Below are 57,671 nucleotides of genomic sequence, written 5' to 3' on the forward strand. Positions count from 1 at the left end.
CGCAGTTGCTCGCCGACGCAGAGAAGGGCGAGGTGCGGGAGGAGGAGTTCGTGGAGACGGTGCGTACGTCGCTGCCGTACGCGTACGACCTGATCGCCTCCCTCGTCGGTGAACTGCACGCGGGCAGCACGGAGTTCGCCGACAACCAGACACCCCCGCCGTCGGAGAAGGAGCGCGGGCAGCTGCTGCGGGCGCTGTCCAGCGACGCGATCAGGGGCAGCCTGGAGCGGCACTTCGGGGTGGCGCTCGCCTTCCAGAACTGCCACCGGGTGGCGGTGTTCCCGGCGGAGGCGCGCGGCGGGGCGACGTACAGGAAGTTCACGTCGCTGCGGTCGCAGATCCTCAACCAGTCGCCGGAGTTCCGCGACTGCTGACGCCCGCACCGCGTCCCTGAACTGGGCCGACCGCCCCCTCCGCCCCCCTCTCGCGGAGGGGGCGGTCGGCTCGACACGCAGGAGCGCAGGGGGCGTACGGGGGCGCATTACCGGCGTACGGCCGCACGGTCGGCGGGGGCGGGGGCGGAGGCGCCCTCGGCTCGGTGGCGTTCGCGCGTACGACTTCGTCCCGTTCCCGCCCGATCCGGCGCCGTGCGGGTCGCAGCCCGGCTCCTGTGCCGCGGCTGTCCGCGCGCTGTGGTGCGACGCCGGGTGAATCGGGCCGTCACAAGTTGGCCTGTTCGCGATCACACAAGGTGAATAATGGGTTCAGAGGGCGTCTCAGCGACAGAGAGGGTCGCCGTGGGGACCGACAGGGACAGTGCAGTCACCCGTCAGCGCTTCGACGTGGCCGACGCCGCGCCGCTGCTCATCGACGCGGACGGGATCGTGACGAGCTGGACCCGGGACGCCGAGCGGCTCTTCGGGTACCCGGCCGCCGAGATCCTGGGCCGCAGCGTCCGTACGCTCCTGAACCCCGAGGACGGCGCCCGCATCGCCCACTTGGCCGACACGCACCGCGCCCGCGGCGGCTGGTCCGGCATCCTCACCGCCCGCCACCGGGACGGCCACGACATCCGAGTGATGGTCCGCGTGGTCCCGGCCTGCGAGGCCCCGACGGGGGAGACCGCCGGGGTGCTGGGGACGAGCCCCGGGGGTGGGGACGCCGGCGGGGGGAGCGGGGGCCGGCCCGCCGGTGGCGAGCGGGGGGCCGCCAGTGCCGGGGGACTGGGCGTCAGCGTCAGTGCCGGGGGACTGGCTGTCGGTGGCGAGGGAGTTGGCGTCGGTGGCGGGGGTCAAGACGCCGGCGGCGGGGGCGCAGCCGGGAACGCCGAGGGCCTGACTGCTGGCCGGGAGGGCCGAGCCGCCGGTGAATGGGGCGGAGCCGCGAGCGCTGCGGGCGGGGTTACGGGTCCTGGGGGCGCCGCCGCGAGCGCCGGAGGCGGAGCCACGAGCGCTGAGCACTTGGGCGCCGGCGTCGACGTAGGCGGGGCCGCCGGTGGTGAGGGGCTGGCCGCGGAGCGTGGTGCTGCGGAGGCGGGAAGGCCGGATGTCGCCGCCGACAGGGGCGAACGGCGAGGCATTCCCGCCGAGACGAGCAGGCCACGCGTCACCGCGAGGGCCGACGCCGGATCGGGCCAGGCAGACCGGGTGACACCGACCGGGCAGGACAGGACCACCGGCGAGTCCAGGACCACCGGCCAGGACAAGTCAGCCGACCAGAACCAGCCGCCGGGGCACGGCCACCGGACACCCGCACCCGCACCCGGCCAGGACCAGCCAACCGGGCACGGCCACCGGACATCCTCACCCGGCCAGAACCAGCCAACCGGACACAGCCACCAGACGCCTACACCCGGCCGCTCCCAGCCCCTCGCCGGCAGCGACCGCAGTCGGCCGGCCCACGACCGAGCCGAGCCACACCGCCCGACGACGGATCACACCACCCCGGCCGTGCCGAACCCTCCGGCGACCGACGACACGACTCCGGCCGATCCGGCCGGGGCCGGGGGCCACACCATCCCGGCCGAACCGGCCAACCCGGCCGCGGGCCACTCCATCCCTGCCGAACCGGCCAATCCGGCCGCGGGCCACACGGCCCAGACCTACCCGGCAGCCGACCGGACTGCCACCACCTACCCGGCCCAGTCGGCAGCCGCCCACTCCACCCCGGCCGAACCGACCAACCCGGCAGCCGACCACACAACCCCCGCTGATCCGGTTGGCCCGGCGGACGAGAGGGTGCGCCGGGAGCAGGCGGTCCGGCCCGTTGCCGAGCCGGTTGAGCCCGCTGATCCCGGGCCGGCGTCGTGGCGGTCGGCTGCGGTTCCCGTGCGGCCCGCTCCCTCGGGCACGCCGCGCCCGACCGGTGCTGCTGGAGGCCGCTTCGGTCCTCCGCCCTCGCCACCGCAAGCCGAAGCCGGACGGTCACGGGAGACCACGCCCCGACCGGGGCCGCGGCCCGCCCAGGCCACACCCCGCCCGACGGAACCGCCCCACCCCCCGACGAACCCCACGCCACGGCCCACACCGCCGACCGCGTCGCCCACTCACGGCACCGGACACCCACCCACGGGCCCCTCCCCCGAGTACCCGCGCCCGACCGCCCAGCCTTCGCACGCCACCCCACGCCCCACCGCGAGCCCCGCCCCCGAAGCGCCCCACCCAGTCGCCCAGCCCCCTCACGGCACCTCGTACACACCCACCGACCCGTCGCACCAGGCCCCGCGCTCCACACCCCAGCCCGCGCCCGGCACCCCACGCGCAACCACCCCGGAGTCCCCGCGCCCGGCTTCCCACCCCTCGCCCACCACCCCGGCCCCCCAGACCCCGCACCCCACACCCCAACCCCCACACGCCACCCCACGCCCCAACCCCGAAACCCCCCGCCCCGCAACGCAGACCTCCCCCGCCGACGCCCTCCTGGAAGGCACCAGCGCCGCCTCCGCCCACCCCGACCCCCTTCGGCACGCTCACTGGATCGCTCTTGTGTCCGATGCGACCGAGGCGCCCGGGTGGGACATGAGTCGGACCGTGTTGGAGCGGATGACCGCGCGGTCGCCGATCGGGATCGCGATCGTGGACACGGACCTGCGGTTCGTGTGGTCCAACGCCGCGCTGGAGCGGTTCGGCGGTGGCCGGGCGTACGAGCGGGTGGGGCTGCGGCTCGCCGAGGTGCAGCCGGGGCTGGACGCGGACCGCATCGAGGCCCAGATGCGCAAGGTCCTGGAGACCGGCGTCCCCGTGCTCGACTACGAGCACATCGGCCGGGTCAGGTCCGCACCGCACCGCGAGACCGCGCACGCGATGTCGTTCACCCGCCTGGAGGACGATCACGGTCGCCCCATCGGCGTCTACTACACCGTGATGGACGTGTCGGACCGCCACCGCGCCCGCACCCGCCTCGCCCTGCTGGACCGGGCCGGTGAGCACATCGGCCGCACCCTCGACGTCCGCCGGACCACCCAGGAGCTGGCCGACGTCGTCGTCCCGGCGCTCGCCGACTTCGTCACCGTGGACCTCCTGGACTCCGTGCTGCGCGGCGCCGAGCCCGGCCCCCTCGGCGACGGCTCCGTCCCGCTGCGCCGCACCGGACAGCAGTCCGTGCGCCCCGGAGTGCCGGAGGCCGTCGTGGAGATCGGCGCCGTCGCCTCGTACGCGGCCGGCTCACCCCCCGTGCGCGCGCTGGTCAGCGGACGGTCGTGGTCGGAGCCGAGGCGGGACCCGACGTCGGCGGGGTGGGCGAAGGCCGTCCCCGGCGGCCGGGAGCTGCCCGCCGACGCGCTGGGCCTGCACAGCGTGATGATCGTGCCGATCCGGGCCCGCGGCATCACCCTCGGCATCACCACGTTCTTCCGCCGCGACCGCCAGGACCCCTTCGACGCCGTCGACCTGGGCCTCGCCGAGGAGATCGTCAGCCGGGCCGCCGTCTGTATCGACAACGCCCGCCGCTACACACGGGAGCGGGACGCCGCGCTCGTCCTCCAGCGCAGCCTGCTGCCGCGCCGGCTGCCCGACCAGGACGCCGCCGAGGTCGCCGTCCGCTACCGGCCCGCCGACGAACTCACCGGCGTCGGCGGCGACTGGTACGACGTCATCCCGCTCTCCGGCGCCCGCCTCGCCCTCGTCGTCGGCGAGGTCGCGGGCCACGGCATCGACGGCGCCGCCGCCATGGGCCGCCTCCGTACGGCCGTCCGCACCCTCGCCGACCTCGATCTGCCGCCGGACGAGGTGCTCGCCCACCTCGACGACATGGTCGCCAAGTCGGCCCGGCAGGAGGGCGAGGAGGGCGGGGGCAGCGTCGAGACGGTCGGGGCGCGCTGTCTGTACGTCGTCCACGACCCGGTGTCCGGCACCTGCGCCATGGCCACCGCCGGCCACCCGGCCCCGGCCCTGGTCGCCCCCGACGGCACGGTCACCCGCCCCGCACTGCCCGAGGGCCCGCCCCTCGGCGTCGACGGGCAGCCCTTCGAGGCCGTGGAGCTGGAGCTCCCCGAGGGCACCGTCCTCGCCCTGCACACCGACGGCCTCCTCGCCGAGGCCACCCCGGACGCGCTGTGCCGTGCCCTCGCCCGGCCCGAGCCGTCCCTCGACCGGCGCGCGCAGCGCGTCCTCGACGCGCTCGCCCCGGCCCGCCCCACCGACGACGTGGCCCTCCTCCTCGCCCGCACCCGGCGGCTGCCCGCCCACCGGGTTGCCTCCTGGGAGATCCCCGCCGACCCGGCGCTCGTCGCGGAGGCCCGCAAGACCACGGCCCGGCAGCTGGGCGTGTGGGGCCTGGACGAGCTGGCGTTCACCACCGAACTCGTCGTCAGTGAACTCGTCACCAACGCCATCCGGCATGCCGCCGGGCCCATCCGGCTCCGTCTCATCCTCGAACGCACCCTGATCTGCGAGGTGTTCGACGGCGGGGCGACCGCGCCGCATCTGCGGCACCCGCGCACCACCGACGAGGGCGGCCGCGGTCTGTTCCTCATCGCCCAGTTCACACAGCGCTGGGGCACCCGTTTCCTCCCCGACGGCAAGGTCATCTGGGCGGAGCAGTCCCTGGCCGGCCCGCTGGGGTGAGGGGTACCTCCGTGCCGTACTCCGGGTGGGGGCGTCGCCGCCGGGGCGGACGGGTGAACCGGGACGGGAGGGCGCTGCCCTGTCGTCCGTTCCCGCGCGGGTCACGTGCGCCCGGCCGGGGTCCGTGCCCCGTTCAGCCCGATTAGCGGCTCTCCGCGCTTCGTATGAATGCAGAGCCGACGTCGGGCACCGGGCTCCGTCGCCTCGGCGCGGACCAGGAACGGGCGGGCAGCGGCGAATGCGAGACGTGGTGCGGCGAAGAACACGGGGACGGTGTGCGGGCCTGGTGCTCGCCGTGGCAGCGGCCCTGATGGTCGTCCCGGTCACCGGGACGGCGGCGGGTGCTACGGCGAGGGGCGCCACAGTGGTGGGCGCCACGGCGGACGCGGCGACGACAGGTTCCGCGACGACACGTGCCCCGGCGCGTGGTGACGGCACGGTGACCGTGCGGGTCGTCGAGGAGGTCGACGCCGACGGGCTGTACGACCGTCCGACGGAGAAGGGCATGCCGGGTGTGCTGGTCACGCTGACCGACGACCACGGCACCGTGCTGACCAGGACGACGGACGCCGACGGGACCGCCTCGTTCCGTCCGGCGGGGTCCCCGCTGCGGGGCGGCCGGTACCGCGTCCAGGCCCACAACCCCGACCTCGCCAACCTGCACCCGGCCCTCGCGGGCCACGGGGACGGCCCGGACGTCATCCGCAGCCCCATCGGGTTCGTCGACGTCTCCGACGCCCGCGACACCACCTACACCACCGGCTTCTGGGCGCCCGGTGTCCACCGCAGGGAGCACGCCGAGCCGGGGCCGGAGGGCCGCCGCGGGGCGCCCGTGCAGATCGGCGACCGCGTCTGGTTCGACACCGACGGCAACGGCGTCCAGAACCCGTCCGAACCACCGGTGCCGGGTGTGCGGGTCACGTTCGACCCGACGTCGTCCGGACCGAGCCTCACCACGACCACGGACGCCGACGGGGAGTACTACGTCGGCACGGCGCAGGGCCTGCGGCCCGACACCACCTACCGGGTCTCCTTCGATCACGGGGGCGTCGATCCGAGCGGGCTGCCGGGGCGGCCGGGCGCCGCCGACCTGACGTGGACGGCGCGGGAGGCCGGGTCCCACCGGCTCATCGACTCGGACGTCGACGTGTCCGGCCGGAGCACGGTGTACGTCGGTGAACCCGGCTATGTGAACCACACGGTCGACGCCGGTCTCACCAAGGCGCTGCGGCTGACGCTCGCGAAGGCCGACGCGGAGACGCGGCGGCCGCTGGCCGGCGCGGTGCTCGGCCTGTGGGAGGACAGCAACGGGACGCCCGGACTCCAGCGGCTCGGACCGGGCGGGGACCGGCTCGTCGGCGACTGCGTGACGTCGAGCACCGGCCGCTGCTCGTTCGGGTCGCTGCCCGCCGGCACGTACTACCTGATGGAGACCGGTGTCCCCGAGGGCTACGTCCTGCCGGCCGAGCCGGTCACCGGTCCGTACGCCCTCACCCCGAAGAACGCCTCCCGGGGCACGGGCCTGCTCGTCCGCCTCGACGCCGAACGCGGGTGAAGCCGTGCGGGGGCGGGAAGAAGCGCGCGGAGCGCCGAGGCGGTGCGGCCTCGGGCGCGCGACACGGCACCCCCGGATGGGATCGGCCCTGACCAGGGGCCTGAGGGTGCCGTGCGCGTCCCGGAGGGTGGGGCTCCCGGGGGAAGGATGGGAGCCACTTCCCCCGGGAGAGTGAGGGAGACCGGACGTCAGCCGTGGATCAGCTGGGCGGTCCAGGTCTTGGTGTGACCGGTGACGGCCTGGTCCTTGACGACGGCCTTGCCGACGGCCTGGACGCGCGGCGTGGCCTTCCACGTGACGTCGGCGCGGGCGATGCCCTTGACGGCGACCTTGACCGCGCCACCCTTGATCGCGTACGCGGCGTTGACGTTGGTGACCTGGGCCTGGGCGCGGGCGTTGCGCTGGACCTTGCCCTTGACGACCTCGTAGCGGAGGGTCAGCTTCTCGGTGGTGACCGGGATGTTGAAGATCTTCTCGGTCGCGCTGTAGGTCACCAGGTGACCGCCCTTTAGGCCGCCCTTCGAGGACACGTTGTGGACGAACTTGACGTCCGCGTTGTACGAGGTGACCTTGGTCACCGGGATGTTGAGGGGGCCGTTGAGCTGCTTGAAGAGGGACCCGTAGACCTTGCCGTCCTGGAGGTACCCCACGAACTTGGCCTTCTTGGCGGCCGGCAGCGCGGAGAAGCTCTTGAGGGTGCTCTTGGCCTCGGGCGTCTTCTGGGCCTTGAGGTAGGCGACGTAGCTGCCGACCGTCAGCTTCGCCGGCAGCTTCCCGGCGGCCTGGTCGGCGACCGTCTGTACGCCCTGCTGCGGGCCGAACTCGGCGGCGGACGCGGCCGGCGCCAGCACGGCGACGGCGGCGGCTCCCGCGACGGCTGCGGCGGTGAGGCGGCGCGTGGTGAAGCGGCTGTGCACAGTGATCTCCCCGTTGATGGTGTGCCGTTGGGTGGTGCGTGACAACGAGCTTAGGGATCAGCGGAGTTGGCCAAAATTGTCCCTTCGGGCAGTGACCTTGGGGGATCCCCTCACTGTGACGTGGCCGTGTCATTACAGGGTTCTTCTTGGCAGTAGCGGACGCTAAGTTGGAGGGAGATCGCCGCCGCACCCGGGGCACGGGGCTCTGTCGGGAAAAGCGGCATCGGGAAGGACAGACCCATGACCAAGAGGTCTGACGTAGGAGACACCGCGTGCGCCTACCGGCGCACGGGAGCCGACCCGGTTCGGGACATCAGCAGGCTCAAGACGCTGACGGACCGGGAGAAGGAAGTCCTGCTTCTGCTGGGGACGGGCCTGGGCAACCGTCAGCTCGCCCGTGAACTCGGGATCGCCGAGCGGACGGTGAAAGCGCATGTCGCCCGAATAGTGGAGAAACTGCAGCAGGAGACCCGGCTTCAGGTCGCGGTGCTCTCCGTCCTCGCCCATGAGCTGCTGTGCGCCGACCCCCGGTGCGCATGCGGCTCGGCCGCGCCGCTGTCGTCCCGACTCGTCGGGGCATCCGCGGTCTGAGCGTCGGCCGCGACCGGCCCAGCGCCCTCGACCACACCTCCCCCAGGGCGTTGCACGGCGTGGATTTGACGTTCACTTGTGGAAATTTTGACTCTCCACAGCGGGAGAGATCAATCAACTCAACAGCAACGGAAACGACTTACGGGGTGAATATGAATATGCGTCGCATGTCCGAAGCCATACCTGTCGCGGCCAGACCCGGACCGGGGTCCGGCACGCGGAACTGACCTGTGGGTGGGGGCTCGCCGAAGGGCGGGCCCCCGCTCAGGTCCGGATCATCCGGCCGGACGGCGCCGTCGGCACGAGGCGGTCGTAGCCCCAGGCGCTCAGGCCCATCGCCATCACGAACTGAAGGTCCAGCAGGGCGACGGTCATCATCACGAAGGCCCAGTCGACCGACTCCGCGAGACCGGACCCGCCCCACACCCCGCCCAGCACCGCGCACACCAGCACCAGGAACGCGTAGACCGAGACATCGATGGTCGCGGTGCGCCAGCGCGAGAGCGCCGGGAGCGCCTTCCGTACGACGGTCAGCACGGCGACGGCCAGGGGAGGGAAGAGCAGCCCGCCCCCGGCGATCAACCCGATCCCGAGGTCGGAGGGGGAGAAACCCGCGCCCACCTGCACCACGAGCGCGCCCCACAGCCAGGAGGGCAGGGTGACCAGGGCGGCGTATCCGGCCGCTCGGCTCCACGGTGTCAGCATGCAGGCGCTCCTCGGATCCCCGTCGCCCCCGGCGGTCGACCGGCGGCGGTCCCCGCCGTGGTCGGCCGGCGGGGGACGACAGGAGTCTCTCAGCCGGTGCCCCGCCCGCACGGGCCGGGTGTCCACGCGTCGGCCCCCGGGCCGGTCGGGGGTCCGGCACCACGGGTGCGGCGAACGGCCTGCTCACCCCCTCGGGCGAGCAGGCCGTTCGCCGTGTCCCCCGCCGCTGTCGGCGGGATCCGCGGGAGAGGTCAGGACAGACCCCACTCCTGCTTCTTTCGCGCGGCGTCCGAGCTGCCGGACGGCGTGATCGTGATCTTCGTGCCGGACGCGTCGCGGCCGGCGGTGATCACCTTGTTGGCGAGCTTGCTGTAGATCTTGCTGCCGCCGAGGGCCCACTGCTGGCCCTTGGACTTGTTGCAGCTCGACTGCTTGACCTGGGTGTTCGTCGCGGCCGACGCCACGGACAGGCACTTCTTCGAGTGCTTGTTCTTGATCACGAACAGCCGGGTCTGGTTCGGCTTGTTGTTGTTGATCCACACGAGGTCCCACCGCTGGGTGGTCGCCGTCCTCGAACAGCCGCGCAGCTTCAGCACGGCCGCGTTGCCCTTGGCGTTGTCCATCGACAGGCACATGCCGCTCTTGCCCCACACCTTCTCCAGGCGCACGTTGCCGTAGCCCTTCGGAATGGTGTCCTGCGCCGCCGTGGAGGCCGCCGATGCCGGAATCGCCCCGCCCGCCAGCAGCGCACCCGCGACACCCGCGAGCACCAGGCCCTTCGCGCCGTTCTTCACCAGGACCACGTCCCCTTCGCAATCGCGTACTCGGATCACCTTGAGCCTAGATTCCCGCTGGTGAGAGGGGTATTGGCTCTTGGGGCACTGCCCCAAGGTGCAACGTGTCACCGCGGCTTCCCCGGCCCGCCGGAAGGGCCCGCGAGCGTCCGCCGTACGATCGCGTCATGCTCCGCCGTACCCGTATCGCCCTCCTGGCCACCGGCGCCGTGGCGCTCGTCACCGCCGCCACGGTCACGGTGCGGGTGCTCGGCGAGCCCACCTACAGCTTCGCCGCCGCCCCCCGCGCCGGGGATCCCGCCTGCGCCCGGGTCAGCGCGCAGTACCCGGACCGGCTGGCCGGGCTGGACCGGGCGGACACCGGGACGAAGGGCGCCGCCGTGTGGGGCGACGGGGCGATCGTCGTGCGCTGCGGGTTCCCCAGGCCCAGGCCCACCGAAGACCCCTGCACCCAGGTGGACGGCGTGGACTGGGTGTGGCGCGCGGACGAGCGGCGCGAGGGCCGGCAGCTGCTGATCACCTACGGCCGGGAGCCCGCCGTCGAGGTCCAGGTGGCCGCCGACCGGGCCGCCACCGACGCGGTCCTGGTCGGCCTGTCCGGCATCGTGAAGCCGATCGAACAGAGCGGCGAGTGCCTGTCCCTGGCGGACACCCCGTAGCGAACGGACACGGCGTGGCGAACGGACACCCGGTGGCGGCCGCTGCCCGGCCCCTTCCGCCGAGCCCCCGCCGAGGGGGTCCTAGGGTGGAGGGCGGGTCCGGCCGGTCGGTGGAGCCGGGGCAGGGAGTAGGGACGCAGGTGGCGACGAAGAGGATCTCGCGGGCGGTCGTGTGCGCGATCGCGGCCGGTGTCGTGCTCTCCGGCTGCACGACGACGAAGACGCTCCGGACCGACGAGGCCGGGGCCGGGCAGTCCGACCGGTCGGAGGGGTCGGTACTCAGGCGCGTCCCGGCGGCCCAGCGCGAGGACGCGCCGGACTTCTCCGGCACCACCGTCGACGGCCGCCCGATCCGGCTCTCCGACTACCGGGGCGACGTCGTCGTGGTGAACGCCTGGGCCCCCTGGTGCGGGCCCTGCCGCGCCGAGTCACCGGCGCTGGACAAGGCGCAGCGGGAGTTGAAGGAGCAGGGCGTGCGGGTGCTGGGGGTGAGCTACGACGCGGGCCGGAAGAACTCCCTCGCCTTCCAGAAGGAGCTGGGGCTGTCCTACCCGAGCCTGCACGACCCGGGCGGGAGGCAGTTCCTGAAGCTGCCGCGCGGCCTGGTGAACCCGCAGCTCCTCCCCTTCACCCTCTACATCGACCGCGAGGGCCGGATCGCCGGGGCGACCCAGACCCCCGTGACCACGGACGACGTACGGAACGCCGTCACGCCGATCCTGAAGGAGAAGTAGCCCGGCCCTAGTGACGGGCCTCGTCCCGGTACTCGTCCGAGGAGTCGTCGGAGCCACCGGAGTCCCCTGACTCGTCGGCCTCGCTCGAGTCGCGGGAACCGGTGTCGCCGTCCCCGGTGGCCTCCTCGGCGGAGCCGTCGGTGTCGTCGGTGGCGTCGTCCCGGGCCGTCCCGGTGGACTCGTCCGGGGACTCGCCCCGCTCGCCGGAACCCTCCCGGCCGGTCCCCTCCTCGTCCCGCCCCGGCGCCCGCGTCCCCTTCTCGCCCTTCTTCGGCTCACCCTTCTTGGTCTCGCCCTTCTTCGTCTCCTTCTCGGCGAGGACCTGCTGGAGCCGCTCGGCGCCGGCGCGGGCGGCCTCGCGGGTGGTGTCGTCGTCGATGCCGTAGAGGCCGCCGTGGGTGAGGAGGACGGCGGTGTCGCCGACACGGACCGCGGCGAGGTCGAGGGTGAGGGCGCCCTCCTCGCCGCCGATGTCGCCGCGGACGACCAGCCGCAGCCCCTGCCGGGCGTCGCCGATGCCGCGGGGCAGGTCGACGGGGGTGACCTCGGCGCCGTACTCGCGGTCCCCGAACCCGGTGACGGTGAACTCGCGGCACTCCCCGGCGAGCTTGCGGAAGTGGTCGAGCCGCTCGTCGATCTGGGCCTTGTCGTAGGCGCCCACCTGGTAGCGCAGCTGGGAGCCGTACTCGTCGTCGTCGAAGCCGGTGACGGCCCGGCCGCCGCGGGGCGTGCCGAGCAGGTCCTCGGCGTAGAAGGCGTCGAGGAGTTCCTGGCACTCGGCGGGGTCGGTGCGGCCCTTGAGGAGGCCGTCGCGCCAGGTCGCCGCGCCCTGGGTGCCGGACCATGCGCCGCCGAGGTCGCCCTGGCGGAGCAGCGCGCTGCGGGCGCGGGCGTCGGTGAGGGCGGGGGCGGCGGCGGGCTTGGCGCTCGGCGAGGCGGGGAGCGTGGCCTCGTCGACGGCGGCCTCGGGGAAGCCGCGAGGGGGCGGGGTCCGGTCGGCCACACAGGCCGTCGCCGTGCCGAGGAGCAGTCCGGCGCCGAGGAGGGGGGCGAGGACACGGCACGTACGGGGCGTACGGCGAGACGTACGAGGACGCGTACGACGGCGCATGGCGGAGCCTTTCGGGAACACGGCGTTTGGCTCTACCGCAGCACCGCCCGGTCCGGCCCACCAGCGGAGGGGGGACGTACGGGTGAGGGGCGCCGGACAGCGGTGCCCCCCGGCGCGGCGCCTTGTCCTTCGGGTTGTCCTTCGGGGCACTGCCCTCAAGGGCACTGCCCCAGGAGCCACTTACGCACCGTCACCTCGCCTACCTAGGGTCATGACAGGCGCCTGACACGAGACACCGAAGGCTGTCCCTCCCACGGGCGCCGGCGTCATCGCAGTGGACGAAGGAGAAGAAACACATGCAGCTTTCCCGGTTGGCGAAGGCAACGGCTCTGTCCGTGGCTCCGCTCACTCTCGTCGCGGGCGCCTACCAGGCGAACGCGCTCGGCGGGCAGGACACGGCGGGTGCGCGGCCGGCCGCCGCCGCGGCGTTCTCCGCGTCCGCGCTGTCCGCGAAGGCCGACACCGGCCTGAAGGACGTCTCCGGCTTCGCCGCGGACTCCGCGCAGGGCAGGAAGCTGAAGGCGCAGGGCTTCGGTGTGCTGAAGTCCGCGGCGGGCGAGACGGCGGTCGTCGACTCCTCGATGGCCCGTCAGGGTGTCACCGCGGCGGCCGGCAAGGGCTTCGTGGAGCTGTCCTGGAAGGGCTACGCGGACGGCGCCCGCTATGTCGTCGCCCGTGACGGCAAGGACATCGCGACCCTGGGCGCGGGCGTGACCTCCTTCCGCGACACGGCGGTCCGGGCGGGTGCCGAGTACACGTACCAGATCATCCCGATCCTGCCGAAGGGCGGCGCGAAGGGCTCCCAGCTGTACGGCGTGAAGGTGGCCGTGCCCAAGTCCTCGTCGCTGACGGGGATGCGGGCGGCCGCGGTCGAGCGGGCCTCCGCCGCGGCGGCCGCCTCGACGACCACGCTGAGCTGGGTGGGCTTCATCCCGCAGAAGTACGTGGACGCGCCGCTGGGCGGCTGTGACTACGGCCGGAACTTCAAGTTCGGCGGCGACGACCACAGCGACTTCAACTGGAAGTCCAGCAAGTACCGCTTCGCGCTGCACGCCACCATCACGTGGAGCAACAAGAAGGTGGTGGCCAACAAGCACATCAACCCCACCACGGTCTATGTGAAGAAGACGAGCAAGTTCGTCGCGAAGAAGACCGCCAGCGCCAAGAACGTCTACGCGAAGAAGCTGGGCGGGAGCGGCAACTCCGTGGACATCCGGATGAACGTCCACGCCACCAACCCGTTCTGCAAGGGTCTCGGCGGGGTGAAGGGCGCGGCGTCCGGCGCGTTCACCATCAACATGACCAAGAGCGGCAACTGGACCATCCGCTCCGGCAAGCACCGCCTGTTCCCGAACCACTTCATCTACATCTACGACGGTGGCAAGGTCACCAAGGTGTACACCCGCAAGCACGCGGGCACGGCGTGCCTGATCGGCTCGGTGGCCTGCCCCGAGGCGGACCTGACCGGCCGCTACGGCAAGTTCTGACCTTCGTCCCGCCGGGGGGTGTGCCGGGCGCCTCGTGCGCCCGGCACACCCCTCTTCGCGTCCCCCGGTCGCAGGGGGTGCCGGGTCACGGTGTCGTGGTCGGGGTCACTTGCGCGGTCTTCGGGGTCGCCTTCGGGGTCGTCGGTGCCGCCGGTGTGGCCGGTGTCGACCGGGCGACGATCTCGACCACGGCGCCTTCCGGCAGCTGTTCGTAGAGCCAGGCGGCGTCGGTGGGGCGCAGGGTGATCCAGCCCGCGGTGGTGTCGCGGTCGCGGGGGGCGACCTCCTCGTCGGTGAGGGCGGAGGCGATGTAGGCCCCTGTTCCGGGCTTCGGCTTCTCGCCGGGCGCGAGGTCCGTCCTGTCCAGCGGGGCCAGTTCGAGGACCCAGCGCAGACGCACGGACCGGGTGGCGTCGGACGCCTCCCTCCCCCCGGAAACCAGCCTGACGGTCTCCTTCCCGGTGACGGTCATCAGACCCGTCGGTGTCGGCGTCCCGGTGGTGCCGAGCGAGACGGGGAGTTCACGCCCCTCGGCGGCGAGGACCTGGCGGGACAGGTCGACCGTGACGTAGGGGACGTCCCGGTCGGCGGACCGGTCGGGGCCGGGGGGCGCGAGCGGGGAGGAGCGCTGTTCGGCGCCGTGGCCGGTGCCCTCGCCGGTGACGTGCACCGTGAGGACGGCGGCCAGGGTCGCGGCCACGCAGCCCCCGGCGAGGAACGCGGTCGTCCGGCGGCGGTGCCTGCGGCGTCCGGCGGCGGCGCGGATCCCGGCGCCCGGCAGGCGCGGCGGCGCCTCGGCCTCTTCGGCCAACTCCCGCAGTCGGCGGGTGAGTTCATCGGACACGGCCGTGCTCCTTCTCGCCCTCGCCGGGGGCCAGTTCGCGTGCCAGTGCCGCCCGGCCGCGGGACAGCCTGGCCTTGACGGTGCCCACGGGCGCACCGGTCTCGGAGGCTACCTGCTCGACACTCAAATCGCACAGATGGTGCAGGACGACCGCCATGCGCTGCGCCTCCGGCAGTCTGCGCAACGCGTCCACCAGCACCGCCCGTTCCGGCTCGGGGCCGGGCGCGTGCTCGGGGGGCGGATCGCGGCGCATCAGCTCCAGCCAGCGGCGCGCCCGCCGCCACCGGCTCACCGCGAGCCGCATCGCCACCGTCCGTATCCACGCCTCGGGCGCCCCGTCCGCGAGGAACTCCCGCCGCCGGTCCCAGGCCCGGACGAACGCCTCCTGCACGACGTCCTGCGCCTCACCGTGGTCCCCGGTGAAGGCGAAGAGCTGGCCGGTCAGCCGGGGGAACGCGGTGGCGTAGAACGCGTCGAACTCTTCCTCGGTCATGTCCCCGCCGTCGTCGACAAATCCGTCGGGCCGCTGTGCAACCCGGTCGCCCCCCTCGTGCGTACAGGTCTCGGACGTACGCCACGTACGCCGGACATCGAAACACACCCAGGACTCATCACAGGGGGGCCCATGACCTCGGGAGCCGCACGGATCCGCCGACGTCTCGCCCGTACGCTCGCCGCCGGCGCGCTGGGCGCCTTGCTGCTCGCGGGATGTTCGAGCAGCGGGGAGGGGGTGCGGGACGAAGGGCCGAGCCGGCTGCCCGCGGCCCTGGGCGTCACGGCGCACCACTGAACCACCGCCGGAACCCCGTTCGGAAATTTTTTCGTCCCGCGTGTCATCCGGCCCGTGCGGCACCGGGGTTTACGGGGTGTCAGAACAACTCAGCCACACAGCACTTCTCTGGGGGTTGTCCGTTCATGTCCATGGCACGGATGCACAAGTACGTCGCCGTCGCAGCGCTGACCACGCTGCTGGCGGGGGCGCCGACGCTGTCGTACGCCGTCTCGCGGGGGGAGACGGCGCACGGTACGTCGGTCGCGGCCGAGGTGGCCGCCGCCGCGCGGAAGGCGCCCACGCCGAAGATCGTCCAGCCCGGTGAGCACGTCGTCGCCGCGCCCGGCTTCGAGCTGTGGCTCACCGCCGAGGGCAAGCACTGGGTGGAGCCCGACCTGCCCGACTTCCCGCAGTTCCGCAGCGTCGTCGACGGCAACATCGACCTGAGCCGGCCCGGCGTCTCGCTCCAGGCGGGCGGCCACGAGGGCGTCTACTACCTCTCCGGGCTCTACTACGGCGGCAAGGGCACCGCCTCGCGGGTCCAGGTGAGGACGAGCGAGGGCACGGTGCACGGCAAGCTGATCGAGCTGGCCGGGAAGCCGGGCTGGGGCGTCTGGTACGCCACCACCCCACTGCCCGCCGACGACGACGGCGAGGACTTCCTGCGCGGCGTCACCGTCTACGACACCAAGGGCCGGGTCTACTCCCAGCTCCGGATCCCGGGGGTCTGACCCGGCGCCCCCGCCGGGGGCTACCGACACCCATGTGACCGGGCGGGCGCGGGACCTGACCACTCCCCGCCCGCACGGTGCGCTCCCCCACGTTCCCGACCCCGAGGACCGTCGTCCGTGCCGCACGAGACACCCGGATCGCCCGAGGACGGCGACTTCGCCGCGTACGCCACCGCCGCCTGGCCGCGTCTGGTGCGCACCGCGCACATGCTGACCGGCGACTTCCACGAGGCCGAGGATCTCGTGCAGACCACTCTGGCCAAGGTGTACGCCCGCTGGCGGCGCATACCCCGCGACGACATCGACTTCTACGTCCGGCGCTCCCTGGTCAACAACAACATCAGCCGGGTGCGCAAAAGACGCGTGGCCCATCTGCTGACCCCGTTCCTGCCCGAGCGGGTGCACGAGCGGCAGGCCGGGCACGCCGAGTCGGTGGCCCAACGGGCCGCGCTGGACCAGGCGCTGGCGGCGCTGTCGGCACGGCAGCGGTCCGTGCTGGTGCTGCGGTTCTGGGAGGATCTCAGCGAGACGGAGATCGCCCAGCTGCTCGGCTGCTCCCTCGGCACGGTCAAGACCCATGTCCGCCGCGGCCTGGCGGCACTGCGCGCCCACCCGGAGTTCACCACCGCGCCGGCCGAGGACGCCGAGGAGACCGAGAGCAGCGGACGCGCGCCCCGGACCACCGGAACGGCGGGAGACGACCGGCCGACCGCCGCCTCCACCACGGGCGCCGCCTCCACCACGACTGCCGCCTCCACCACGACCGCCGCCTCCACCACGACCGCCGCCTCCACCACGACCGCCGCCTCCACCACGACCGCCGCCTCCACCGCGGGCGCCGCGACCGCCACGGGCGCCGCCTCCGCTGCCTCCGCCACGACCACCGTCTCCGCCACGGGCGCCGCCTCCACCGCGACCGCCACGGGCGCTGCCTCCACCGTGACCGACGCGACCGACGTCTCCGCCACGGGCGCCGCCTCCGCCGTGGGCGCCGCCTCCACCGCGACCGCCGCCTCCGCCACGGGCGGCCGGTCCGCCGCCGTAGCCGCTGACGGCGGCCGAAGCGCCGCCACCCCCGCCGGAGGCGGCCGGTCCGCGGCCGTTCCCGTAGAGGGCGGCCGGTCCGTCGCCTCCCCGTTCCCCCCGTCACCCCGCTCGCCCGTCCCCGGAGCCCGCTCATGAATCACCCGACCGCCGGGACCGACGACCCGACCGGAGCCGGTGCCCCGACCGGAGCCGGTGCCGAAGCCGAGACCGGAGCCGGAGCCGGGGCCGAGGCCGAGGCCGGAGCCGGTGCCGGAGCCGAAGCCGAAGCCGGAGCCGGTGCCGGAGCCAGGGCCGAGGCCGAAGCCGGAGCCGGAGCCGAAGCCGAAGCCGGAGCCGGGGTCGGTGCTGAAGCCGGGGCCGGGGCCGGGGCCGAAGCTGAAGCCGGGGCCGGAGCCGAAGCCGAAGCCGGGGCCGGAGCCGGGGCCGAGGCCGGGGCCGGGGCCGAAGCCGGAGCCGGGGCCGGGGCCGAAGCCGAAGCCGAAGCTGAAGCCGAAGCCGGGGCCGGGGCCGGGGTCGGGGTCGGTGCCGAAGCCGGGGCCGGGGCCGGGGCCGGGGTCGGTGCCGACGGCGACGACGCCACCGCGGAGACCGGGCGGCGGCTGCGTGAGGTGTTCGCCGAGGCCGCGTACGAGATCGCCCCGCCGCCGGTGCCCTTGGAGGCCATCCGCCGCGACGGCCGCCGCCGGCTGCTGCGCCGCCGGGCCGCCGCGCTGAGCACCGGCTGCGGCCTGCTGCTGCTCCCGCTCCTCGTGCTGGCGTTCCGCCCCGACGGCCCCGCGGAGTCCGTCCGGCCGATGGCGCCGCCGGCGTCGGCCCCCGCCGCGACCCGGTCCTCACCGGCCCCGTCCTCGGCCACCCCGTCCGAGCCGCCCGCCGGGAAGGTACGGGTGCTGGCACCGGGCGAGCGGGTGACCGCCGAGGACGGCTCGGAGTTCTGGCTCACACGGGAGGGCAAGCACTGGGTCACCCCGGAACCGGAGCCGGGTGTGACGCCGTTGGAGGAGTTCCGCAGCGTCGTCGACGGCAACCTCGACACCTCCGAGCCCGGTATCTCGCTCCAGGGCTCCGGCACGGCCGCCGGCGGCTACCTCGTCTCGGGCCTGTTCTACGGCGTCCGCACCGCCGCCGCCCGCGTCGAGATCAGGGCCTACGACGGCACCGCGATCAACGGCACGGTCCTGCGGCTGCGGGGCAACACCAGCTGGGGCGTCTGGTACGGCCGGGTGAAGGTGCCGGAGGAGACCGCCCGCTCCCTGGACTTCGAGGACCCGGTGCACAAGGTCACCGTCTACGACGGCGACGACGAGGTGATCGCGGAGATGGATTTCGGGAGCTGAGCGGACCGGCGCGGGCGCCCCCGCCCGGTCACAGAGGGGGCTGCGCGGGGGCGGGGCCGAGGGTGGTGGTGCCGGGGGCCGTGCGGTGCCCGAGGCCGGTGCGGTAGGCGTCGAGGGCGGCCTCGACCCGGCCGGTACGGCGCAGGAGGTCGCCGAGCAGCCGGCACAGGTCGGCGAGGTCGCCGGCCGCTCCGGCCCGCTCCAGCAGGCTCAGGGCGCGGACGTAGTGCTCCTCGGCGGCCTCGGTGTCGCGGGTGTCCTCGGCGATGATGCCGAGGAGGCGGTGGGCGGCGGCGGAGTGCAGGGCGCCGCGTTCGGAGTGGAGGTCGGCGAGGACTTCCTGGAGCAGTTCGGCGGCCTCGTCGGACTTGCCGCGGCGGTGCAGGACGTCGGCGAGTTCGACGGCGACCTGGCTGGTGTAGAGGGTGGCGCGCTTGTCGGTGAGCATGCGGCGGGCCTCGCGCAGCTCGGCCTCGGCGCGGTCGTAGGCGCCGTTCTGGGCGTGGAGGTAGCCGCGCATCCAGTGGCAGTTGGCCAGCTCGGTGCGGATCTGGAGCTGCCGGTACAGCTCGGATGCCTTGGCGAGCGAGGCGTCGGCCTCGGCGATGCGCCCCTCGGCGATCATCGTGCGGGCGACGGACCGGTGCATCCGGGCGACCAGGGCCGGATCGCCGGACCGCGGGGCGAGGGCGAGGGCCAGCTCGGCGGCCTGGGCGGCGCGGGCGTGGGCGCCCATGTCCATGTAGGGGGCGATGACGCCGGTGTAGAGGAGGAGCAGGGCGTCGGGGTCGTGCAGGCCGTTGCGGTTGAGCTCGTCGAGGGTGGACTCGAAGAGGTAGCAGGAGTAGCGGAGTTCACCGGCGAGGTAGTGGGCGACGGCCCGGCCGCGCAGGGCGGGGACGCGGGCGGGCAGCGGGGCGTCGCCGAGGCGCTGCTCGGCCTGTTCGAAGCGGAGCCGGGCGGTCTCCAGGTCGCCGGTCTCGAGGGCGCATTCGCCGAGGCCCAGCAGGGAGTCGGCCTGTTCCGCGAGGAGACCGTGTTCGTCGGCCTCGGCGAGCACGGACGCGAAGTCCTCGGCGGCGGCCTCGGTGGCGCCGGTGGCTAGGGTGCGCTGCGCGCCGGTGAGCCGCAGCCGCAGGGCGGTGGCGAAGCCGGCGGGCCGTCCGGTGGCCAGTTCCTCGTATCCGATGCCGAGCCGCTCGGCGATATGCCGCAGGGCGGGTTCGGAGGCGCGGACACGCCCGGACTCCAGGGTGGAGATGTACGCGGGGGTGTACGCGGGCTCCGCCAACTGCCGTTGTGTGAGGCCGCGTTCCGTCCGCAGTTGCTGCACTCTGCGCCCTATGACATCGGGGTCGTCACGCTCGGCCATACCTGCCATGACGTAAGCATGCCAGTAAGCCCGCTTACGCCGGCCGGTTTACCTCAACTGGCAACGATCCTCTTGCTGTTGGTAGGCCAAAGCCTTACCTTGAGCGACGCACTGTATGCGTTCGACCACGCATTCAGCCCCTCGACTCCTCCGCCGTTCAGCTCCTGGACTCCCCGTCGCTCAGCGCCTGGACTCCTCCGCCGTTCAGCCACTCAGCCCATCGCCGGCAGCCACCCCCGCTGCCGCCGCAGCCGCTGCGAGGTCGCCGTGTTCCGAGAACTCCTCACCCGCCACACCCGCCCCCTGGTCGCCGCGCTGCTGGCGGTGGCGGCCCTGATGGCCCTGGCCGGCGCCGTCCCACGCTGAGCCGGACGGGGTACGGGGCCGAAGGGCGCGCCCTACGTCCCCTCAGAACCGCCCCCTCAGAACTCCGCCGTGTCCAGCTCGAACCCGAGGGGCGCGGGGAGGGACACGGCGAGGCCGAGCTTGCACCGTGAACTCTTGGCGTACTCGTTCGCCGAGGGCTCGGAGTGGACGACCGCCTCGCCGGCCTCCCGGTCGATCAGCAGGTAGAGGGGGATTCCGGCGCGGGCGTAGCCGTGGATCTTCTTCTCCCGGTCGCGCTCGGCGGTGCTGTCGGAGGTGACCTCGGCGACGAGAAGGACCGGAGAGGGGTCGTGCCACTCCTCGCTGTCACTGAAACTGCCCTTCGGGGCGATGACCAGGTCCGGGACGACGTGGCCGGTCCGGGAGGCGCCGGGCACGTCGAGGCCGATGCCGGTGTAGCGGCCCAGCCCCTTGTCATGGTCTCGGATCTGCCCACTGAGTTCGGACACGATCTCCTCGTGCTCCCCGTTTGCCGGAGGCGTCACGCAGATCTCTCCTTCGATCAGCTCCACGCGCCAGCCCTTGGGAGCCGTCGCACTGAAGAGCTCGAAGACCTGCTCGACGCTCGCGCCCGTGTAGTCGGGCACACCGCTGTCCGCGTCGCTGTCGCCGTCGGGGTCGTCGTACGGACCGTAGATGGCCTCGCCCTGGTACCCCGGCATGATGATCGGCTCCGCCGTCGCCATGACAGACCTCCTTCGCTCAGCGCGACGCTCTCAGCGTAGACCGGAAGCGCACACGGGGAATCCGGAGCCATTCACTCGAACGAGTGTGCCGTCACCGCTTCGCGCCCAGCGACCCACCTCGGACACACGTACGACAGGAATCCACCCCGGCCTTCCGCGAGTAAATCTATAGCGGCCGCAGTAGACATTGCCCTGTGGGCGAGCTACCGTTTTTCCTGTATCCCAGAAGTCGAAAGGGGCACGGCAGACATGAACTGCCGTGCACGCAGGTCCAGCAGTACCGCGTCATCCAGGAAGAACGACCGCATCATCGAAGGTAAGGAGCAGACGCCATCAGGATCCGCCCGGGCGAGGAAGACGTCCGCCCGGGACGCAGCAGGCCCCGGATTGGAAGGTGGTCCCCGGTCACGCATTCGCGATCCCCGCAGCCCCGTCCTCCCGGACGGCCCCTGCGGATACAGAAGGCCGGCGCAGCGCGCCGGTAGGTAGATGGTGTTAGAAGCTCGGGGCTCGGGTGCCGCACGGCACCCGAGCCCCCCGACGTGTCCGTGAAAGAAGAGGTCTGTGCCCGCTGCCCGTTCCCGCCTCACCGACAACCTCGACGACGACGACTACCCGGCGTACACCATGGGCCGGGCCGCCGAGATGCTCGGCACCACCCCCGCCTTCCTCCGCGCCCTCGGCGAACACCGCCTGATCACCCCGCTGCGCTCCGAAGGCGGTCACCGCCGCTACTCCCGCTACCAGCTGCGCATCGCCGCCCGGGCCCGTGAACTCGTCGACCAGGGCACCCCCGTCGAGGCCGCCTGCCGCATCGTCATCCTCGAGGACCAGCTGGAGGAGGCCCTGCGCATCAACGAGGAGCTGCGCGCGCAGGGCGGCGGCACGTCCCGGCCGAGGTCCACGGCCTGACCGGGAGCGGGCCGGCCGAGGTCCACGGCCTGGCCGGGGGCGGGCCTGTCAGCCGGTCCGTCAGTCGGCCAGTCAGTCGGCCAGCGCGGCCGCGGTCGCCCGTACGAACGCCTCCGGGTTGTCCAGCATGACGTTGTGGCCGCAGTCCGGGACGGGGACGACGCTCACGCCGGACGCGGTGAGGGCGTCGGCGCCGGGCAGCGGGCCGTCCGCCTCGGGGTGGAGATAGGTACGGGGGATCTTCAGGTCGAGGAGCAGCTCACGCATGGTGGGCCGGGTGCCGCGGGCGAGCCGGACGGCACTGCGGTACAGCGCCTCCCGCCCGGCCAGCCGCATCGTCGCCCACCACTCGGCTCCGGCCAGCTCGGCGAACTCCGCCCAGCCGCCGGCCAGGAACTCCTCCTCGGAGTACGACGCGATGCCGTTGCTCCCGACGACGCCTCGGGCGGGCGTGAGGGGATCGAGGTTGGAGTCGATCATCACCAGCTTCGACACGAGTTCCGGGTGCCGGGACGCCAGCACGATCCCCACGGAGCCGCCCATGCTGTGCGCGACGAGTTCGGCGCCGGCGACCCCCGCGGCGGTCAGCGCTCGGGCGAGCGCGTCGGCGTGCGCCTCGAGGGAGTAGTCGAAGTCCGTCGGCCGGTCACTGATCCCGTGCCCCAGCATGTCGACGAGCAGCGACCGCCGCCCGGCGAGCGCCGGATGCGCGGCCACGGCCGTGAAGTACGGCCCCGAAGCGGCCCCCAGCCCATGTACATACACCCGACAGGGCTCGTCCCCCGCCCACTCCACCCACCGGACCCGATCCCCGCTCTCCGTCACCACGGCACTACGCACGCGTTCCCCCTTGTCCCGGACAGGGAGAACCTACCGTCCCGCTGTCGCCCGCCTACGATGCCGGTCATGACAGGCGTCGACGCTCACCGGCCCCGCTTCTGGGACACCGACGGCGACCACGGGGTGCAGCCGCCTCTGACCGACCGTGCGGTCCAGGAAGCCGAGGAGCTGCTGGGCGTCACGCTCCCCGGCTCGCTGCTGCGGCTGCTCCGCGACCGGAACGGCGGCCAGGTCGGCGACACCCACAACGCCTTCCCCACACACCGGCCGACCTCATGGAGTGCCGACCACGTCCCGTTCGACAGCGTGCTGGGCATCGGCCGCCGTGCACGAACGCTGTCCATGCTCGACAGCCCGTACCTCGTACAGGAGTGGGGACTGCCGACGGACGTGGTGCTGATCTCGGGTGACGGGCACTACTGGATCGGGCTCGACTACCGGGCCTGTGGCCGGCCAGGGGAACCGTCCGTGACCTGGTTCGACGCGGACGACAACTCCGAGCTGCCCCTCGCCCCGGACTTCCCCTCCTTCCTCGCCCGTCTCACCGCCGCCGAGGACTTCTCGGACGAGGCGAACCCCGCATGACGCCGCGCCGGCCGGCTGAGACGAGCAGGCGGCCGAGAAACGGGCGGCGCCCTCACGACCGCCGCTCACGACCGCCCGTTCGGTGCGTTCAGGGCGCCGGGGAACGTCGGAGGGGTGTGAGGGCGTTTGCTGCCGCCGACTGCCTCGAGGACGGCGGCTGCGGCGGCCGCTTCGTCGAGTCCCCAGAGGTCCCTGCGGAGCCTCTTCGCCAGGTTGTCCGGGATGCTGTCGTGGGGGACGTGCTCGATGGCCAGGGGTATCAGGCGCTTTCCCTGGGCGAGGGCGGCCTCGATCTCGGTGCCCGTCCAACGGCCGGGCTCGAAGTAGGAGTTGGAGAACAGGGCCACCAGGACATCGGCCTGGGCCAGACCCCGCGTCATGGCCTCGACGAAGTCGTCTCCCGCGTGCCAGTCCCAGACATCGATCAGGACCTGGTGTCCTGCCTGCTGCAACTGCCAGGCCACCCACTCCGCCCACACGCGATCCGGTGCCGCGTAACTGACGTAGATCCACATGCCGTTCGGCTGTGAGAGCCGCGTGGGCGCAGTCGCCCCCTCGGCACTGCCGCCCGGCCGGACGGAGCGCGGCGCGGGGCGCAGCGTGGCCAGGTGTGACCAGTCGGAGCGCCACCGCGTGAGAACACCGGCCCTGTGGGGCACCACGGTGCACCCCTCGCCGTACTCGTCCCAGGACATAAGGACCCGAACCAGCAGCATCAGCCGGTCAAGACCCAGGTAGTGGCCCTTGAACGCGGCGTGCAGTGTGGCCTTGGGCAGCCTCTCCCGCCCGCCCGTCAGCGCCAGGGCCCGTTTGTCGATCTCGCTGTACGACTTGAGACCCCGCTCGGCACGCAACTGCCTCAGCGCGCGTCCCTGCGCGCCAAGCGCCTCGGCGTACGAAGCCGCCGGTTGGTTCCCTTCGTCGTGCTCGGCCAACGTGTTCCGCCCCCTCCCCGTTTCCCCCTGGTGCCACCTGCCAGGACGCCTCCGGCGAACGACACCGAACCCGAGCGAACCCCGTCGAACCGGTGGCCCGTTCGGTGGAGTTCGCGACCGTGTGCCGGGGGTCGGATGTGATCGGAGGTCGTTCGCCTCATGCGGTAGGTCTTCCCGGCGAGACCCACTGTCGAGACATGACGAATCCTCACGAGACTCCGCGTGCGACCTCACCCCGTACCGACAGTCGCGCGACCCGCCCGCGACTGACCCGCCGTGAACGTCTCCGTCTCGCCGGAGCCGCTCTGGGAGGGCTCACCGCCGGGATCGCCCGCGCCGGCCTCTCATGGCTGCTCGATCAGTTCACCGGTTGACCGGCGAGTCGTGGTTCAGAAATGCGGAGAAGGCCGCCGCCTCAGGTGAGTGCAACCCGAGGCCCGGCTTTCTGTCGGACTGATAATTCGCGACCGGGCTGGATGAGTTGAAGTCCGTACCGTATTCCGCGATCGGCTTTATTCGACCCGCCGAACACGCGGACGTCGTTTTAGTCGACATGTCGAACAAGAGGCCAACCCCCGGGTAAAGCTTTCGTCGAGCCCGGCGCGGTCAGCTCCTGTGCAGGTGGCGGGCTGATCGCGGGGCCGTCGTCGCGCGGTGATCACTCAGCGAATGGTTACCGACGGGTCCGGTCACCAATTCCCCGACCATCGAGCCTTTCTGACGATTACACGTGTCGTAATGACCATCGCTTTGTCGGTCCCCCATACCGAATTCGCTGTCAGCGCTGCTAGATTGACGCCGCGTCTCCGAGGTGCGGTCAAACAGGCATACAACCCGTGGAGACAGCCCCCCTACACCTTCACAAGAAGGCCACATTCGGGTGCCCGAAAACCGTAGCGGCCGTGTTCCGCTGCTTTCAGGCGAGCTTCACTCCGCTCCTCGGGCATTCACCCCCCATCACTAGAAAGCGCACCCAAGTGAAGAGTTCCCTTCAGCGTTTCGGCCCCCCTCTGGCCGTCGCCGCCATGACGATCGCGCTGGGCACACCCGGACTGGCCGCCGCCGACGAGGCGAGCGACAGCCAGGACGCCACGTACTACATCTCGCTCGGCGACTCCCTGGCCTCCGGGTACCAGCCGGACGTGGACAAGGACACCGACTCCTCCTACACCGACCAGCTGTACGCCCAGCTCAAGCAGCGCACCCCCGGCCTGAAGCACATACGCCTCGGCTGCACCGCTGAGACCACCGAGTCCCTGATCAGCGGCGGGAAGTGCGACTACCCGAACGCCAAGTCCCAGCTGGACGCCGCACTGAAGGCCATGGCCCAGCACCGCGGCAAGGTCGCCTATGTGACCCTCAGCGTCGGCGCCAACGACATCCTCCTCAACTGCGTCAGCCCGGTCGGCGCCCTCGACGGGGCGTGCCTGAACAGCCGCAGCCAGAGCATGGCGAAGAACCTCGCCCAGATCGCGGGCGCGCTCCGCCAGGCCGGCGGGAAGAACACCCAGTTCGTGGGCGCGACGTACCACAACCCGTTCCTGGGGGCCTGGGTGCAGGGCCCGGCGGGGCAGCAGGCCGCCAAGGAGTCGGCGCCGCTGATCAAGGCCGCCAACACGGGGATCACCCAGGTGTACAAGTCCACCGGCTTCAAGGTGGCCGACGTGGCCACGGCCTTCTCCTCGGACGACTTCACCACCCAGGTGAACGTTCCCGGCGTGGGCGAGGCCCCGGCGAACGTGGCCAAGATCTGCACGCTGACCTGGGCGTGCACGAAGAAGGACCCGCACCCCAACCCCGAGGGCCACAAGGTGATCGCGGGAACGTTCGCGGCGGTGCTCGCCAAGAGCGACACGCCCCGTCCCAGCACGTCCCCGACCCCGAGCGAGCCGGCCACGCCCGAGACCGGCACGGACGGCGACTCGGACAAGGGCAAGGGGGCGAACGACCCGAAGACGAACGGAGGTCTCGCCGAGACCGGCGGGTCCAGCAGCACGCCGCTGATCGCGGGTGCGGGCGCGACGGTCCTGGCGATCGGTGCGGCCGCGGTCTACTTCGCGCGTCGGCGCCGCGCGGGCGAGGAGAGCTGACGAGCAGCGGGCCGCCCGCGACGACGCGGGCGGCCCGCTCCCCGTTCGACCTCGGCTATCGGTCGCCCGACACGTGGCCCAGGAAGGCGGAGAAGGCCGCGGCCGAGAGGGTGAGGATGCCGCCGCCAGGGTTCTTGGAGTCGCGGATGGCTATGTGGGGGGTGAGGGGGGCTACTTCGACGCATTCGCCGCCGTTGCTGCTGCTGTGGGAGGACTTGATCCACTGGGCGGTGCCGAGGGGGGCGCATTCGACACACTGGCCGCCGGTGTCGCCGCTGTACGAGGACTTACGCCACTGCGCCGTCGACAGCTTCTGGCTGGTGCCCATACCGCTCCTCCATCACGCGTGCGATCAGTGCCGCAGAGTCCTTCAGGGAGAGTGCAGCAGCCCTCAAATGATCGTAACGGAGCTGCCCTTCTTTGAAAGCGCGCGAGTCGGCCGTCATGTGCCCTTGGGTGAAGTCCTCCGTGTAGACGAGGTCCGGGTCCTCCTCGAAGCGCAGCAGGTTGAACGACCCCAGTTGTCCGGGGTGTTGGCCGGCACTGAACGGCAGCACCTGGAGCTGTGTCCAGCGGTCTTCGGTGAAGCGCGTCAAGTGCGCGAGCTGGTCACGCATGACCTGACGAGTGCCGACCTCTTGGTGCAACACCGCCTCGCTCAGCACCACCCACAGCAAGGGGGGCTCTTCCCGGGCCAGGATCCGCTGTCGCTCAAGCCGGGCCGCGACCTTGGCATCGAGGTCCCCTTGGTTCCGCACGCCCAGAACGGCTCGGGCATATCCCTCCGTCTGGAGCAGGCCATCCACCAACTGCGCCTGATAGGAAGCGATGTACGTCGCCTTTGCCTCCAACTCGGCGTACTGCTGGAACCACGTCGGCAACTGGCTGCGCAGCACCAGCCCCACCAACCGCGAGAAGAACCCGTCCGTCATAAGCGCCGCATCCACCCGCTCCGCGAACTCACGTTGGGGGACCCGATGCGCCGTCTCGATCTGGCCGATGAGTGAACCCGTGCAGAAAAGGGCCTTTCCCAGCTCCCCCTGCGTCAGGCCCGCTTCCTCTCTTCGGCGGCGCAGCTCCGAGCCGAAGTAGTCCAACGGCGAGGCACTGGGGTCCAGTCGGCGTACGTTCGACATGCACCGAGCGTAACCACGCGAGCACGGAAGCGTGGCCGAAACGGGAAGGACCCCCGTGACGCTTCTGTCAGAGGCGTGACCTAGTCTTCGCTCACTTGCCCGCGAGTCGAACAGACTGACGCGGCGCTCTTTCGCTTTTCGTTCCGGGGGGTTCGAAAACGTGCGTATGCGCACTCTTCCGGCTGCCACCGCGCTGGCAGTCCTCTTCAGCTCGGCCGCGCTCGCGGTCGGCACGGCCGCCCCGGCGGCGGCCGACAGCACCATGGTCCTTCCGGTCGCGTCGAGCGCGAACATCGTGGTGGACGGCGTCCACCAGCGGGTCTTCATCAGCGACCCGCAGGGCGGCAAGATCGTCGTCACCGACTTCCACGGCATCGTCGTCAAGCAGCTGACGAACCTGCCCGGCGTCCAGGGCCTGGAGCTGTCCGCGGACTCCGGCACGCTGTACGCGGCGGTGCGGGACGCGGACGCCGTCGTGGCCGTCGACACGGCGACGCACACCGAGTCCGCCCGCTACGCCGTCGGCGACGCCCCGGTGAGCCTCGCTCTGGCCGGCGGCAAGGTCTGGTTCGGCTACGGCGCGGCCGGCAGCGGCGACCTCGGGTCGCTGGACCTGTCCGGCGAGGAGCCCGTGGTCGCGCTCGACCAGGACACCACGCACCTCTGGTACTACGCGCCGATCCTGGACGCGGCGCCCGGCGCCGGCGCCCTGGTCGCGGGCGAGCCCGGCGGCAACAAGCTCGCCGTGTACGACGTCTCGTCGAGCGGCGCGAGCCGCACGGCGGCCGTGGACACCGGCGGCTCCAACATGGGCGACCTCGCGGTCACCCCGGACGGGCAGCGCGTCATCGTGGCCAGCGGCGCCCCGTACCACCACCAGGTCTTCAAGACCTCCGACCTGACGGCGGACGGCACCTACGCCAGCGACACCTACCCGAACTCGGTCGCCGTGGCGCCCGACGGGACCGTCGCGGCCGGTATCGACGGCATCTACGAGCCGGACATCTACGTCTACAAGCCCGGCTCCACCACCTCGGTCCGGGAGTACGACTTCCCGAACACCGGTGGCAGCAGCGGCGGCGACGAGCTGCCCGACTCGGGCCTGGCCTGGGCGCCGGACGCGTCCCGCCTGTTCGCGGTGACCTACAACGACGAGGGCGTGTACTCGCTGCGCGTGCTGGAGGCCCCCACCACGGCCACCACCAAGGTCACCGTGAACGCGCCCGCCACGGCCACCCGCGCCAAGAAGCTCACCGTCACGGGCAAGGTCACCTCGAAGGCGGCCCTCCCGGCCGGGGTGAAGCTGACGGTGACCCGCACCGACCTGGAGAACACGTCGGGCAAGGCTCTCGCGGACGTGACGGTCGCCGCCGACGGCACGTACTCCTTCTCCGACACGCCGACCGTCGGCGGCAAGGTGAAGTACACGGTGCGCTACGCGGGCGACGCCGACCACGCGCCGGGCTCCGCCTCCGACACCGTCGAGGTCTCCCGCGCCACGCCCACGCTGACGCTGAACAAGAACCGCAACACCTACGCGTACGGCGCGGACGTCACGTTCACCGCGCACCTCGGGACCACGTACAAGAACCGCAAGCTGGAGATCTGGGCCGACCCGTTCGGCTCCGACAAGCCCAACAAGCTGGTCAAGTCGGGGACGGTGAACTCCTCGGGGAACCTGTCGGCCACTCTGGACCTGACCCGTGACACCAAGGTGTCCGTGAAGTTCGCGGGCGACGCCCGCTACAAGCCGCGGACGGTCACCAACACCGTCTACACCAAGGTCCGGATCTCGTCCTCGATCAGCGGCCACTACAAGACGCAGTCGGCGTGGGGCCAGAAGTACCACTACGTCCGCAAGTCCAAGGACCCCGTCCTGAAGACGACGATGACGTACTACCCGGGCCGCAAGCAGCGCCTCCAGCTCCAGGCGTACTACCAGGGCGCCTGGCGGGACGCGGGCTCGGAGTACTTCGAGCTGGGCACGTCCGGCGGGTCCGACATCACCCTGACGGGCACCCCGACCACGAACATCCGCTTCCGTTTCCGCTCCGAGTACCACGACACGACTTCCGGCGACAACGTCAACACCACGACGTACGGCGCCTGGAAGTACTTCATCTTCACCAGCTGACGCCGACCGGCCTGCCGGCCGCGCGCGGCGAGGGGGCATGGACCGTCACCCGGTCCATGCCCCCTCCGTGTTCCCGACGCCTGTCCTACGAGGCGTCCACGACCGTCCCCGTCGACTCCAGGCCGGGCAGCGGTTCGCCGTCCCACCCGGTCAGCGCCAGGCGCAGCGACTCGGCCGGCTCGGTCACCCGGTCCTTCACCGTCGGGACGGTGAAGTCGGCGGTGGTGCGTCCCGCCCGGACGTTGAAGGTGATCAACGGATCCGCCTGCGAGAGCGGGCGCTCCGGGCCGGGCCGCTCACCGGTGTTCTCCAGCCAACGCGGGTCCACGTCCTTGGTGGACAGCTCGACGCCCTCGGTGACCGGCAGCAGCCGGACCTCCTGGCGGACATCGACCTCGGCCGGCGCCGAGAACGTCACCCGCCAGATCAGCTTCTCGCCCTCGGTCACCCGGCCGGCGACCGGCTTCAGCGCCACCACGGGCGCCGGGTCGTCGTCCTCCACGGTGACGCCACCCGCGTACGAGCCGACGACCGCGCCGCGCACGGCCTTGGCGAGGAGGAAGTGCCGCTCCTCGTCACCGAAGCGGGTGTCACCCTTGACCACCACCGGCACGTCGATGGGGCTCACCCCGGGCCGTACGGTGACCGTTCTGTCCACGGTGCGTCCGGTGTCCCGGTCGAGGACCGAGAAGCGGACCTTGCCGCTGCCGTGCCCGGAGACCGTGACCGGGACGCGGTAGGTGCGGGTGCCGGAGTCGCCCTCCTTCACCTTGAGCCGGCCGATGTCGACGCGCGGAAGCGCGGCGGCGGTGACCGCCGGGGTGCCCGGCGCCCAGCCCCAGGCGTCCATCAGCCAGGCCTGCCCGGAGCGCGAACGCGGGGTCAGGGTGAGGGACTTGACGTGCCTGAGGTCGAGTCCGCCGCGTTCGGCCGCGGTCAGCGATACCCGTGTCTCGCGCGCCCAGTAGGAGGCGGTGCGCCCGGTGCCGGGCAGCCCGTCGACCTTCACCCGGCCGAGCTTCGCCCGGCGTCCGGCGGAGTCGGTGACGGACACGTCCAGCTTGGTGCCGGAGGTGTTCGGCGGCACGATCACCCGCAGCGCCAGGTGCGTGGCACCGGACAGGGACACCGGCTTGGCCGGGGTGACCTTCGTGGCCCTGCCCGCCGCGGACCACTTCAACGCGACGGCGCCGCGGCCGGCCTCCTTCGACGTCTGCCACCAGGCGAAGTGCGGGGACGCCCCCCTGACCTTCCTGCTCAGGCATGCCTTGGTGGCGGACGGGTCGACCGCGGCGCACACTCGGCCGCCGGTCACCTTCACGCCGTTGTCGGGCAGGAACCCGCCGGTGCGGCGGGCGCCGACGGCGTGGGTGAGCACCCTGGCCGGGTCGGCGGACGGGGCGCGCCGGTTCGAGCCGTCGAGCAGCGGACGGACCCGGTCGTCGCCGGCCACGAACAGCCGGGCCGCGGCTGCCGTGTAGGTGGCGCCGGCCTTCTGCTGCTGGGTGGCGGTGAGCCGGGTGCGGCTGCGCTTGGAGCACACCTTGTCCCGGTCGTGGGCGTCCGGGTCCTCCCAGAAGTCGTCGTCGGCGGGCGCCTCGGCCTGGCCGGGCGTCCACTCGCTGTTGAAGAAGTTGTGGTTGGCGCCGACGACGTAGACGGCGCTGTGCAGGGCGTCGCCCTTGCTGACGCCGCGTGTGCCGTCCGCGTACACCTCGCCCTGGAGGTCGGCGACGTCGCCGTCGCAGCCGGGCAGGATGGTCACGGACGGGACGTCGGCGACGGGGTTGTGGCCGAAGATCGTGGGCCCGATGAGCACGGTGCCGCGGATCTTCCAGCTGACGGGGCCGCGGTAGCCGTCCTGCTCGGCGGGCGCCGGGTAGAGGCTGTCCATCGCGGCCCGGTTGACGCCCTCGCCGCCGCGCGAGTGGCCGACGAGCAGGACACGGGAGAGGTCGGTCTCGGGCGCGTCGCGCACCACGGCCGGGGCGTCGCCACGGTGGGCGGTCCAGTCGGCCCACTTCGCGAGGTGCTGCCGCACCAGCGAGGAACGGGCCTGCGCGCCGCCGTCCTCGACCTCCCCGTCCTGTCCGTTGATGCCGTTCGCCGAGATCGACACCGTCATGTAGCCCTGGGAGGCGAGCAGTTTCTGGTCGCGCAGATAGCCCTTGTAGCTGGGGATCGCCTTCTGGCCGGCCGGGCAGGGCCAGTCGCCGCTCACGTCGTCGCCGCCCGGCTTGTAACAGGTGCCGTGCCGGCCGTGCAGGAACAGCGCGAGCGGCCGCTTGCCGGTGGCGCCCTTCGGCGCGACGACGACGGCCTGCATCTCGACCGGCTCGGCGAAGCCGGGCAGCTTCACCGGGGGGAGGTCGTACTCACCGCGGACCGTGCCGTACGGGCCCGGCTTGCCGGGGTCGACGGCGTTCGCCGGGGGCTGGGCCGGAAGCCGCCCCTCGTCGGGCGCGGCGCCGGCCCCGCCGCCGGGACCGTCACCGGAGCCACCGCCGTCACCGGAGCCACCGCCTCCGAGGCCGTCGGCCTTCGCGTCCAGCCGGCGCCCGGCCGCAAGCACCCGGAGGTCCTCCAGCGGGGTGTCCTGGTCGAGGGCCAGCCGGAAGGTACGCCCGTCGGCCGCCGCCCTCGGTATGCCGAGCAGCCGGTCTCCGGCGTGGAACTCGACGCGGGCGTCGCCCATGGGCACGGTCCGCTCGGACCGCCAGACCAGCTCCCGTTCCGCCCCTTCGCCGGTGACACGCCATCCCGGCGGCAGCCCGCCGTCCGACGCCGTCGCCGATGCCGCGGTCACCGACGGCGGTTGGGCCTGTGCCGACCCGGGTGCTCCCGCGAGTGCCGCGAGCACGACCACGGCGGCGACACCTGTTCGCCGGGCATGGATCAAGGGTCCCTCCCCACACTTCGCACACGGGCGCCCCGCCCGTACCGGAAGCGCCTCACGCCCCGAAGGAGGCGAAACGGAATCCGTAGGTTGCCTGTGTGCCCGAACCGGCTTGCGAATGAAGGGACATGGGCCGCCGACGGCTCACGAAGAGCCCGGGATGTGTCTCGAAATGCACCGTGGGACGGCCTTGGGGGCCCGGCAAGGAACTGCCGACGGCGAGGGCGGAAGATAGCAGTTCATCACGGCCCCGAGAGCGATGAGGGGCTCCGCAGCGACCTCTGCGGACCCCCTCCGAAGCCCCGACCAGTGGCTTGATCTAGTCTTCGCGCCATGAGCCCGTGTACCGCCCAGGAACACGCGACGCTCTCTCGTTCCGCGTTCCGGGGGTTCGAACACGTGCGTAAGCGCACCCTTCCGGCTGCCACCGCACTGGCAGTCCTCTTCGGCTCGGCCGCGCTCACCATGGGGTCGGCCTCTCCTGCGGCGGCCTCCGCCGAACTGCCGGTCACATCGGTCGGTGACATCGTGGTGGACGCCGTCCATCAGCGGGTCTTCGTCAGCAACCCGCTCGGCGGCCAGATCGTTGCCACCGACTACGCGGGCAGGACAGTGAAGACCGTGCCCTCGCTGCCCGGTGTCAGAGGTCTGGAACTGTCCCCCGACTCAGGCACGCTGTACGCGGCGGTGCCCGGGGCCGACGCGATCGTCGCCGTCAGCACGGCGACCCTGACCGAGGTCAAGCGCTATCCGACGGGCGGGGGCACCGACCCGCAGTACCCGGCGTGGGCCGGCGGCAAGCTGTGGTTCGGCTACGGCACCGCCGATCAGGGCGACATCGGCTCGCTCGATCTGTCCGCCGCCTCCCCTGTGATCACACTGCACCAGGACCCGAACCACCCCTGGTCCGCGGCGCCGGTCCTGGCGACCCACCCGGGCGCACCCCACACACTGGTGGCGGGCGTCAAGGACGTCAGCCCGTTCTCCCTGGCGGTCTACGACGTGTCCTCGGGCACGGCCACCCGCACGGCGAGCGGCCCGAACGCCGTCGACTCCGTCGGCGGCAACCTGCGGGACCTCGCGCTCGGCGCCGACGGCTCCCAGATCGTCACGGCCGGCGAGTCCCCGTTCCACCACCAGGCGTTCAGGACGTCGGATCTGGCCCTCGACGGCATCTACCCGAGCACCTACTGGCCGACGGCCGTCGAGATCGCACCCGACGGCACGATCGCGGCAGGCGTCGACAACAGCAGCGCCCCGGTCGTCTACCTCTACGAACCCCACGCGACCACGCCTGTCCGCACGCACACCTTCAGCGACGTCAACGGCTTCGGGAACGGCCGGGTCGTGCCCGGCGGGCTGGCCTGGACACCCGACGAGTCCCGCCTGTTCGTGATCACCACGGACGAGGACGGCTCCTTCACCTTGCGCGTGCTGACCGACCCCACCAGGGCGGCGACGGCCGTCTCGGTCGACGCGCCGGCCACGGCCACCCGTGCCAAGGAACTGTCGGTCACCGGCAAGGTGAGCTCGGACCTCGCGTTCCCCGCCGGGACCACCGTCGCGGTGACCCGCACCGACCTGGAGTCCCCGGCGGGCAAGGCCCTCGTGGACGTGCCGGTCACGGCCGACGGCACGTACTCCTTCAAGGACACCCCACCGGCCGGCGGCACCGTGAAGTACACCGTCTCCTACGCGGGCGACGCCGACCACACGACGAGTTCCGCCTCCGGCACCGTCGCGGTCTCCCGCGCCACGCCCTCGCTGACGCTGAACAAGAACGGCAACGTGTACGCGTACGGCGCGGACGTCACCTTCACCGCGCACCTCGGCACGACGTACAAGAACCGTGCGATCGAGATCTGGGCCGACCCCTACGGCTCCGACAAGCCCAACAAGCTGGTCAAGTCGGGGACCGTGAACTCCTCGGGGAACCTGTCGGTCACCCTCGACCTCACCCGTGACACCAAGCTCACCGCGAAGTTCGCCGGCGACGCCCGCTACAAGCCGGTCACGGCGACGAGCAGCATCCACACCAAGGTCAGGATCTCGTCCTCGATCAGCGGGTACTACAAGACGCAGTCGGCGTGGAACCACACCTACCACTACATCCGCCAGTCCAAGGACCCCGCCCTGAAGACGACGATGACGTACTACCCGGGCCGCGAGCAGCTCCTCCAGCTCCAGGCCTATTACCAGGGCTCCTGGCAGGACGCGGGCGCGCGGTACTTCCCGCTCTCGACGTCCGGCGTCTCCGCGGTCACGCTCACGGGCACCCCGAGCACGAACGTCCGCTTCCGTTTCCGCTCCGAGTACCACGACAGAAACGGCGACAACGTCAACACGACGACGTACGGCGCCTGGAAGTACTTCATCTTCACCAGCTGAGGGCACCGCCCCACACGAGAGCAAGGCATCACCGTGCGCAGACGCACCCTTCCGACGGCCACCGCGTTGGCCGTCCTCTTCAGTTCGGCCGCGCTCGCGGTCACCGGGGCGACGCCCGCCGTCGCCGACACCAGCACTCCGCTGCCGGTGCAGTCGGCCGGGGACATCGTCGTCGACGGGGCCCACCAGCGGGTCTTCGTCTCCGATCCGGTCGGCGGCAAGGTCGTCGCCACCGACTACGCGGGCAACGTCGTCGGCACCGTGGCCTCGCTGCCCGGTGCCAAGGGTCTGGAGCTGTCCCCCGACTCGGGCACGCTGTACGCGGCGGTGCCGGGGGACGACTCCCTCGTGGCCATCGACACCGCGACGGTCACCGAGGCGAAGCGGTACCCGACGGGCGAGGGCACCGACCCGCAGTACCCGGCGTGGGCCGGTGGCAAGCTGTGGTTCGGCTACGGCGCCGCCGCCCAGGGCAACATCGGCTCGCTCGACCTGTCCGGCTCCGACCCCGTGGTCACCCTCAAGCAGGCCGGCGGCTGGTACACGGCCCCCATGCTGGCCTCCACGCCCGGCGCCCCGAACACCCTGGCGGCCGGCGTCGAGGGCGTGAGCCCGGCCACCGTGGCCGTCTACGACGTGTCGTCGGGGACGGCGACGAAGACGGCGACCGGCCCGAACACCAACGACTACGTGGCGAGCAACCTGCGCGACCTCGCCCTCACCCCGGACGGCTCCCACCTCGTGGTGGCCAGCGGCGCCCCGTACTACCAGCAGGTGTACAGGACGTCCGATCTGACACCGGACGGCAAGTACCCGACCGACGCGTACCCGAACGCCGTCGACATCGCCCCCGACGGCACGGTCGCCGCGGGCATCGACGGCATGTACGAGCCGGACGTGTGGGTCTACGAGCCGGGCACCACCAGCGCCGAGCACGTCTACGACTTCACGGACACCGCCGACGGCACCGGCGCGGGCATCCTCGTGCCCGGCGGCCTCGCCTTCGCGCCGGACGAGTCGCACCTGTTCGCGGTGGTCGCCACCAGCTCCGGCGGCTACGCGCTGCGCGACCTCGACGACACCGTCCCGGCGTCCACGACCCTCTCGGTGAACGCGCCCGCGACGGCGACCCGCGCCAAGGAACTGACGGTCACCGGCAAGCTGACCTCGGACACGGCCTTCGCCGCGGGGACGACCCTCACCGTCACCCGCACCGACCTGGAGTCCCCGGCGGGCAAGGCCCTCGCCCCGGTCACGGTCGCCGCGGACGGCACGTACGCCTTCAAGGACACCCCGCCGGCCGGCGGCGCCGTCACGTACACCGTCTCCTACGCGGGCGACGCCCAGCACACCGGCGCGAGCGCCTCCGACACCGTCGAGGTCTCCCGCGCCACGTCCACGCTGACGCTCAACAAGAACGGCGACGTGTACGCGTACGGCGCGGACGTCTCGTTCACGGCGCACCTCGGGACGACGTACAAGAACCGCACGGTCGAGATCTGGGCCGACCCCTACGGCTCCGACAAGCCGAACAAGCTGGTCAAGTCGGGGACCGTGAACTCCTCGGGGAACCTGTCGGTCACCCTCGACCTGACCCGTGACACCAAGCTCACCGCCAAGTTCGCGGGCGACGCCCGCTACAAGCCGGTCGACGCGACGAGCCGCGTCTACACCAAGGTCAGCGTGTCGACGACGCCGAGCCGTCACTACAAGACGAACTACGCCTGGAGCCACACCTACTACTACTTCCGCAAGTCCGTGGACCCGCTGTTCACGACGCGGATGACCTCCTACCCGGGCCGCAAGTACCGGGTCGAGATACAGGGGTACTACGAGGGTGCCTGGCACACCACGGGCAAGGAGTACTTCGCCCTGGAATCGGGCGGCGTGGGAGCGGTCGAACTGACCGGAACCCCGAGCACGGGCGTCCGTTTCCGGATCCGTTCCGCGTATATCGACACGTCGTCCGGCGACAATGTGAACACCACGACGTACGGCAGCTGGAAGTATTTCATCTTCACCAGCTGACGTTCCGTCGGCCCCCGATCACCACCCGAGCGCGTCCGGTTCAACTCCGGGCGCGCTCGCGGTCGTTGGGGACGGATGAGGATGGGGCGGAGTTCCCCCGACCACTGTGAGGAACGAGTCATTCCGAATCATTCTGGAAGCGCTCTCCCTTACCTGCCGGTACGTGTGAGGATACGCGGACCCTGCCGAAAACTTGAGATCTCAATCTGAGGTCACGGTCGCAAAGGAACAGGACATGACCGCCCCTGTGCCCTCTGTTGTCTCTTCGGACACGGGCCGCCTTCTCGTCGTGGACGACGAGGAGGGGATCCGTTCCATGCTCACCATGGCCCTGGAGTTCCTCGGCTACCAAGTGATCCCCGCGGCCACCGGGCGCCAGGCGCTCCAGGCCGTCACACGCCACGACCCCGATCTGATCCTCCTCGACGTCAACCTGCCCGACCTCGGCGGCTTCGAGGTCTGCCGGACGCTGCGCGAACGCGGCAACGCGGTACCGGTGCTCTTCCTCACCGGGCTCGGCGGCGTCGACGACCGGGTGCGCGGCCTCGACATGGGCGGCGACGACTTCGTCACGAAACCCTTCGAACTGAAGGAGGTCGCGGCACGGGTGCGCGCGCTGCTCCGCCGCTCGGGCGGCGCCCCGCCCGCAACGGACCGCAACCGGCTGCGCGCGGGGGAGGTCCAGCTCGACGCGGACGCCCACCAGGTGTGGGCCGCCGGTCGTCCCGTCGACCTCACCACCACGGAGTTCGCCCTCCTGCGCTACCTCATGGAGAACCCCGGCCGCGTCCTGTCCCGCGGACAGATCCAGGAACGCGTCTGGAACCACCGCGACGAGGGCTCCGGCGTCGTCGACACCTACATCTACTATCTGCGCCGCAAACTGGGCGAACCCGGCCAGACACTCATACGCACGGTCCGGGGGGTGGGCTACCAGCTGTGCACCAACTGAGCGAACGCCGGAACGCCGCCCCGGGCAGTGGGGGCTGTAGGGGCCGTGGGAGCAGTGGGGGTGGCGGAGCTGCCGCGAGCGGGGCGGCTCGACGCTCCCGGCGAGGAGCGGACGGATGAGCGGCTTCACCGGACTGGGCGAGACGATCAAGGCCGCCGGACTGCTCGCGACGACCACCCCGTGCGGACAGCCCCATCCTCGCGCGAACCGCGCCGCGTCGGAGCATCCCCAGCGTTCCGCCCGCGCGGGCAGCCGCACCGTCGCCTTCTGGCTGCTCGCCACCCTCACCACCCTCGGCACCCTCGGTGCGCTCTCCGCGCACACCCTCGCCCATCATCTGACCACCCGTACCGACAGCGAGATAGAGCGGTTCAACCGGCTCGCCTTCCCGCCGTCGGGAGCGGCGGCGGCATGGGCGCCGGATGGGACGCCGGACGCCGCGTCGGACGCGACGTCGGCATCCGCGCCGGGTTCGGCAGCGGGGGCACCGGCTGCTCCGGGGGGACCGGGGGCTCCCGCAGCGACTCCGGGATCCGCGTGTCCGTTCGGGGCGGCGTCCGGGTCCGGGACGAAGGGGGAGACCGGGACCGGGACGGGATCCGGCTCCGACACCGGGGCCGGGTCCGGGTCCGGGTCCGGGTCCGGGAGGGAGACCGGAAGCAACTCTGGAGCGGGCTCCGGGACCGGGACGAAGCCCAGGGCGGAGGCCAATTCCTGGGCGGGGACGCCGTCCGGAGCGGACGCCGACTCCCAGGCGGAGGCCGAGCCCGGCACAGGGACCACGGCCGGGGCCGACGCCGAGTCCAGGGCGGCTGACGCTTCGTCCGGCACGGGGACGTCGTCCGGGGGTGACCCCGAGTCCGAGGCCGACGGCGCCGAGTCCGGGGCCGCGGCCGGTGTCACGTCCGTGTCCTCGTCAGCCCCCTCGCCCTCGGGGTCGGGCCGGGCCCCGACACGGTCGTCCCCGGCTGACGGCGCCGACCCGGACCAGGACCCGGACCCGGCCATCACGTGCCGCGCGGATACGGCCGGCCCAGCGACCCCCGCCGCTCGCAAGCCGGCCGCGCGCCGGGCGGTCGAGCGGCCCGCCTCGCTCACCCCGCCCTTCCTCGACGAGAACACCCTCGTCCTCGTCCTCGACGCGCACGGCAGGGTCGTGGAGCGCTATCCCGGCTCCGTCGGCCTGCCCGCCTTCCCCTCCCTCACCCCCGGCCGCCTCAAGGCGTACGCGGCGCGGCCCGGCCCCTCCGGGTTCGGCGAGGCCTATCGCGCCCAGGTGGTCCGTGTCCCCCTGGCCGGCCGCACCCACGAGGGCAGTTACGTGGTCACCGCACGCTCGACGGTCGAGGACCGCCGCGCCGTCGAACGCCTCGTCCAGGTCGAGACCACCACCGCCGTCCCCCTGCTCGCCACCGTCGTCTTCGGCGCGCGGCGCCTCGGCCGCCGGGAGAGGCGGGAACAGCAGGAGGCGGAACGCCGGCTGCGCGAGTTCATGGCCGCCGCCGGCCACGAGCTGCGCAACCCGCTGACCACGATCTCCGGCTACGCCGAACTCGCCCGCGTCGGCGACCCCGCCTTCGAACCCATGCGGCAGGAGGCGCTCGGCCGGATCGCCACCGAGGTCGGCCGGATGAGCACCCTCATCGACGAACTCGTCCTGCTCACCCGCCTCGACCTGGGCCAACCCCTGCAACTGACCTGTGTGGACCTCGCCCAGCTCTGCCGCGACGCCGCCTCCGCCGCCCGGGACTGCCACCCCGACCACCCCGTACGGCTGCTCCTCGCGCCCGGCGACCACACCGTCACCGGTGACCCGCTCCGTCTGCACCAGCTCGTCGCCAACCTGCTGAACAACGCCCGCGTCCACACCCCGCCCGGCACCACCACCACGCTGGGCCTCGGCACGGAGGACGGCCACCGCGTCATCGAGGTCATGGACGACGGCCCCGGCATCCCGCGGGAACTCCGCGCCCGCCTCTTCGAACCCTTCGTCCGCGGCGAGGCCACCAGGGCACCGGGCAGCGGACTCGGCCTCAGCATCGTCGCCGCGATCGCGACGGCCCACGGCGGCACGGTGTTCCTCGAACCCTCCGGCGACGGCGCGTGGTTCAGGGTGCGTCTCCCGGCGCCCCTCTGATGCGGAGGCGGTGTGAACAGTTGGCAAGGGGAGGTGTTTTTTACCGACACGTGACCGGTTTCGGATCAAACTCTGATCAAGCTTCGATCGGATCCGGATCCGCGCCCGCTTAAGTGATCGGCGTGCGGGGGCACATCATCGGTGTGACCTCGCACAACTCCCCCTCCGAGGTCGGCCCGGCGCGCACTCTGATCGACGGCTCATCGATCTACGACGAACGGAACGACGGCTCATCGGCCCGGCTCGACTAACCGGGTACGTGCTGGGCCGACCTCAACTCGGCGAGGTGCTGCCGCACATGGTGCAGGGCACCTTCCCGCCGCCCCGGCACCCGGCCGCGCAACTCGACCAGCCGCAGCCCCAGTTCACCGGCCCGCCGCAGGTCACCGATCTGCCCCCACTGGTGGTGGGCCCGGTCGACGGCCGCCTCGACCTCCGGGTCCCCCACGCCCTGGCCCACGGCCAGCCGCGCCTCGGCCACGCCCATCCAGGTCTCGCAGCTGCGCGCCGCGTCCCCGGCGAACATCGCCAGGTCGGCCCGCACCTCACGCCAGTGCAGCTCCTGTGCCGAACCCGCCCCGAACTCGCGCCGGGCGGCCTCCTCCCACCGGGCGGCGAGCGCGTCGGCCTCGGCGTGCCGCCCGTCCTGCACGGCGGTCGTGATGGCGAGATGAGGATCGTCGGCCTCCGCGCCCCCGGCCACCACACCCCCGACCTTCGTGCCCCCGGCCTCGGCTTTCCCCGCCGCCGCGCCCCCGGTCCTCGCGTTCGGCACACCGGTGGGCGGCTCGGGCAGGACGACGACCGGCTCCGGCAGGGCCATGGCCGGCTCGGGCAGGACAATGACCGGCTCCGGCAGGACGGCGACCGGGTCTCCCTGCGGCCCGCCGCCGGGGGCCGCCGCGTCCTGGGCCAGGAGGATGTCCCCGTACTCCGTCGTACGCAGCAGCACCTGCTCGTGCAGGACCGCGGGAGGCAGACGCTGCCCGCTGCGCAGTATCGTCGCGAGGGCCTTCATGTACTGCGGTACGGCCACACCCCGCCGGGACGGCGGCGGCGCGATCCGCCCGTACACACTCGCCCCCGGGCCGACCCCCAACGGCCGCCCCGCCAGTTGCCGCCACACCTCCGCGTCGGCGTGCAGATCGAGGAACAGGGTCGTGGATCCGGGTGCGCGCAGCCGGAGTTCCTCGACCATCCAGTGCCAGGGGAACGCGGTGTAGCGCACGGTCGCCGGGGTCGTACGGGCCAGCGCGAGATGCACGAGCCGCTGCTTGCGGTCGAGTTGCAGCTGCCCGGTGAGGTACACGGTGAGCGGGCCGGGCGCGGTGGCCGCCGCCCGCAGCCGGGTGAGCACGGCCTGCGGCTCCAGCGGATCGGCGAGTTCGACGACGTTCGCCGTGCCCGTGCCGGACAGCACCTCGGGCGAGACGGCCGCGAGTACGGGAAGCACGGAGGCCGCGTCCACCAGGCACCCCTTGCCCACGGGCGAGGCCGCGAGCAGCAGCACGGTTCCGGGCATCGGTTCCCTCCCCATCGATCACGTACGCCATCCAGCACCGTAACCGCTGCGCGTGCAAACGGGGAAAGGACCGGGTGGGAAGGCCACGTCAGGGGAGGTTCCGGTCAGGGGAGCGCCGTGGCGCCGGGAGCACGCCCGGTGCCGGTGCCGCGGCGCACCGCGAAGATCGTCGTGTCGTCGTCGAGATGCCCGCCGGTGTGACCGAGGACGCCGGCGTGGACGAGCCGCACGAGGGCGACCGGGTCGGTCGCGGCACGCGGATCGGCGGCGACCGCCCGGCTCAGATAGGCGCGCAGGGGAAAGAACATCCCGTCCCCGTCCCGCGCCTCCGTCACCCCGTCGGTGACCAACAACAACGACTCGTCGGGGGCGAGCCGCACGGTGATGCCCACGCAGCCCGGTCCGCCGATGGTCGGTGGACCGGTCGGGTTGGCGGGTTCCAACTCGCTGAGGCCCAGCGGGAGTCCGTCGCCCAGCATGAGGACGCGTACGCCGTCGGGGGAGACCAGCAGCGGCGGTTCGTGGCCGAAGTTGATGATGTCGACGGTGAGGGTGCCGAGACCCGTCGTGTCGGGGCCCCAGTCGGTGCGTTCGCTGCGCAGCTCGGGGAAGTCGAGGAGCACGGCGGTCGCGAAACGTTCCGCGTCGTCGCGGCCGACGTGGGCGCAGTAGCGGACGTGGCGGATCATCCGGGTCTCCAGCCGCTCGGCCACCGTGCCGGGTTCCGCCTCGTAGTACGCGGCCTCCCGGAACGCGCCCAGCAGCACGGACGCCGCCTCCACCGCCCCGAGGCCCTTGCCCTGGACGTCACCGAGGAGGACGCGCGTGCCGTGCGGGCTCGGCTGGATGTCGTAGAAGTCGCCGCCGACGCGGGCCTCGCTGTCCGCCGCGAGATACACCTCGGCGTGGTCGAGGCCCCCGACGTGCGGCGGCAGCTGGCGCAGCAGGATCTTGCGGGTGGTGTCGACGACGGCCCGCATGTGCAGCATCCGCTCCTGCCCGCGCAGCCGCACCGCGCAGGCCAGTACGGACATCACCCCGCCCACGGCGAGGAGGATGAAGTCGGGCAGACCGGTGCGGTACTGGTGCGGCCAGGCGTTGTCGCCCGCGAAGTACACGAGCATCGCGAGCACCGCGAACAGTGCCGTCGTCCACACCCCGCAGAACGCGGCGGCGATCCCCGGCACCAGCACCAGCCACGAGATGACCCGGAAGTCGCCGCTGGTCACCCAGTCGAGGGCGGGGACGGCGCACAGCACCATCAGCGGCGGAAGCCAGGCGACGCTGCGGCCGCGCACCCGCAGCAGCTGCTGCCGCTCCAGGGGGTCCTGTGCCCGGCGCGCACGCGGCATCGGCATCCGCATGCCCCTCAGCGAAGCACGCCACCACGGCCCACGCATCCCGGCCCGGCGCCCGGGGGCCCATGCCCTGCGGACCGTGGCCTGCGGACCGTGGCCAGGTTTTTCCCTTACTCCGACTTGCCGACGGGGCGCCCCAGGTGTGACCTGGTAAGCGGGGCGGGCAGTCGCGGGGGAGGGAAGGAAGGAGTGCTCCCATGGCTCAGACGGCACCCAGGCCGGGCACACCGCTGCAAGGGGTCGCGGCCGCACCGATGCCGCGGACGACCCCGGCCACACCCGATGTCTTCAGCCCGCGCACCCACACCCTCGCGCGCTGGACCCTGGCCGTGGTCCTCGGCCTCGTCTACGGCTACTGGGCGGCGGCCCTCAACCGTGACGCCGGCCCGATCACCGGCTGGAACGTGCTGTTCGGCCTGGTGACCGCGTTCGTGTTCATGGCGCTCCACCTCGCCGTCCAGGCCGTCGCGCCCCGGCTGCGCCGGGAACTGCACGCCGGACTGTGGGCGGCCTTCACGGGCTGCGCGTTCGGCTTCCTCTACAGCCAGGCGGGAGACAGCGTCCTGATGTCGACGGTGCTCTCCCTCGTCATCGCCGCGGCCGTGTTCGTGACGACGTTCTACCGCTACTACACGCACGAGGACGCGGAGGGCCACCGCTTGGGGTGAGAGCGGGTGGTGACCGGTGGGGGTGAGCGGTGGGTGGGGGGTGAGCGGTGGGGGATCAGTCGTCCCACTCCCAGGTGCCGGAGGCCGTGAAGGTCCAGGTGAACGTCACGGTTCCGGAGCCCGAGCCGTTGTCGTGCCCGTGGCCGTTTCCGCTCCGGCACGGGTCGCAGTCCTTCCAGCGCGGGCACGGGTCGGTGCAGTTCGGCACGGAGCGGTGGCCCGTGTCCACGAACACCGCGCTGGCCCAGCCGCGCTCCTCGGGCAGCCAGTACCAGTGACGGTCGCCGAACACGCTCTGGCCCCGTACGGCGCACTCGACGCGGACATGCGCGCCGGGTGCCACGAAGCCGACGACATGGGAGCGGGTGGTCGGCTGTTCCCGGAGGTTGAGGTCGCCGCGGGCGACGACGGTGCCTCTGACCAGTCGGCCGGAGTGGTCGTCGTGCGTCGGTGCGGCCGCCTGGGCCGTCGTCCCGAAGGCCGCGACGGTGACGACACCGCCGGCGAGGGCGGTCGCGGCGAGGGTCCGTGGAGCGAGTGGGATCCGCATGATCGGGCTCCTTGCTCCCCCTGTCCAGGAAACACCCGTTCGGCCGAGTGCTCCACCGGAGGGCGCTGCCGGGCGCCGGGCGCCTCATAGCTCGGGGGCGCGCGGTTCGTTGGCGGGTGCGGGTTCGTCGTGGTTTCTCACGCAGTTCCCCGCGCCCCTGGAAAAGCAGGGGCCTGCGGCCCCGTGCTTTTGCGATGAAGGGCGGGCCGCAGGCCCGTTCCCTTCAGGGGCGCGGGGAACTGCGCGAACGGCCCCCACTCACCCGCGCCCGCCAACGAAGACGCAGCCCCGAGCTATGAGGCGCCCCCGTTGCCCGACGGCAGCCGTTCGGATTGTCCTGGGGGGCCATTCGCAGTCAGACGCGGCGTCAGCGCTCGCGCGGGCGCCGCCGGGGGACTTGCCTGAGGGGGTGTTCCCTCGTGCTCGCGGCCCCTTGTCGACCGCGCTGATCCTGCTCGCATGCCTGCTCGCGCCGGTGGGCGCGCTGGCCGCGTGGGCGACGTACGAGCTCGGCGACCGGGACCGCTACGAGGCCGTCACCGCGCCGCTCGCCGCCGACCCCGACGTACGGGAGGTCCTCGCGGACGCGGTCGCCACCGGGATCATGCGCGAGGTGCGGGTCCGGCCGCCGCTGCGCGAGCCCGTCCGGGACTTCACGCACGACGCGGCCCGGTCGTTCACCCGGACCGAGGCGTTCCGTACGGCGTGGCACACGGCCAACCGGGCGGCCCACGACGCGGTGCTGCGGGCGGTCCGCGCGGAGAGCGCCGGCGGCAGCGGGCACGGGGCGCAACCGGTGACCCTCGACCTGGCGCCGGTCGGCGAACGGGTCAAGCGTCAACTCGTCCGCGACCACGTGCCGTTCGCCCATCGCATCCCGGTCGCGCGCACCGAGGTCACGGTGCTGTCGGCGGAGGAACTCGTCCAGCTGCGGAAGGGGTATCGCATGCTCGAAGTCGCCGCGTTCTGGTTGCCGGTCGGTGCGCTCGTACTGGCCACGGCGGGGATCCTGATCGCCACCCGGCGCCGCCGTGCGGTGTGCGCGACAGGGCTCGGCACGGCGCTCGGCGGTGCCCTGCTCGGTGTCGCCGTCGCCCTCGGCCGCCATCTGACCCTCGCCGACCTGCCGCCGGACGTCCCCCCGGCGGCCGCCGGCGCCGTCTACGACGCCCTCACCGCCACCCTGCGCACCGTCACCTGGGGTCTCCTCGCCCTCGGTGCCACCGTGGCCGCCGCGGCCTGGCTCACCGGCCTCCTCGGGCGACGTCCCCCAGCACCGCCAACGCCTCCGCCAGCTCCCGCGGACCCACCGACGCAAGTCCCAGCCGGACGCAGTTGAACGGGCTGACCTGCGTCCGCCCCGCCCTCCGCACCGGGCGTCCCGCCCCTTCCGACGCCGCGCACACCGCCGACGCCGCCGACGCCGCCGTGGATGCCACCGACACCCCCGACGCGACCGCGGGCACGCTGAACGCCGGTCCCGGTGTCACCGCCACCCCGCGTTCCTCCGCCGCCGCGCAGAACGTGTCGGCCCGCCAGGGCTCCGGCAGTTCCCACCAGGCGTAATAGGCTCGCGCGTCCCCCCGTACGGCGAACCCGGCGAGGCCCTCGCGCACGAGCCGCTGCCGGGCCACCGCGTCCTCGCGCTTCGCGGCGACCAGCCGGGCGACCGTCCCGTCCGAGATCCATCGCACCGCCGCCTCCAGGGCGAACCTCCCCGCGGCCCATCCCCCGGACCGCAGCGCGTCCCCGGCCTCCTCGGCCCGCCCCTCGGGCACCACGAGGAACCCGACGGTCAGCCCCGGCGCCACCCGCTTGGACAGCCCGTCCACGACATACACCCGCTCCGGCGCGTACGCCGCCAACGGCAACGCGCCACCCACGCACCCACGTGGCGCCTCCGCGGCCTGCCCCGCGCCTCCGCCCGCGCCTTCGCCCGCACCTCCGCCTCCGCCTTCGTCCTGGCCCGTACCGGCGTCCGCGCCCTGGTCCACAGCCGCACCCGCGCCCGCCCCCACGCCCGCACCCGCACCCGCGCCCGCGCCCGCGCCCGCGCCCGCCAGGAACGCCCAGATCCTGTCCTCCACCACCGGAAGGTCCAGCTCCCGTACCACTGACGCCAGTTCGGCGCGGCGTTCGTGCGGCATCGTCGTGGACGTCGGGTTGTGGAGGGTCGGCTGCACGTACACCGCCGACAGGGGCGCCGCCCGGTGCGCCGCGGCCACCGCGTCGGGCCGCAGCCCGTCCCCGTCCGTCGCGAGCGGTACCAGCGTCACCCCGAGCCGTCCGGCGATCTCCTTGACCAGCGGATACGTGAGGGACTCGACCCCGACGCGGCCCCCGGGCCGGACCAGGTGCGCGAGGGCGGCGGCGATGGCCTGGCGGGCGTTCCCGGTGAAGAGGAACCGCTCCGGTTCCGGACGCCAGCCGGGCACCGCGAGCAGCCCGGCCGCCGCCTCGCGCGCCGCGCCCGTGCCGTTCGCCGGAACCAGGCCCAGCGCCTCCCCCAGCACGTCCGTCCGCAGCAGCGGCGCGAGCCCTGCCGCCAGCAGCTCCGCCTGACCGGGCACGGAAGGGTAGTTGAGCTGCATGTTCACCGGCGCCGAGGAGACCGGCTCCGCCAGCGCCCGCCCGGCCCCCGCACCCGCCGGCGCCGCCCGGACGAACGTGCCGCGTCCGACCTCGCCCACCACCAGCCCGCGCCGCACCAGTTCCCCGTACACGCGCCCGGCCGTGGACCCGGCGATCCCGCGCCGCCGGGCGAACACCCGCTGCGGCGGCAGCCGGTCCCCCGGGCGCAGCCGCCCGGCGGCGATCTCCTCCGCGATCCGGTCGGCGATCCGCCGGTAGTCGCTCACCATGTCCAGGCCCACCCTCCCCCCGGCGCACCGCCCCAGCGGGCACCCACGGCCACATTGCACCGAGGGCAAAGATCTTATTGCACCGAGGAGTTGGGGCGACCTAGGGTCGAACGCATGGCACCCTTCCTCGCATACGAGGACAAAGGGGAAGCGAGCCCGTCGGCGCTCCCCCTCGTCCTCGTCCACGGCCACCCCTTCGACCGCACGATGTGGCGGCCCCAGCTCACCGCGTTCGCCGCGACCCGCCGGGTCATCGCCCCGGATCTGCGGGGCTACGGCGCCTCCCCCGTCGTTCCCGGCCTCACCCCGCTCTCCGTCTTCGCCGAGGACATCGCGGTGCTCCTCGACGACCTGGGCGTGAGCGACTTCGTCCTCGCGGGCCTGTCCATGGGCGGGCAGATCGCCATGGAGTGCTACCGGCTGTTCCCGGACCGCGTCCGCGGTCTCGTCCTCGCCGACACCTTCCCGACCGCCGAGACCGAGGAGGGCCGGCGCGCCCGGAACGCGATGGCCGACCGGCTGCTGCGGGAGGGGATGGGCGGGTACGCCGACGAGGTGCTGTACAAGATGGTCGCGCCGTACGCGGACGCGGAGGTCGCGGCGCATGTGCACCGCATGATGACGGGGACCGACCCCGAGGGCGCGGCGGCGGCCCTGCGCGGACGCGCCGAGCGCCCCGACTACAACGACCTGCTGACCCGCGTCGCCGTACCCGCGCTGGTCGTCGTCGGCGCCGACGACGAGTACACCCCGGTCGCCGACGCCGAGGCCATGCACGCCGCCCTGCCCGACTCCGTCCTCCAAGTGATCGACGGCGCGGCCCACCTGCCGAACCTGGAACGCCCCGACGCCTTCAACAAGGCGCTGGAGGACTTCCTGGCCCGGCTGGGCTGAGCCCCGGGCTCCTCACCCGTTCGGCCTACAGCGCATGCGGCGTCACCCGCCCCGCGTGAGCTGTCCGCCCTTCTGAGGAGGCCCTCCCATGGCCCAGCACAGCACCGAGCCGCGTTCGAACGCCCACAGCCACCAGACCATCTCGACGCCGACGCCCCCGCAGGGACAGCACTCCGGTACCTCCTGGGCCATCGGCGGCACGGTCTTCGCCGGTGTCCTCATGATGGTCGGCGGGGTGCTGGGCATCCTCAACGGCATCGCGGCGATCGCCACGGACGACGTCTACACGAACATCGGCGACTATGTGTTCGAGTTCAGCCTCACCACCTGGGGCTGGATCCATCTCGTCCTCGGAGCCGTCGTCGCCTTCGCCGGCTGGGGCATCCTCCAGGGCCGGGACTGGGCGCGGGGCGTGGGGATCGCCCTGGCGTCCCTCTACGCCATCGCGTACTTCATGTTCCTCCCGTACGCGCCCGTCTGGTCGGTCATCGTCATCGCCGCCTCGGTCTTCGTGATGTGGTCCCTGGCGACGGCCCCGGACCAGGAGAGGCGCGCCTGACCCGACACGGCGGACGACCGCGCCCCCTCGCGCACCGAGCCGGTACGCCTCAGCCCCGGCGCCGCCCGGTGAGCGCGGTCTCCAGCGCCTCCCCGGTCATCTCGATCACCACGGCGTCGTCACGCCATCGCGCGGGAAGGTGTCCGTGTTCCTCGGCACGGCACACCACCCCGGTACCGCTCGGGTCGAGGACGACCGCGCCGAGCCGGGCGACCAGCTCGGCGACGATGTCCCACACCTCTCCGGCGTGCGGGCGGTGCACGGTGAGACCGTGGTCGTCGGCGAAGATCTCCGCCTCGCTCCCGTCGGCCGCCCGCACCCGGTAGGCAGGGCTCCCGTCCTCGCCCTCGGTGGCCCCCGGCCCGTCGGCATCGTAGGGTTCCAGCACCTCCCGTACGACGGCCGGGTCCAGCGGCACGGGCGTCTCGCCCCCGTCGACGAACCTGAGGACCATCGGACTCCAGCCCACGCACCCTCCTCCGTCCGACCCGACAGACCGCCCCGCGGGGGCACCGGGAGCCGCGCGGTCACCCCGCCCCCCGTATCGCCCATACAACCCCGGCCCGACGGCGGCCGGGCGCCCGGCCCCTGGTTCCCCGCGCAACCTTCGGCCCTTCCCCCTCGTCCTTGAACGAGGAGCACAGAACCACCGCGGGCGAACGGAAGGCCGGCCTTGGAGAGCACGACCATGGAGCGGCCCGAGCCGGAGCCGGTCACCGCCCGCCGGGCCACCCACGGCGGCAAGAAGGGGTTCGCCTTCCTGCTGCTGCTCGGTGTGACCGCGGTCGTCGTCTGCCGGGTGATCGACATCGACGCCTTCACCCCGGTCCCCCAGCTCCTCGCGTTCCTGCCCTGGCTGCTCGCCCCGACCGGCCTCGCCCTGCTCCTGTTCGCCCTGGCCCGCTCCTGGACCGGCCTGACCTGGGGCGTGGTGCTGCTCGGCGCGCTGGCCTGGTACATCGAGCCGTACGGGAAGACGACCGTGCCCGACGGTCCGGCCCTCGCCCAGATACGGGTCATGACCTCGAACGTGCACTTCGGCGACGGCACCGCCGCCCTCGTCAAGGCCGTGAAACGCGAGCGCCCCGACATCGTGTTCGTCGAGGAGTGCCAGGCCACCTGCTCAGCCACCCTCCGCGACACCTTCGGCGACCTCAGCGGCGACAAGCCCGCCTACCCCTACCGCCGGGCCGTCGAGGGCTACGGCTCCGACGGTTCCGTCATCCTCAGCCGGCACCCCCTCAAGGGCACCGACCCGATCCCCGGCACCATGGGCATGCCCGGCGCCGTCGCCGACGTCGAGGGCCACCGCGTACGGCTGCAGCTGGCGCACCCCATGCCGCCGCTGGCCGGTCAGGTCGGCACCTGGCGGCGGGAGCTCGGCGCGCTGCGCGCGTACGCGGCGGCCGACACCCGGACCCCGACCATCGTCGCCGGTGACTTCAACGCCACCCAGGACCACGCGGCCTTCCGCGACCTCCTCGACGCGGGGCTCGGCGACGCCGCCCGGCTGACCGGGGACGACCGGCGAGCGACCTGGCCCTCCCGGACCACCCCGAGGTTCGGCGCCCAGATCGACCACGTCCTCGTCTCCTCGAAGGACTTCTCCGCCCGCGAGACCCGCTTCCTCAAGCTGCGCGGCACCGACCACAACGCGGTGGTCGCCGACCTGACCCTCCACCAGCGAAAGTGACGCCGGGACCCGACGGTCACGGCGCGCCATCGTCGCCCCCAACCCACCAAGAACTTCACATAATCGGGCGATCTCCGGCGGTGATAATGGCCGCATGCCCCGCCCGTTCGCCCTCGGCCTGACCCCGCCCGACTGGCTGGTCCGCAATCTGCAACCCCAGCAGGCGCCGCCCGTCAACCGGCCCGCCGTGGCCCGCGCGGCGGTCGCGCTGACCCTGCCGCTCGCCCTCGGCCTCGCCGCCGGCCGCCCCGAGTACGGCGCCCTCGCCTCGATGGGCGCCCTGGCGGGCGTCATCAGCGACACGGCGGACGCGTACCGCATGCGGCTGCTGAACATCGCCGTCCCCCAGCTGTTCAGCGCGATCGGCATCACCCTCGGCTCCCTCGTGTACGGGCAGGGCTGGGTCACCGTCGCCGCGCTCACCGGGGTCGCGCTGGTCTCCGGGATGATCTCGACGATCGGCGCCGTCGCCTCCGTGTCGGGGCTGCTGCTCCTGCTCAACTCCGTGGTCGGAGCGGGCCTGCCGATGCCGGGCGACTGGTGGCTGGCCCCCCTCCTGATGACCGGCGGCGGCCTCCTCGTCCTCGTCCAGGCCCTCCTCGCCTGGCCGCTGAGGGCCGGCGTGCCGGAACGCTCCTCCGTCGCCGACACCTACCGCAAGGTCGCCGACCTGCTCGCCGCGACCACCGCGGACACCACCGACGCCTACGACACGGCCCGGCACGCGGTCACCCAGTCCCTCAACCAGTCCTACGACCTGATCCTCGCCCGCCGCGCCCGCCACCACGGCCGCAGCCCCGACCTGGTCCGGCTCCTCGCCCAGCTGAACGCGGTGACCCCGCTCGTCGAGGCCGCCCCCGCCGTACGCCTCTCCGGGCGCCCGCTGCCCGCCGAGATCCCCACCGCCGTCCGCCATGTCGCCGAGGCCGTCGACACCGGCTACTCCGGGCCGCTGGGACTGCGGCTGCCCACGCCGACGAGCGAGATCGGCAAGGCGGTCGACCAGGCGCTGCGGCACGCCGCCGAGGTCGTCACCGAGGGCTCGCCGGACGCGCTGTCCCGGGCCGACGACCACCTCGGCCGGACCGCGCCGCTGCGGGTGCGCGCCGCACGGGCCGCCCGCGACGTGGCCCTGTCCGCCGCGTCCTGGCGCTACGGCCTGCGCCTCGCCCTGTGCATCGGCATCGCCCAGGCACTGGTCTCCCTCATCGCCGTACCGCGCTCCTACTGGGTGGCGCTGACCATCACCTTCGTCCTGAAACCGGACTTCGGCTCGGTGTTCTCCCGCGCGCTGATGCGGGCCCTCGGCACGGTCGTCGGCCTGGTCGTCGCGGCGGCGATCCTCTCGGAGGTCCCGCGCGGCTGGTGGGACGTCCCGGTGATGCTGTGCCTCGCCCCGCTCATCCCGGTCTTCACCCCCCGCGGCTACGGCTACCAGACCGCCGCCATCACCCCCGTGATCCTGCTGCTCTCCGACATCCTCAACCACGAGGGCACCGGCCTGCTCGTGCCCCGCCTCGTCGACTCCCTGATGGGCTGCGGCATCGCCCTCGTCGCCGGCTATCTGTTGTGGCCGGAGAGCTGGCACGCCCGCGTCGGGGCGCGGCTCGCGGACGCCGTCGCCGACACCGCCGCGTACGTGGAACACGTCTTCGGGGCGGGTGGGGAGGACCCCGGCGGGCGGGCCCGCAAGCGCCGCCGCCTCTACCGGGACCTGTCCGCCATTCGTACGGAGTTCCAGCGGGCCCTGACCGAACCGCCGCCGACGGGACGGCGGGCCGCCGCCTGGTGGCCGCTGGTGGTGGCGGTCGAGCGGATCGTCGACGCGACGACGGCGGCCCGGGTCCGGGTGAAGCAGGGGGCTCAGCCGCCGTCCGCCGCCGAGGTCGCCCAGGTCGCCCTGCAACTGCGGGAACTGGCGGACGGGCTGCGGAGGACGGATGTCCTCTACGAGGTGCGGTCCGATCTGAGCGGGCCGCCGGGAAGCGTGTTGGAGGCGCTGCGACAGGAGGTCGCGGCGGCCCGGACGATCAGCTCACCGCCCGAGGGGGACGCCGCCCGCTAGCCAGACCGGGCCGCCGCCCGGCGAGGGCGCGGGGCGGTCAACCCGGCGCAGGGCGCTGAATCGTTACGCCCGCCCCGCACGGGTGACGGGAGGAGAGTTCGCAGGCGGAAAGCCGTAATGATCGGATCTGTCCAACCGGACGATTCACTTCCTTTCTGACAAGGGGATGTTCACCATGCGGCGCACCGCCACCGTCCTGCTCGGAACCCTCGCCCTCGCCGGCGCCCTGGCCCCGGCCGCCCACGCGGTCCCTGACCCGGCGGGCACGGCCACCTGCCTCACCGAGACCCCCGCCGGTGTCTCCGAGCTGGCCGACCCGGCCGTTCTCCTCGACCCGGCCGGCCTGCTGGACCCGGCCGCCGCGCCGGGCGTGAGCTGCCTCGCCCCCTGAAGGCAGCGGTGACGAAGCGCGGGCCGTCCCCCCTCGGGAGGACGGCCCGCGTTCGCATCTGCACGGACAGAGGTCCGTAACCGCAGTGCCCCTGACTCAGACGCCGATGTCGCAGCCGTCCGCGCGGTAGACCGCGACGACCGCCGGGCGGACGATCTTGCCGGGGCCATCGGGCCAGGTGCTCTTGGGGTTCTCGACGGAGGCGCCGTCCAGCTCGCCCGGGTGCTGCACCGCGACCAGGACCCGGCGGTCGGTGATGATCGGACCGCAGGTCTCGGCGCCGCTCGGCACGGTCAGGAACTGCTTCAGCTCACCACGGCGCTCCCCCTTGGTCGCCACGCCGAAGAGACCGTCGTGCGAGCCGAGCTGGTTGCCGTCGGTGGAGATCCACAGGTTGCCGTACGGGTCGAAGGCGACGTTGTCCGGGCAGGAGATCGGGGACACGTCGTCCTTCGGGAAGCCCGCGAAGTACGTCGCAGGATCGTCGGGGTCGCCCGCGACGAGGAACAGCAGCCAGGCGAACCGGGTGCTCTCGGGCCGGTTCCAGCGCTCGGTGAGCTCCAGGACCTGGCCGTGCTTGTTGGAGTTGCGGGGGTTGGCCTCGTCGGCGGCGGCGAAGCCGGTCTTGCCGCGGTTGGAGTTGTTGGTGAGGGCCACATAGACCTTGCCGGTGACCGGGTTGGGCTCGATGTCCTCGGGGCGGTCCATCTTCGTCGCGCCGACCTTGTCACCGGCGAGCCGCGTGAAGACGAAGACCTCCTCGGCGGTCATGCCCTCGACGTGCGAGACGGCGCCCTCGGCGGTCGCGGTGGCCAGCGGGATCCACTCGCCGCTGCCGTCGAACTCGCCGTCGGCCGGGAGCTTGCCCGTGCCGTCGATCTCGATGGCGGGGGAGTCACCGGTGAGCTTGGCGACGTAGAGGGTGCCCTCGTCGAGCAGCGAGAGGTTGTGCTCGCGCACGGCGCGGCTCGACCCCTTCTTCATCCGCTTGCTGCTGACGAACTTGTAGAAGTAGTCGAAACGCTCGTCGTCACCGGAGTAGACGACGGGGCGGCCGTCGGCGGTGAGCCGGATGGTCGCGGCCTCGTGCTTGAAGCGGCCGAGGGCGGTGTGCTTGCGCGGCGTGGACGTCGGGTCGTACGGGTCGAACTCGACGACGTACCCGAAACGGTGCACCTCGTTCGGCTCCTGGGCCACGTCGAACCGCTTGTCGAACCGCTCCCACTTGCGCTCGGTGGCGCCGGTGCCGATGCCGTACCGCTTGTCGGTGGGCCGGCTGCTGTTGGCGAAGTACTGGTTGAAGTTCTCCTCGCCGTGCAGCGTGGTGCCCCAGGGGGTGGTGCCGCCGGAGCAGTTGTTGAGCGTGCCGAGGACCTTGCGGCCGGTCGGGTCGGCGGAGGTCTTCAGGAGGTCCGAGCCGGCGGCGGGGCCGGTCAGCCGGAACGCGGTGGTGGCGGTGACCCGCCGGTTGAGGTGGTGCCGGGGCACGGCGGTGAGCTTGCCTGTCCGCCGGTCCTCCTCCACCACGACGGCGGACAGACCGTGCGCCGCCCAGGCGACCTCGACCTGGTCACGGGTCGGGTTGGCGGGGTCGTAGCCGCGGAACATGAGCACCTCGTCGGTGTACTCATGGTTGGCCACGAGAAGCTTGCGGCCGCGCTCGCCGGGGAGCGGCAGCAGCGCGAGGAAGTCGTTGTTGTAGCCGAACTGGCCGGCCTGGGCCGCACCCGTCTGCTTCTCCGGGTCGAACGCCGGGGCACCGCGCAGAATGGGCTCGCCCCAGCGGATGACGACGTTCTGCTGGTATCCCCCGGGGACGGTCACGGTGTCCGCCGTGTTGGGCGCGACGGCGTCGAACCGCAGGCCACGGGCGGCCTTGGGCTTCGGCGTGCTCTTGGTGGTGGCGGTGGTCCCGGCGTCGGCCGCGGCGGCTTGCGGGGCGGTGCCGAGCGTCGTCACCGTACCGGCCGTGGTGGCCACGGTGACGACGGCGGCGGCGCGCATCACGGACCGGCGGCTGAGCGCGGAGGCGATGACGTCGCCGACGTACTCGTTGGCGCTGGTGTTCGGCACCTCGTGGAAGCAGGCGTCACCACAGCGGAACCGACAGGTCATGGCGGAACGGCCGCCGGGGTGCGAGCCGATCATGGGCAGCAGCTTGCGCACGTTGCGCTCCCTCTTATGTGCCTTTGGTGTGAGCGCGACGTTAGGGGCGCGTGTGTTCGAGAACGGGGACGGAGAGTGAACGGCAGGTGAACCCACGGCAGTTGGGGCGGTATTGACAGCTCCCAGTCGCGGGGTTAGTGAAACCTCCCGCCCCACCCCAAGATCGCCAATCGCGGCGGCTAACCTTACGTGTCCGTCCTGGCCAGGGATTGACGGGCTACAACTCACTCGAAGGGTTGCGCACATGGGCATTCTCTCTCTCCTGCGGAACGCGTTCTCCCGCTCACGCAAGGGGCGCGACACGGTCCCTTCGCAGGAGGCGGAGCAGGTCTCCCCGACAGAGCCGACCACCACGGCCCCCCAGGGGAGTGCCGAATCAGCCACCACCGAGCCGGGTTCCCTGCGGGAGGCCGAGCCGGGTTCCCTGCGGGAGGCCGAGCCGAAGCTTCCGGCCCAGGGGTCCGGGGCCAAGCCGGCCTCGTCCGTCGCCGACGAGCTGGTCTCGGCGGCCTTCGACAACGTGACGGTGCCGAAGCCGCGGACGGAGGAGCGGGAGCCGGCGACGGCCGAGGCGGGTACGCCAGTGGCGGAGACCGAGGCTGAGGCCAAGGCCGGTACGCCGGTGGCGGAGCCCGAGGCTGAGGCCAAGGCCGGTACGCCTGCGGCGGAGCCCGAAGCTGAGGCCAAGGCCGGTGAGCCCGTCGCGGCGGCGAAGGCCGAGGGAGAGGAAGAGGCGCAGGTCGAGGCGCCGGTCGAGGCGGAGTCCGCCGCGGCAGCCGCCGAGCCGAAGGCGGAGGCTGCGCCTGAGACCGCCCCGCAGGCGGCCGAGGCCGACATCGAGGTCGAGGCGGAGGCTGCGCCTGAGGCCGCCGAGTCCGACGCCGAGGTCGAGAAGGAGGCCGCGCGGGAGACCGAGGCGGTCGCGGAGGCCGAGCCGGTGATCACGGACACCGCCACTGAGGCCGAGGCGGAGCCTGTCGCGGAGGGTGAGCCGGAGGCCGAGGCGGAGTCCGCCGCGGAGCCCGTTGCCAAGGACGAGCCCGAGGTCCAGACGGAGCCGGCGGCCGCGAAGGAAGCCGACGCCGAGCCGCAGGCCGAGAAGGTCGAGGAGCCCGAGGCCAAGTCTGGCGCCGAGCCCGAGGCGGCCGCGGCACCCGAGGCCGCGGACGAGGCAGAGCCGCAGGCCGAGGCCGCCCCCGAGCCCGAGGCCGCCACGAAGCCCGAGCCCGAGGCTGCCACGGCGACCGAGCCGGAGGCCGACGCCGACAAGCCCTCGGATCCGGAGGTTGCCGCCGAGGCGGAGCCGCAGGCGGCTCCCGTGGCGGAGGAGTCCGAGCCGGAGCCCGCCAAGGCACCCGAGCCGGAGGCAGTGACGGTCCCCGAGCCCGAAGCCGCACCCGAACCCGAAGCCGAGAAGGCACCCGAACCCGAAGCCCACAAGGCACCCGAGCCGGAAGCCGTGAAGGCCCCCGAGCCCGAGGTCGTGGCGGCAGCCGGTGAACCCACTCAGCCCGCCGGCACCCCCGAAACCGAGGCCGCTCGTCCCGCCACACCCGCCACCCGCGTCCGCTCCAGCGCCCCCGGTCTCTCCACGGCGTACAAGACCGCCGGTACCGTACTGAAGAAGCACGACCTCACCGGTGCCCGCGCCAAGGTGTACCTCGTCCTCGACCGCTCCGCGTCGATGCGCCAGTACTACAAGGACGGCTCCGCACAGGCCCTCGGCGAGCAGACCCTCGCTCTCGCCGCCCACCTCGACCCCGAGGCCACCGTGCCCGTCGTGTTCTTCTCCACCGAGCTCGACGGCACCGGCGAGCTCACCCTCGCCGAGCACGAGAACAAGATCGACGAGCTGCACAACGGCCTCGGCCGCATGGGCCGCACCAGCTACCACGCGGCCGTCGAGGAGGTGCTCGCCCAGCACCAGAAGTCGGCGGACCCCACCGCCTCCGCCCTCGTCGTCTTCCAGACGGACGGCGCCCCGGACGCGAAGACCCCCGCCACCCAGGCGCTCACGGACGCCGCGAAGAACCACCCCGGCGTGCACTTCGCCTTCGTCGCCTTCGGTGACCCGGAGAACAAGGCGTTCGACTACCTCCGCAAGCTCAAGACGGGCAACGCCTCGCACTTCCTGGCCGGCGAGACCCCGCGCGAGCTGACGGACGCCGAGGTCTACGAGGGCATCCTGGCCGCCTGGCGCCCGTAACCCTCCACGACGCCCCTCACCGGGACGTCCCGTGCCGTCCGCTTCCCACCCCGCAAAACGGGAGGCGGGCGGCACCCCCATGTCGGCTAGGATTTCAAGACTCACGCCTTACGAAATCGACCGACCTGGGAGCATCCCCCGATGGCTCGACACCTCATCACCAGCGCCCTTCCGTACATCAACGGGATCAAGCACCTGGGCAACATGGTGGGGTCCATGCTCCCGGCGGACGTGTACTCCCGGTACCTCCGCCAGCGTGGCCACGACGTCCTGTACATCTGCGCGACGGACGAGCACGGCACCCCGGCGGAGCTGGCGGCGAAGGAGCTGGGTCTCCCCGTCGACGAGTTCTGCGCGCAGGCGCACGACGCGCAGAAGGCCGTCTACGACGGCTTCGCCCTCGCGTTCGACTACTTCGGCCGCAGCTCGTCCGAGCAGAACGTGGAGATCACGCAGCACTTCGCCCGCAAGCTCAAGGAGAACGGGTTCATCGAGGAGCGTGCGATCCGCCAGGTGTACTCGCCGGCCGACGGCCGTTTCCTCCCGGACCGCTATGTCGAGGGCACCTGCCCGCACTGCGGCTACGACAAGGCCCGCGGCGACCAGTGCGAGAACTGCACCCGCGTCCTGGACCCGACCGACCTGATCGAGCCGCGCTCGGCCATCTCCGGCTCCACGGACCTGGAGGTCCGCGAGACCAAGCACCTGTTCCTCCTGCAGTCAAAGCTTCAGCACGAGGTCGAGGCGTGGGTCGCGGCGCACGAGCACCAGTGGCCGCAGCTGGCGTCGTCCATCGCCCGCAAGTGGCTGACGGAGGGCCTGCACGACCGGGCGATCACCCGTGACCTGGACTGGGGCGTCCCGGTCCCCGCGGACACCTGGCCGGAGCTGGCGGCCGAGGGCAAGGTCTTCTACGTGTGGTTCGACGCGCCGATCGAGTACATCGGCGCGACGAAGGAGTGGTCGGACCAGG

47 protein-coding genes and 2 pseudogenes (2 of these 49 cut by a window edge) are annotated in these 57,671 nt (G+C 72.5%); 30 read left to right on the plus strand and 19 right to left on the minus strand.

Annotated features, from left to right (window positions below; genetic code table 11):
* From M8J73_RS18980 to M8J73_RS18995, 4 genes and pseudogenes are all read left to right on the plus strand, one after another.
* On the plus strand, positions 1-374 hold the 3' portion of the coding sequence (locus tag M8J73_RS18980) for an SCO5389 family protein (protein ID WP_249828844.1). 19 nt of this gene lie to the left of the window's left edge; 374 of the gene's 393 nt are visible here — the last part of the coding sequence; its start codon lies beyond the left edge, outside the window; the stop codon is at positions 372-374.
* 324 nt (positions 375-698) lie between these two features.
* Positions 699-1,022 (plus strand): annotated as a pseudogene (locus tag M8J73_RS18985) (PAS domain S-box protein); the annotation flags it as partial.
* Between the two features lie 1,935 nt (positions 1,023-2,957).
* Positions 2,958-5,003, plus strand: coding sequence for a SpoIIE family protein phosphatase (locus M8J73_RS18990; protein ID WP_372503977.1), 2,046 nt, complete (start codon positions 2,958-2,960; stop codon positions 5,001-5,003).
* 295 nt (positions 5,004-5,298) lie between these two features.
* A complete protein-coding gene (locus M8J73_RS18995; protein WP_240501705.1) occupies positions 5,299-6,558 on the plus strand; it encodes an SdrD B-like domain-containing protein in 1,260 nt (419 codons plus the stop codon).
* A gap of 188 nt (positions 6,559-6,746) precedes the next feature.
* Here the strand turns inward: M8J73_RS18995 and M8J73_RS19000 are convergent, their stop codons facing one another.
* Entirely contained in the window at positions 6,747-7,520 is a 774-nt protein-coding gene (locus M8J73_RS19000) for a hypothetical protein (RefSeq protein ID WP_055542356.1), read from the minus strand.
* 195 nt (positions 7,521-7,715) lie between these two features.
* Between M8J73_RS19000 and M8J73_RS19005 the strand changes: the two genes are divergently transcribed.
* Entirely contained in the window at positions 7,716-8,066 is a 351-nt protein-coding gene (locus M8J73_RS19005) for a LuxR C-terminal-related transcriptional regulator (RefSeq protein WP_055520293.1), read from the plus strand.
* A 264-nt stretch (positions 8,067-8,330) separates the two neighbouring features.
* Here M8J73_RS19005 and M8J73_RS19010 read toward each other — a convergent pair whose 3' ends face one another.
* Positions 8,331-8,771, minus strand: a complete 441-nt coding sequence (locus tag M8J73_RS19010) for a hypothetical protein (RefSeq protein WP_249828845.1) — start codon at positions 8,769-8,771, stop codon at positions 8,331-8,333.
* 251 nt (positions 8,772-9,022) lie between these two features.
* The gene (locus M8J73_RS19015; RefSeq protein WP_240501567.1) at positions 9,023-9,574 is read right to left on the minus strand and encodes an RICIN domain-containing protein; all 552 of its coding nucleotides are present in this window, start codon (positions 9,572-9,574) and stop codon (positions 9,023-9,025) included.
* A gap of 158 nt (positions 9,575-9,732) precedes the next feature.
* Here M8J73_RS19015 and M8J73_RS19020 point away from each other — a divergent pair, with 158 nt between their 5' ends.
* On the plus strand, positions 9,733-10,224 hold the full coding sequence (locus M8J73_RS19020) for a DUF3515 domain-containing protein (RefSeq protein WP_055540859.1): 492 nt from the start codon (positions 9,733-9,735) through the stop codon (positions 10,222-10,224).
* A 140-nt stretch (positions 10,225-10,364) separates the two neighbouring features.
* Positions 10,365-10,958: a TlpA family protein disulfide reductase gene (locus M8J73_RS19025; RefSeq protein WP_055540858.1), complete on the plus strand. Its 594-nt coding sequence runs from the start codon at positions 10,365-10,367 to the stop codon at positions 10,956-10,958.
* Between the two features lie 7 nt (positions 10,959-10,965).
* Here the strand turns inward: M8J73_RS19025 and M8J73_RS19030 are convergent, their stop codons facing one another.
* Positions 10,966-12,069 (minus strand): hypothetical protein, encoded by a 1,104-nt coding sequence (locus M8J73_RS19030; RefSeq protein ID WP_249828846.1) that lies wholly within the window; start codon positions 12,067-12,069, stop codon positions 10,966-10,968.
* A 296-nt stretch (positions 12,070-12,365) separates the two neighbouring features.
* On the opposite strand from M8J73_RS19030, the gene M8J73_RS19035 reads away from it, so the two are divergent.
* Complete coding sequence (locus tag M8J73_RS19035; RefSeq protein WP_055540897.1) at positions 12,366-13,556, plus strand: hypothetical protein; 1,191 nt, start codon at positions 12,366-12,368, stop codon at positions 13,554-13,556.
* 85 nt (positions 13,557-13,641) lie between these two features.
* On the opposite strand, the gene M8J73_RS19040 is transcribed toward M8J73_RS19035, so the two are convergent.
* Positions 13,642-14,400, minus strand: coding sequence for a L,D-transpeptidase family protein (locus M8J73_RS19040; RefSeq protein ID WP_055540896.1), 759 nt, complete (start codon positions 14,398-14,400; stop codon positions 13,642-13,644).
* Positions 14,390-14,893 (minus strand): SigE family RNA polymerase sigma factor, encoded by a 504-nt coding sequence (locus tag M8J73_RS19045; protein ID WP_055540895.1) that lies wholly within the window; start codon positions 14,891-14,893, stop codon positions 14,390-14,392. The genes M8J73_RS19040 and M8J73_RS19045 overlap by 11 nt, the downstream gene beginning before the upstream one ends.
* A 132-nt stretch (positions 14,894-15,025) precedes the next feature.
* Between M8J73_RS19045 and M8J73_RS19050 the strand changes: the two genes are divergently transcribed.
* The 4 genes and pseudogenes from M8J73_RS19050 to M8J73_RS19065 all read left to right on the plus strand — a co-directional run bounded on the left by M8J73_RS19050 (position 15,026) and on the right by M8J73_RS19065 (position 18,287).
* A complete protein-coding gene (locus M8J73_RS19050; protein WP_157873247.1) occupies positions 15,026-15,190 on the plus strand; it encodes a hypothetical protein in 165 nt (54 codons plus the stop codon).
* 125 nt (positions 15,191-15,315) lie between these two features.
* Positions 15,316-15,903 carry a hypothetical protein gene (locus tag M8J73_RS19055; protein ID WP_055540894.1) on the plus strand — a complete coding sequence of 196 codons (588 nt, stop codon included), beginning with the start codon at positions 15,316-15,318 and terminating at the stop codon, positions 15,901-15,903.
* Between the two features lie 117 nt (positions 15,904-16,020).
* Positions 16,021-16,560: pseudogene (locus tag M8J73_RS19060) on the plus strand (SigE family RNA polymerase sigma factor); the annotation flags it as partial.
* 521 nt (positions 16,561-17,081) lie between these two features.
* Positions 17,082-18,287 carry a hypothetical protein gene (locus M8J73_RS19065; RefSeq protein ID WP_249828847.1) on the plus strand — a complete coding sequence of 402 codons (1,206 nt, stop codon included), beginning with the start codon at positions 17,082-17,084 and terminating at the stop codon, positions 18,285-18,287.
* A 28-nt stretch (positions 18,288-18,315) separates the two neighbouring features.
* On the opposite strand, the gene M8J73_RS19070 is transcribed toward M8J73_RS19065, so the two are convergent.
* Positions 18,316-19,659: a tetratricopeptide repeat protein gene (locus tag M8J73_RS19070; protein ID WP_249828860.1), complete on the minus strand. Its 1,344-nt coding sequence runs from the start codon at positions 19,657-19,659 to the stop codon at positions 18,316-18,318.
* Positions 19,660-20,081: 422 nt separating this feature from the next.
* Positions 20,082-20,732, minus strand: a complete 651-nt coding sequence (locus M8J73_RS19075) for a Uma2 family endonuclease (RefSeq protein WP_079054653.1) — start codon at positions 20,730-20,732, stop codon at positions 20,082-20,084.
* A gap of 627 nt (positions 20,733-21,359) precedes the next feature.
* Between M8J73_RS19075 and M8J73_RS19080 the strand changes: the two genes are divergently transcribed.
* Positions 21,360-21,644, plus strand: a complete 285-nt coding sequence (locus M8J73_RS19080; RefSeq protein WP_240500928.1) for a helix-turn-helix domain-containing protein — start codon at positions 21,360-21,362, stop codon at positions 21,642-21,644.
* 72 nt (positions 21,645-21,716) lie between these two features.
* Here the strand turns inward: M8J73_RS19080 and M8J73_RS19085 are convergent, their stop codons facing one another.
* Positions 21,717-22,484, minus strand: coding sequence for an alpha/beta fold hydrolase (locus M8J73_RS19085; RefSeq protein ID WP_055536932.1), 768 nt, complete (start codon positions 22,482-22,484; stop codon positions 21,717-21,719).
* Between the two features lie 66 nt (positions 22,485-22,550).
* Between M8J73_RS19085 and M8J73_RS19090 the strand changes: the two genes are divergently transcribed.
* Positions 22,551-23,069: an SMI1/KNR4 family protein gene (locus M8J73_RS19090; RefSeq protein WP_107423897.1), complete on the plus strand. Its 519-nt coding sequence runs from the start codon at positions 22,551-22,553 to the stop codon at positions 23,067-23,069.
* A 65-nt stretch (positions 23,070-23,134) separates the two neighbouring features.
* On the opposite strand, the gene M8J73_RS19095 is transcribed toward M8J73_RS19090, so the two are convergent.
* Positions 23,135-24,004: a toll/interleukin-1 receptor domain-containing protein gene (locus M8J73_RS19095; RefSeq protein WP_055536934.1), complete on the minus strand. Its 870-nt coding sequence runs from the start codon at positions 24,002-24,004 to the stop codon at positions 23,135-23,137.
* Between the two features lie 1,025 nt (positions 24,005-25,029).
* Here M8J73_RS19095 and M8J73_RS19100 point away from each other — a divergent pair.
* Positions 25,030-26,094 (plus strand): SGNH/GDSL hydrolase family protein, encoded by a 1,065-nt coding sequence (locus M8J73_RS19100; protein ID WP_055536941.1) that lies wholly within the window; start codon positions 25,030-25,032, stop codon positions 26,092-26,094.
* Positions 26,095-26,149: 55 nt separating this feature from the next.
* Here M8J73_RS19100 and M8J73_RS19105 read toward each other — a convergent pair whose 3' ends face one another.
* Together M8J73_RS19105 and M8J73_RS19110 are read right to left on the minus strand one after the other, a co-directional pair.
* On the minus strand, positions 26,150-26,422 hold the full coding sequence (locus tag M8J73_RS19105) for a DUF397 domain-containing protein (protein WP_055536935.1): 273 nt from the start codon (positions 26,420-26,422) through the stop codon (positions 26,150-26,152).
* The gene (locus M8J73_RS19110) at positions 26,382-27,230 is read right to left on the minus strand and encodes a helix-turn-helix domain-containing protein (RefSeq protein ID WP_055536936.1); all 849 of its coding nucleotides are present in this window, start codon (positions 27,228-27,230) and stop codon (positions 26,382-26,384) included. Before M8J73_RS19110 ends, M8J73_RS19105 begins: the two co-directional genes overlap by 41 nt.
* A 166-nt stretch (positions 27,231-27,396) precedes the next feature.
* Here M8J73_RS19110 and M8J73_RS19115 point away from each other — a divergent pair, with 166 nt between their 5' ends.
* A complete protein-coding gene (locus tag M8J73_RS19115) occupies positions 27,397-29,364 on the plus strand; it encodes a YncE family protein (protein WP_055536937.1) in 1,968 nt (655 codons plus the stop codon).
* 85 nt (positions 29,365-29,449) lie between these two features.
* On the opposite strand, the gene M8J73_RS19120 is transcribed toward M8J73_RS19115, so the two are convergent.
* The gene (locus M8J73_RS19120; RefSeq protein WP_055536938.1) at positions 29,450-32,263 is read right to left on the minus strand and encodes an alpha/beta hydrolase family protein; all 2,814 of its coding nucleotides are present in this window, start codon (positions 32,261-32,263) and stop codon (positions 29,450-29,452) included.
* A gap of 396 nt (positions 32,264-32,659) precedes the next feature.
* On the opposite strand from M8J73_RS19120, the gene M8J73_RS19125 reads away from it, so the two are divergent.
* The 5 genes from M8J73_RS19125 (at position 32,660) to M8J73_RS44840 (ending at position 40,016) form a co-directional block, all read left to right on the plus strand.
* Positions 32,660-34,648 (plus strand): hypothetical protein, encoded by a 1,989-nt coding sequence (locus M8J73_RS19125; RefSeq protein WP_055536942.1) that lies wholly within the window; start codon positions 32,660-32,662, stop codon positions 34,646-34,648.
* 33 nt (positions 34,649-34,681) lie between these two features.
* Complete coding sequence (locus M8J73_RS19130) at positions 34,682-36,676, plus strand: hypothetical protein (protein WP_055536939.1); 1,995 nt, start codon at positions 34,682-34,684, stop codon at positions 36,674-36,676.
* 235 nt (positions 36,677-36,911) lie between these two features.
* On the plus strand, positions 36,912-37,628 hold the full coding sequence (locus M8J73_RS19135; protein WP_240500922.1) for a response regulator transcription factor: 717 nt from the start codon (positions 36,912-36,914) through the stop codon (positions 37,626-37,628).
* Positions 37,629-37,743: 115 nt separating this feature from the next.
* Positions 37,744-39,765: a sensor histidine kinase gene (locus M8J73_RS19140; RefSeq protein WP_240500925.1), complete on the plus strand. Its 2,022-nt coding sequence runs from the start codon at positions 37,744-37,746 to the stop codon at positions 39,763-39,765.
* A 122-nt stretch (positions 39,766-39,887) separates the two neighbouring features.
* Positions 39,888-40,016 (plus strand): hypothetical protein, encoded by a 129-nt coding sequence (locus M8J73_RS44840; protein ID WP_257234332.1) that lies wholly within the window; start codon positions 39,888-39,890, stop codon positions 40,014-40,016.
* Here the strand turns inward: M8J73_RS44840 and M8J73_RS19145 are convergent.
* A complete protein-coding gene (locus M8J73_RS19145) occupies positions 40,013-41,287 on the minus strand; it encodes a hypothetical protein (RefSeq protein WP_249828848.1) in 1,275 nt (424 codons plus the stop codon). The genes M8J73_RS44840 and M8J73_RS19145 overlap by 4 nt on opposite strands.
* Positions 41,288-41,391: 104 nt before the next feature.
* Positions 41,392-42,651, minus strand: coding sequence for a PP2C family protein-serine/threonine phosphatase (locus M8J73_RS19150; RefSeq protein WP_055541861.1), 1,260 nt, complete (start codon positions 42,649-42,651; stop codon positions 41,392-41,394).
* Positions 42,652-42,842: 191 nt separating this feature from the next.
* On the opposite strand from M8J73_RS19150, the gene M8J73_RS19155 reads away from it, so the two are divergent.
* On the plus strand, positions 42,843-43,313 hold the full coding sequence (locus tag M8J73_RS19155; protein WP_372503973.1) for a hypothetical protein: 471 nt from the start codon (positions 42,843-42,845) through the stop codon (positions 43,311-43,313).
* 55 nt (positions 43,314-43,368) lie between these two features.
* Here M8J73_RS19155 and M8J73_RS19160 read toward each other — a convergent pair whose 3' ends face one another.
* Positions 43,369-43,863: an SH3 domain-containing protein gene (locus M8J73_RS19160; RefSeq protein WP_249828849.1), complete on the minus strand. Its 495-nt coding sequence runs from the start codon at positions 43,861-43,863 to the stop codon at positions 43,369-43,371.
* Positions 43,864-44,272: 409 nt separating this feature from the next.
* Here M8J73_RS19160 and M8J73_RS19165 point away from each other — a divergent pair, with 409 nt between their 5' ends.
* On the plus strand, positions 44,273-45,202 hold the full coding sequence (locus M8J73_RS19165; protein WP_107424165.1) for a hypothetical protein: 930 nt from the start codon (positions 44,273-44,275) through the stop codon (positions 45,200-45,202).
* Here M8J73_RS19165 and M8J73_RS19170 read toward each other — a convergent pair.
* Positions 45,108-46,721: an aminotransferase-like domain-containing protein gene (locus M8J73_RS19170; RefSeq protein WP_249828862.1), complete on the minus strand. Its 1,614-nt coding sequence runs from the start codon at positions 46,719-46,721 to the stop codon at positions 45,108-45,110. The two genes, M8J73_RS19165 and M8J73_RS19170, sit on opposite strands and share 95 nt — an antisense overlap.
* 117 nt (positions 46,722-46,838) lie before the next feature.
* On the opposite strand from M8J73_RS19170, the gene M8J73_RS19175 reads away from it, so the two are divergent.
* Entirely contained in the window at positions 46,839-47,618 is a 780-nt protein-coding gene (locus M8J73_RS19175) for an alpha/beta fold hydrolase (protein WP_249828850.1), read from the plus strand.
* An 88-nt stretch (positions 47,619-47,706) separates the two neighbouring features.
* On the plus strand, positions 47,707-48,177 hold the full coding sequence (locus M8J73_RS19180) for a DUF7144 family membrane protein (protein ID WP_055538390.1): 471 nt from the start codon (positions 47,707-47,709) through the stop codon (positions 48,175-48,177).
* A 49-nt stretch (positions 48,178-48,226) separates the two neighbouring features.
* Here the strand turns inward: M8J73_RS19180 and M8J73_RS19185 are convergent, their stop codons facing one another.
* Positions 48,227-48,646, minus strand: a complete 420-nt coding sequence (locus tag M8J73_RS19185) for a hypothetical protein (RefSeq protein WP_063799192.1) — start codon at positions 48,644-48,646, stop codon at positions 48,227-48,229.
* Between the two features lie 204 nt (positions 48,647-48,850).
* Between M8J73_RS19185 and M8J73_RS19190 the strand changes: the two genes are divergently transcribed.
* From M8J73_RS19190 to M8J73_RS19200, 3 genes are all read left to right on the plus strand, one after another.
* Entirely contained in the window at positions 48,851-49,870 is a 1,020-nt protein-coding gene (locus M8J73_RS19190) for an endonuclease/exonuclease/phosphatase family protein (RefSeq protein ID WP_055538392.1), read from the plus strand.
* A gap of 94 nt (positions 49,871-49,964) precedes the next feature.
* Positions 49,965-51,935, plus strand: coding sequence for an FUSC family protein (locus M8J73_RS19195; RefSeq protein ID WP_055538393.1), 1,971 nt, complete (start codon positions 49,965-49,967; stop codon positions 51,933-51,935).
* 175 nt (positions 51,936-52,110) lie between these two features.
* Complete coding sequence (locus tag M8J73_RS19200; protein WP_055538400.1) at positions 52,111-52,326, plus strand: hypothetical protein; 216 nt, start codon at positions 52,111-52,113, stop codon at positions 52,324-52,326.
* A 96-nt stretch (positions 52,327-52,422) separates the two neighbouring features.
* Here M8J73_RS19200 and M8J73_RS19205 read toward each other — a convergent pair whose 3' ends face one another.
* On the minus strand, positions 52,423-54,492 hold the full coding sequence (locus M8J73_RS19205; RefSeq protein WP_055538394.1) for a PhoX family protein: 2,070 nt from the start codon (positions 54,490-54,492) through the stop codon (positions 52,423-52,425).
* Between the two features lie 244 nt (positions 54,493-54,736).
* Here M8J73_RS19205 and M8J73_RS19210 point away from each other — a divergent pair, with 244 nt between their 5' ends.
* Positions 54,737-56,698 carry a VWA domain-containing protein gene (locus M8J73_RS19210; protein WP_055538395.1) on the plus strand — a complete coding sequence of 654 codons (1,962 nt, stop codon included), beginning with the start codon at positions 54,737-54,739 and terminating at the stop codon, positions 56,696-56,698.
* Positions 56,699-56,839: 141 nt separating this feature from the next.
* Positions 56,840-57,671, plus strand: partial view of a methionine--tRNA ligase gene (metG, locus tag M8J73_RS19215; protein ID WP_055538396.1) — the 5' portion only. The gene runs 884 nt beyond the window's last position; the window shows 832 of its 1,716 coding nt (coding positions 1-832); the start codon lies at positions 56,840-56,842; the stop codon falls past the right edge of the window.

The sequence above is a fragment of the Streptomyces neyagawaensis genome (genome assembly GCF_023516595.1).
In the GTDB taxonomy this organism is placed as follows: Bacteria; Actinomycetota; Actinomycetes; order Streptomycetales; family Streptomycetaceae; genus Streptomyces; species Streptomyces neyagawaensis.

Excerpts from the sequence above, each read along its gene's own strand:
- M8J73_RS18990 (WP_372503977.1), top strand. The coding sequence starts at position 2,958 with ATGAGTCGGACCGTGTTGGAGCGGATGACCGCGCGGTCGCCGATCGGG.
- M8J73_RS19005 (WP_055520293.1), top strand. The coding sequence starts at position 7,716 with ATGACCAAGAGGTCTGACGTAGGAGACACCGCGTGCGCCTACCGGCGC.
- M8J73_RS19010 (WP_249828845.1), bottom strand. The coding sequence starts at position 8,771 with ATGCTGACACCGTGGAGCCGAGCGGCCGGATACGCCGCCCTGGTCACC.
- M8J73_RS19020 (WP_055540859.1), top strand. The coding sequence starts at position 9,733 with ATGCTCCGCCGTACCCGTATCGCCCTCCTGGCCACCGGCGCCGTGGCG.
- M8J73_RS19030 (WP_249828846.1), bottom strand. The coding sequence starts at position 12,069 with ATGCGCCGTCGTACGCGTCCTCGTACGTCTCGCCGTACGCCCCGTACG.
- M8J73_RS19035 (WP_055540897.1), top strand. The coding sequence starts at position 12,366 with ATGCAGCTTTCCCGGTTGGCGAAGGCAACGGCTCTGTCCGTGGCTCCG.
- M8J73_RS19045 (WP_055540895.1), bottom strand. The coding sequence starts at position 14,893 with ATGACCGAGGAAGAGTTCGACGCGTTCTACGCCACCGCGTTCCCCCGG.
- M8J73_RS19050 (WP_157873247.1), top strand. The coding sequence starts at position 15,026 with ATGACCTCGGGAGCCGCACGGATCCGCCGACGTCTCGCCCGTACGCTC.
- M8J73_RS19055 (WP_055540894.1), top strand. The coding sequence starts at position 15,316 with ATGTCCATGGCACGGATGCACAAGTACGTCGCCGTCGCAGCGCTGACC.
- M8J73_RS19065 (WP_249828847.1), top strand. The coding sequence starts at position 17,082 with ATGAATCACCCGACCGCCGGGACCGACGACCCGACCGGAGCCGGTGCC.
- M8J73_RS19070 (WP_249828860.1), bottom strand. The coding sequence starts at position 19,659 with ATGGCCGAGCGTGACGACCCCGATGTCATAGGGCGCAGAGTGCAGCAA.
- M8J73_RS19075 (WP_079054653.1), bottom strand. The coding sequence starts at position 20,732 with ATGGCGACGGCGGAGCCGATCATCATGCCGGGGTACCAGGGCGAGGCC.
- M8J73_RS19080 (WP_240500928.1), top strand. The coding sequence starts at position 21,360 with ATGGGCCGGGCCGCCGAGATGCTCGGCACCACCCCCGCCTTCCTCCGC.
- M8J73_RS19090 (WP_107423897.1), top strand. The coding sequence starts at position 22,551 with ATGACAGGCGTCGACGCTCACCGGCCCCGCTTCTGGGACACCGACGGC.
- M8J73_RS19100 (WP_055536941.1), top strand. The coding sequence starts at position 25,030 with ATGACGATCGCGCTGGGCACACCCGGACTGGCCGCCGCCGACGAGGCG.
- M8J73_RS19105 (WP_055536935.1), bottom strand. The coding sequence starts at position 26,422 with ATGGGCACCAGCCAGAAGCTGTCGACGGCGCAGTGGCGTAAGTCCTCG.
- M8J73_RS19110 (WP_055536936.1), bottom strand. The coding sequence starts at position 27,230 with ATGTCGAACGTACGCCGACTGGACCCCAGTGCCTCGCCGTTGGACTAC.
- M8J73_RS19115 (WP_055536937.1), top strand. The coding sequence starts at position 27,397 with ATGCGCACTCTTCCGGCTGCCACCGCGCTGGCAGTCCTCTTCAGCTCG.
- M8J73_RS19135 (WP_240500922.1), top strand. The coding sequence starts at position 36,912 with ATGACCGCCCCTGTGCCCTCTGTTGTCTCTTCGGACACGGGCCGCCTT.
- M8J73_RS19140 (WP_240500925.1), top strand. The coding sequence starts at position 37,744 with ATGAGCGGCTTCACCGGACTGGGCGAGACGATCAAGGCCGCCGGACTG.
- M8J73_RS19145 (WP_249828848.1), bottom strand. The coding sequence starts at position 41,287 with ATGCCCGGAACCGTGCTGCTGCTCGCGGCCTCGCCCGTGGGCAAGGGG.
- M8J73_RS19150 (WP_055541861.1), bottom strand. The coding sequence starts at position 42,651 with ATGCGGATGCCGATGCCGCGTGCGCGCCGGGCACAGGACCCCCTGGAG.
- M8J73_RS19155 (WP_372503973.1), top strand. The coding sequence starts at position 42,843 with ATGGCTCAGACGGCACCCAGGCCGGGCACACCGCTGCAAGGGGTCGCG.
- M8J73_RS19160 (WP_249828849.1), bottom strand. The coding sequence starts at position 43,863 with ATGCGGATCCCACTCGCTCCACGGACCCTCGCCGCGACCGCCCTCGCC.
- M8J73_RS19175 (WP_249828850.1), top strand. The coding sequence starts at position 46,839 with ATGGCACCCTTCCTCGCATACGAGGACAAAGGGGAAGCGAGCCCGTCG.
- M8J73_RS19180 (WP_055538390.1), top strand. The coding sequence starts at position 47,707 with ATGGCCCAGCACAGCACCGAGCCGCGTTCGAACGCCCACAGCCACCAG.
- M8J73_RS19195 (WP_055538393.1), top strand. The coding sequence starts at position 49,965 with ATGCCCCGCCCGTTCGCCCTCGGCCTGACCCCGCCCGACTGGCTGGTC.
- M8J73_RS19200 (WP_055538400.1), top strand. The coding sequence starts at position 52,111 with ATGCGGCGCACCGCCACCGTCCTGCTCGGAACCCTCGCCCTCGCCGGC.
- M8J73_RS19210 (WP_055538395.1), top strand. The coding sequence starts at position 54,737 with ATGGGCATTCTCTCTCTCCTGCGGAACGCGTTCTCCCGCTCACGCAAG.